Here is a 57671-nt window from a genome sequence, read left to right on the forward strand (position 1 = left end):
TTCAGGAATGCGAGTTTCCATGTTTTATCTCCTTGAATATGCTGGAGATACAATGCCTTTTTGCAAATTATGTTCCAAAAGGGATAAAGAGCCGCTAAAAAGGAATAGAAAAGATCTAAAGTTAAGATCGAGATCATCATGGTGGGGCATTTTCTTTTGAAACTTTTGTTTAAAACGTGTTCATAGAGAGTTTTTGTTGATCATAAAAAAGGGTGTGAAAACGACAAGGTACGCCTATAGGGCTTTATGAGGTCATAATAATATGGATGCTTTTTTGTTTATATTCTTTCATAAATTTGAATTTTTATCTCATGACAACGTCTTGGTCGATAAACATATGATAAGCGTTACGAATGGGAATATATTTATGTTTCATAAATAAAAGCACATTTTGTATAGAGAGCTCTTTCTTTGTGTTTTCGCTATTGTATTCTTTTGACAAATGGTTTTCTTTTTGATTGTATCAAAAAGTTTAAAGAGAGACCTTGTTAGGATATAAAATGTTTCGTTCAACTTTTTTTAAAAATCGTGAAATCTATGGACCTCTTTGTATTGGCTTTGATCCGAGCCATAAAGTTTTGCAATCGTGGAAACTAAGCTTTGATTATAAAGGTCTAAAAGATTTTTGTGATATCCTCTTAACAGCGGTTGTGGGTAAAGTGGGGATTATAAAGCCGCAAGTCGCATTTTTTGAATTATATGGTGTGGAAGGTCTTCAAGCTCTCAAAGAACTGATTGAAAATGCACACGAACAAGGCATATTGGTTCTGGCGGATGTAAAGAGGGGAGATATTGGCTCTACTGCTGAAGCCTATGGTAAAGCTTGGCTGGGTCCAAGCAGTGCGTTCAAAGCTGATGCCATCACAGTTAATCCTTTTTTGGGTTTTGATGCTCTTCTTCCTCTGATAAAGGTTGCAGAAGAAACAGGAGCAGGAGTTTTTGTGGTTGTTCAGTCTTCTAATCCAGAGGGGAAACAAATACGAAATGCGCTTATTGGTGATCAGACACTCTCTCTTCATCTAGCACAGTGTATTTGTGATTATAATTCTCAGTCTCCGGTTCTCCATCATAATATTGGTCCCATAGGTGCGGTTATAGGAGCGACATTAGGATCTGAATCAAAAGACACAATCGAGCAGTTAAACAATAGTCTGTTTCTCGTTCCGGGTATTGGTGCCCAAGGTGGAACAATGACACAATTAGCAAATCAATTTCCACAAAGACTTTGGCAGAATGTTATTCCCTCTGTATCACGCTCTATTACAGATGCTGGACGAAATATTGTTGATTTAAAAAATGTTATCAATCATTTTGCAGAACAAGCGCAAAGCACACTGATGTCTTGAGGATTTTTGCATCTGTAATAAATCTGAAGAATTTTGAGAGGGAGGGCTTTTGAGGGGGATGTTTCCGATTTATCCAGAATCAACAGTTGCTTTGTGGTTTCATTCAAAAAGCGCGGATGTCTTTTCATTGAATGTTAAGCGGGCATTTCATGTTGAGCGGGAGGCTATGTTCCTATTGAAAGTACAAATATTTTCAGTAGATTGCCTTAAGGGTAAGGGTTTACATCCTTCAAAAGCAAAAGCTTATGCATATTGTTACCAGTTTCCAGTTGATAAAGTTATTGCAGCGTTTGTTTCTATAAGATAGACACACGTTATCGGTGAATATATATTGTTGTTAGAGAAAAACATGTCATCAAAACAAGAAAAAACCAAAGCCCGTTTACCCCGTGGTTTTGTGGATCGTACAAGTGCACAGTTGTATGCAACTGAAACAATGATTGCGCAAATTCGTGAAGTCTATGAACTTTACGGTTTTGAAGCACTAGAAACTCCAATTTTTGAATATACAGATGTGCTGGGTAAGTTTTTACCGGATTCAGATCGTCCAAATGCGGGCGTTTTTTCGCTACAAGATGATGATGAGCAATGGATGTCTTTGCGCTATGATCTTACCGCGCCTCTTGCTCGTTATTTTGCCGAGAATTTTGAAGTTTTGCCAAAGCCTTATCGCAGTTATCGTCTTGGCTTTGTTTTTCGCAATGAAAAACCAGGTCCAGGGCGGTTTCGGCAATTTATGCAGTTTGATGCGGATATTGTTGGAACACCAACGGTTGCAGCTGATGCCGAAATTTGCATGATGGCAGCCGATAGTTTGGAAAAACTAGGGTTTCAGCATCATGAATATGCCATTCGTCTGAACAACAGAAAAATTCTCGATTGCGTTTTAGAGAAAATTGGTTTGGGGGGAAATGAGCAGGCTGAAAAGCGCTTAACTGTCTTAAGAGCAATTGATAAACTGGATAAATTTGGTTCTGAAGGGGTGCGTTTGCTTTTGGGAAAAGGGCGTTTGGATGAAAGTGGTGACTTTACAAAAGGGGCGGAGCTTAAGGATAAAGAGATTGAGTGTATTCTTACCTTAACTGCTGCTGGAGCTGAAACAGCAGAAGAAACGCTTGAGGTTCTTAAAGAAGTGGTTGGTGATCATGTTCAAGGGCGTGAGGGAATTCGTGAGCTTGAGGAAATGCAAGCAATTTTTGTCGCAAATGGCATTCAGAATCGTATCAAGATTGATCCATCGGTGGTGCGTGGACTGGATTATTATACAGGTCCTGTTTTTGAGGCTACGTTGCTTTTTGATGTTTTCAATGATGATGGGCAGAAAGTTGTTTTTGGCTCCGTTGGTGGTGGTGGGCGTTATGATGGATTGGTGGCACGCTTTCGTGGTGAAAACATTCCAGCAACAGGTTTTTCAATCGGGGTCTCACGCTTGATCGCTGCTTTGCAAAATCTTGGAGAGTTGCCTATGAAAGAGTCAACAGGGCCGGTTGTTGTGCTGATGATGGATAAAGAGCCAGAGGCGGTTGCTGGTTATCAAAAAATGGTGATGCAGTTGCGTGGTGCCGGAATTCGTGCTGAGCTCTATTTGGGGGCATCGGGGATAAAAGCGCAGATGAAATATGCAGATCGACGCCAAGCGCCTTGTGTGGTTATCCAAGGCTCACAAGAACGTGAGAGTGGAAAAATACAGATCAAAGATTTGATTGAAGGGGCGCGGTTATCTCATGAAATTAAGGATAATCAAACATGGCGTGAAAGTCGACCAGCACAAGTGACGGTTGATGAAGATCAATTGGTCAAAACGGTACAGGATATTTTAGCAGCTCAAAAATGATAATGGTAAAAGTCTTTATACAAGTGATTGTTCGAAATATTTTGGAAATTTGAAACTCAATTTTTTAAATTTGTACTTTGCTCGTTTACACGTGCTGACGCACGCGTTCAAAATCGAGTTTTTGGAGTGCGTGCGGAATAAAAGAGAGATTTTTAAAGAGGTAAATAAGCGCTATTTGCTATAAAATGTGCCCTTCTGAGGATGCGATGATAATGCGTTAAAATGAGCAAAAAAATTTTAACGAAGAAAAAACTCTGAGAAAATTAAAGGGTTTCACGTAACGCTTCTGCAAAAGTTTATAAAAATATTGACAAGTTCATATTGGCTTCATCTTTGAATTCTCATCTATGAGCATCAAATCCTTTGATGTTCTCTTCTTGGACATTACAAAATCTAGTCTTATTGCAAAAGGAGGGAGAACTAGAGCGTTTTATCCTAAAAGACTTTTTAAGCTTCAAAAAACAATGGAATGACTTAAATCGAACAATTTTTTACAGGAGCATGTTTGGATGAATTGTAAGCTGCCATAATGGTAACTGACTGATAATATGTATTATTTCATAAAATCAACTCTTTAATGGAGAAATGAAAATGGTCCAATATGATTTTACTCTGCTCTATGAACGAAATCCCTTTATTCTTGAAAGACCTGAGAATATTGGAAAGTCATTTAGACTTCCTCCTTCAAATTTCGGATTTGAAGATCTTCCGCAAATTACCTTTTCAGGCGCCTCGTCATGTCGGCGTATGATTTTTGGGCTATCATTTAGTGGTATGAAAGCATTTTTTGTGATGTTGTGGCAGGTAGGGAAAATGTTAGATGAGGGGGATGATGTGGATTTATGGTTTGATCAGATAACATTGGATCATGATATTCTTGAGGAATTTTTGACTTGTGATCTTTCAATTCAAGAACCAGAATATCTTAATTTTGAAAGTTTTAAAGAAGGTATCAAAGAATTAGAAAAGAATAAAATTGTAGCGAAGGGGACAAAAAAAGATTGTTATTTCATCAATCCAGATATTTTTGGTCTTCCTGAATGTGATGAAGATTTTGAGTTCGATGAAGAGGAAGAGATAGAAGCACACTTTACGGTAGAATACCCGAATAAACAACTCCTTTAACCGTTTTTCTCTTAGAGAAAAATAAAAGCTTAGAATAAATGGCTATGAGAACAGCAATGAGTCTGTTTATGGTATGTGAATTGGAATGTTTGCGGGATCTGTTTTGATTTAATATTCTCCATGAATGGTTCTTTATGCAGAGCGGTTTTTATGCCATATTTTCTTCTTTTTATGAGACATAAGTTAATTTGAACTGTGCACCTCTTCAAACAAATGTTTGATCTGTATTTTCTTTCTTGATACTTTTGTAAACTTTGCAGTAATGATGTTCATAGCTCTTGTATTTTGGCGCGTTTACGAGAGGTATTTTTACTCTTTTTAATCGTTTATTCATATGCCAATCCCACTTGCTAATGAGCAAGAAAATAGTTTTAAGGGATTCAATATAAGAAGGGATAAAATAAAACAATCTTATGATATTCGGCTCCTCTCATTCAATATGCAAAATTATAAATTATCTTTATAAATCAAAGTATTGTTCGATACAAAGTTTTTCTCAGTATGAGAAATTTAGCATTGATCTTGCATATTTCATCAATACGTTAGTCCTTGATGTTTCTGAGAGAGTTTTGCATGAATTTGCGCATTTGGCAATTGCATCCCCATTTTTTGATAGCGTGCAACAGCTTTTAACTCTTTGATTTTTTAGCTCCACAACGGGTCCAGATTTTTCATCAGCAATTTTTCAAGTTTTTTCAAAGCCGTTAAAGCGTGAAATATTTATTGAAAAAATTATTGCTGTAATATTTTCTCACAGAAGGCGCACAATCAACTTATCGTGTCTGTTTTCACGAATAGATGTTGTAAAAAGTAAACGACACAAATCTTCCTCCTCAGGAAATTTGTGTCGTAAAATTTTGTTTAAATAGACGATTGGGGGAATTAGCTTTTCAAGGCTTCTAAAACATGTTGTGGTGAAGAAACTTCATAAGGATCTGTTGCACAATTATCTGAAAAACCTGCTTCTTCGAACCATTGTTCAACCACACCATCATTAATAACAGCTGCATAGCGCCATGATCGCATGCCGAAACCAACATTGTCTTTTGCAACCAGCATACCCATTTTGCGTGTGAATTCACCAGAGCCATCGGGAATTAATTTCACGTTTTTGATATTTTGTGCTTTTCCCCAAGCATTCATGACAAAAGCATCATTGACGGAAAGGCAATAAATTTCATCAATACCCGCTTGTTTAAATTCATCATAGAGTTTTTCAAAATCAGGCAGCTGAAAGGTTGAGCAAGTAGGGGTAAAAGCTCCAGGAAGAGAAAAAAGAATAACACGCTTTCCTTTAAAGTAAGCATCGCTGTTAACTTCTTGCCACCGATAAGGATTGTCTCCAGCCATTGATTCATCGCGTACGCGTGTGTGGAATGTTACATTGGGAACTGTTTTTTTCATCATCATGATGCTCCTGTATTCTTTTACGAAAATTTTGTTTTAAAACAGCCTTCGTATTTAAAAACATATGGCAAAAAGCGTTTTAAACAAAAGGGCTTCTTTAAAAATTCTTACTTCTAACGAGTGTGCAAATATTTCACACTTCCGTCAAGTAGAATTAATGGTCGACTTTGGATACTCTTCACCTTAAAATTATAGGAAATCATATAAAGGTATTGATATGACCATAAAGACAGTTTTAACCACGGCTTTTGAGGGGCAAAAACCGGGAACGTCTGGTTTGCGCAAAAAAGTGTCTGTTTTTCAACAACCCCATTATGTAGAAAACTTTATACAGTCTCTTTTTGATAACATTGGGCCTCTTGAAGGAAAAATGTTGATTCTTGGGGGGGATGGGCGCACTTTTAATCGTACTCTTCTTCAGATTGTGTTGAAGATGGCGGCGGCGCATGGTGTTTTTTGTGTTAAAATGGGAAGGGGCGGTATTCTTTCTACACCTGCTGTTTCGCATCTTATTCGTAAAACTCATGCCCATGGTGGACTTATTCTTTCTGCAAGCCATAATCCTGGTGGTCCAGAGGGAGATTGTGGTATCAAATACAATGTCTCCAATGGTGGACCGGCTCCTAATTCTTTATGTGATGCTATTTTTGCAACATCGCAACGTCTTTCCTTTTATAAAATTCTTGAAGCACCAGATATTGATTTAGATAGGCAAGGTACGGTCTTTATGGGAGCCATGCGGATTGATATTATCGATCCTGTCGCTGATTATGTTGCTTTGATGCAAGAGCTTTTTGATTTTGACTGTATTGCTAAGGCCGTTGCTCGAGGTCTTACTTTACGGTTTGATGCCATGCATGCGGTAACAGGGCCTTATGCTCATGAAATTTTTGAAAAATGCTTAGGATTTTCTGAAGGGACAGTGGTTAATGGTATTCCTTTGCCAGATTTTGGAGGCGGTCATCCAGATCCCAATTTGGTTTATGCCAAGGCTCTTTATGATTTATTGATGTCAGAGCAAGGACCAGATCTTGGCGCAGCCTCTGATGGTGATGGAGATCGTAACCTCATTATTGGTCGTGGGCAATTTGTCTCGCCTTCGGATTCTTTGGCTATTATGGCTGAACATGCACACCTTATTAAAGGATATCGAAAAGGTGTTGTAGGGATAGCGCGTTCTATGCCAACGGGGCGTGCTGCTGATTTAGTTGCGGAAAAACACGGATTAAACTTTTTTGAAACGCCAACGGGATGGAAGTTTTTTGGAACCCTTTTGGATGCGGGGAAAGTAACCTTTTGTGGTGAAGAAAGCTTTGGAACTGGCTCTCATCACATCCGCGAAAAAGATGGTTTATGGGCTGTCCTATTTTGGTTAAATCTTTTAGCGGTAACAGAAAAAACTGTCGCACAGATTGTTCAACAGCATTGGTCCACCTATGGGCGTTTTTACACGTTACGGCATGATTATGAAGAAGTCGAAGCAGATAAAGCTTTGGCATTACTAGAGTATTTGCGTGCGCACTTACCACATGCAGGAACTGAAATTGCTGGATTTTTCGTCAAAAAAGCAGATGATTTTACATATCATGATCCTGTTGATCAGAGCGTTAGCACGCGGCAAGGTATACGTATTTTTTTCGAGAATGGAGCACGGTTGGTGGTTCGTTTGTCGGGAACAGGGACGCTAGGTGCTACTTTACGACTTTATTTTGAACAGTATGAAAGTGATCCGCGCAAACACAATTTTAATCCGCAAGAAGTTCTCCAACCTTTGCAACAGGTGGCACTAAAACTGTTAAACATACAACAAGCATTGGGGCGAGATCGTCCTGATATTATCACCTAAGATCATTGGAATGTTTTTTTGTAAAGGTATGATGATTGATCACATGGATGTGATTTTAGGGGCGTGATTTTATGTGCCATAAGCCAGAGCTTAACTCTATTTTTAGGCGAGAATTGTTTTTTCCTCTCTTACATATCAATCGGATTCCTAAAACTGCCGGATTCTTAAAACTAAATGCTGTAGGAAATTATAATCGAGCATAATCGGAGCATTTATGTCCAATGGGTTTGCTCAATGGCTTGATAGAAATTTTTGTTTAATAGGGGAATGTTTCTCATACAAAACAAAATACGATCATTGTTGCACATTTCATATGTTTGTTTTAAAGAAGCTTCTCTCTCAAGACGCTAAAAACGCATCTTATGCGTGTTGCTTTGAAAGGGATAACCGGCCATCCATTGAGCAGCATCATTTTTACGCTTATGAGAGAGTAAGACGGCACCATCATTCACTTTGCCCGCTTTCAATGTTGGCTCTTATATTTGAGAGTGTTTAGTATTTTGGATAATCGTTTTACACGGATTTTCCTACTTGTAACATGCAAACAAAAGGCTTTGGTTGTTTCAATGTAAAAGGGGTTGAGAGAATCTCAGCTTATTTATCGGCTCTCATTCAATATACAAAACCATTAACTATGATCATAAATTAGTTTGTTCTCTAACATTATGAATGCTTTACTTAAATAAAAGGTCAAGTTGAGGCTATCATTGTCTTGTTTCTCAGTTTTTAGCTCTTTGGAAGCGTTTTTATTCAGAGATGTTCCTTTTCTAATTGTTTTTTATTCATTCGTTAATTGTATTGCTGATGTGTAAGAAAATGATTTTGATTAATTTATTAGAGAGAATGAAGTGAGTAAATTTTATGATATGCGGGGGCTCATTTAAGTTATATAATGATCAATCATTTTTATAAACTCATGTATGGTGTGTGATGATAGCATTCATGAACACAGTTGGCAGATGAGGATTGAAACAAAGGGAAATGTTTTTCTAAAATAATGGACAATAAGCACTTCTTGCTTTATGACCAGTCATAATGAATGATTTTTCTTTTAATAAGGGGAATTTATGACCCAATATCCCAAATGTCCTCGTTGTGATTGTCTTTATACTTATGAAGATGGTGAAAATTTTGTGTGTCCTGAATGCGCACATGAATGGCCGCAAAAAAACGATGATACGGTTCTTGTCAATACTGTTTATGATGCCAATGGTCAGATTTTAACAAACGGAGATACCGTTATGGTGATAAAAGATCTGAAAGTAAAAGGCGCTTCATCTGTTTTAAAAGGTGGTACTAAGGTAAAGAATATTCGCTTGGTGGATGGAGATCATAATATTGATTGCAAAATTCCAGGGATTGGTCAGATGAGTTTAAAGTCGGAGTTTGTGAAAAAAGTTTAAGCATTTGTCCTCTTGCAATTGTTTTTGGATTTCGTTGGTTTTCTATTTTTACATTCTTCTCTAATTGGGCATATTTTTCTCCAGTGGCTTCTTTTCTTGTTTCATAGATTACACCAATCAGATAGAAGCAATATGTTTTCCTTTATTGCAAAGCCATGTATCGCAGAGAAATAGCGACTCTGTCTTTTTCTTTTAATATGCGGTTATGGCGGACTGGATGTTGACTCACAAGCAACAATAAAAGTATGCGCTTTATGAGAAGAATAATACCGTAAAGTAGACAAACTTATTCCTGCTGAATTGAAAAAATATTCTCATTTTTTGTATCAGATAATTTCTCAAACAACCATAATAGATCTGGCTTCAATGTATTTATTTTTTACAGGTAGTTATATTTTTTCGTCATGTTTATGGAAATGAGATTGAAAATGATAGGGGGGGAATTCTTGATTTTAAGAATGGAAAAAGGACGCTATGATCTTGATAAGGTCTTATTGCCATGCATTTTCCAGCCCTTAGTACTGCAACAGTCTCTTATAAAAGTGTACATAAGAGCTATTAAAAATAGTTTTTGTTATTATCCAGTTTGTGCTGTGTAAGCGGACGATTTTGATTGATTCAACATGGAACAGAATTGAAATAAGAAGAATGTCAGAATTCTCATTGCAAGTTGCAAAATGTGATCTTTGTCGAGTTGCTGAAACAACATATTGATTTATAATAATAAATTAGCGTTATTCATATTGAATTAGAACCCCGAATAACGTGGGATTCTCTCATTTCAAATCTGTTCCATGTTGAATCAATTAAAATCACTTGCTTGCACACCACAAGCGGGGCTGGCGTGTGGGTAAAAATGAGGAAAGAAAGGATTAAAATGACTCTTATGAATCGTCTTAATGAAAGAGCTGTCGCATCATTAGGGGCTGGCAGATATGATGATGGTGCCGGCTTGCTACAAGGAGTATTTTGCGTGATTTGTCGTTGGAAGCACTGAGAAAGATAGAGCAAATGAGCACTCTATCTTACAATGTTTTCTTTTTTGAGTTTTCTTTTTTTGTAACGAGGTCGTGTTTTCCTCGTTAAAATTGCATGACAAGATTATAAAACAAAATAAATTTAAAGTGCACACCCATGCATTGTACTTCTGTGTACGATTGGTTTGTTGAAATAACTTATGCTTCTTAAAGGGGGCTTTGAAATCTTTTTAAGGCATATGTGGAGGTGAAAGGTGAGTGAAGGTATCATTATTGGACAGATTTTTTTAACAGTACTCTATCTTTATGGCTGCATAGCTTACTTCTAAAATTTCAGGAATAAAATGACGTAAGATTTTTACATTCCATGTTTGAGCGCTGTTGAAGAGGGGCAATCGGTGTGGTTATTTTATCTATTGAGGTCAATATTTATTGTGGCATGGCTTCAACGCCTAAAACTTCAGGGATAAAATGACGTAAAAGGTTTTCAATACCATGTTTGAGAGTTGCCGTTGAAGAGGGACATCCAGCGCAGGAGCCCCGCATATTGAGATAAACAATACCATTTTCAAATCCGCGAAAAGTAATGTCTCCACCATCATTGGCAACCGCTGGGCGGATACGCGTTTCAAGCAGATCTTTAATGGTTAAGACAATATCAGCATCTTTTTCGTCATAAAATTCTTCGTTAAGGGCATGGGTTTGTGCTTGTGTTGTAGCGTTGGTGGTGATCACTGGCTCATTGGATAGAAAATGTTCCATGATTGTGCCTAAAATGACGGGCTTGAGATGTTGCCATTCCCCTTCTTTTTTGCTTACGGTGATAAAATCATAGCCTAAAAAAACACCATTGATATTGGGAATATTAAACAGTTTAGCCGCCAAAGGTGAGTTTTTAGCTGCTTCTTCAGGGTCACGAAATTCTAATACGCCCTCAGAAAGAACCACGCGTCCTGGCAAGAATTTAAGAGTTGCAGGGTTTGGGGTGGTTTCAGTTTGAATAAACATAGATTCTCCTTTTATAATGAAGGATTGGGAAGATCTTACATTGTAGAATATTATATTTTTTAGGCAATAGATCTAATATCTTCATCGGCAAGATTGCTAGGAATAACAATGACAGGGATTGAAAAAGCTGTTCCTTTATTCCCGATTAATTGAACAAGGGGACCTGGTCCTTCTGTATGTCCACTGGCTGCTAAAACAATTAGTGCAATCCTTTTATCTTCGTCGATCAGTTTGGAAATCTCATCAATTTTTTTTCCTTCACGCACCACTATTTCTGTTTCAAGCGCATGGGTGGTGCGGACTTCACTGGCAATGTCTCCTAATATTTTATGAGCACTTTGCTTTGATTCTGTGCGCATAACGTTGTTTACACCCAGAAAATGTTGAAATTCTACACTATCAACGACACAAAGTAATACCAATGTTCTACTGGTGTTTTGGGCATGTTGTGCGGCAAACGCAACGGCACGCCGACACTCTGGTGTTTCATCGATAATGACTAAGTTTTTTTTCTTTGGTTCTTTTTTCGGATTTTTGGGTTTGGAAATCATGCACTTTCTCTATTTTGTACAAACGATTTTTTTGCTCTCTACAGTTTTTAGTTTTATTATTTTTATGTATCGTGCAAAAATCCAATAATTTCACGAATTTTTTTCATATTTTCTTCTGCGAGCATACTAGCACGTTTAGCGCCATCATGCAAAACAGAGTCGATATAATCACTTTCTTGATGAAGTCGACGTAATTCTTCTGTTATAGGGGCAAGCTTATGGACAACAAGGTCGGCTAGAGCTGTTTTAAAATGCGAAAATTGTTGACCAGAAAATTCTAAAAGAATCTTTTCTTTGCTAACTTTGGCAAAGGCAGCATAAATACCAAGCAGGTTGTCCACTTCTGGTCGTTCTTTTAAAGCGGTGAGGGTATCGGGAAGAGGAGCCGAATCCGTTTTGGCTTTGCGTATTTTTTTTGCGATAAGATCAGCATCATCGGTCAAATTAATGCGTGAAAAATCTGAAGGATCTGATTTTGACATTTTTTTCGTTCCATCGCGCAAAGACATAACGCGTGTGGCTGTTGTTCCAATAAGCGCCTCTGGGAGGGGAAAAAAGCCTTGTCTTTTTTCTTCATCTGTTTGCATAGAGATACCAAAATTTAATTCGGCAATACGCTGTGCATAGTCGTTGTTAAATTTTTGTGCAATATCGCGTGTGAGTTCAACATGCTGTTTTTGATCTTCGCCTACTGGAACATGCGTTGCACGATAGACTAAAATATCAGCGGCCATCAAAGTGGGATAGGCAAAAAGCCCTAGGGATGCTTTTTCGCGATCTTTTCCTGCTTTATCTTTAAATTGTGTCATGCGTTGAAGCCAGCCAATACGGGCAACACAATTAAAAATCCAGGCGAGTTCAGCATGTTGAAAAACACGTGATTGGTTAAAAATAATGTGTTTTTGAGGATCAATACCGGAGGCTAAAAAGGCTGCTGTCACTGTTTTGGTGGATTCGCGTAAAGTAAGGGGATCTGGGTTGACTGTGAGCGCATGCATATCCACAACACAATAGAGGCAGTGATGAGAGTTTTGCAGTTCAACCCAACGCTGAATGGCTCCAAGATAATTGCCAAGATGTAAATGACCACTCGGTTGTACGCCGGAAAAGACAAGTGGTGTGAAGGTATCCATAGGAGTGCTCTTTCTTCAATTAAGGTTATTCATTTTATTGTTTTTGACAAAGTATAGATATTATGAGCGTTTTTTCAAATTTTTAAGCGTGTGAAAAAAGGAACGGGTGTTGAATAAAAAATAGGCACTAAAATAGATCAAAAATATGCCAATCATGATCCCAGCTAAGGTGATCGCGCGCAAGAAAAATGATGCTTGTGAGGATAAAGGAAAAGACAAAAAAACACACACATTCAATCCGTAATAGAGGGCTAGTGCACTCAAAAGAGTTGCCATCATGAGACATAATATTCGCTTTATCAGTTGGAAGTCGTATTTCCAATAACCGCGTTTGATAAGGACACTCCACAGCAACAGTGTGTTGGCCCATCCAGAGGTAATTTCAGCAATAACAATGCCTCGTGCAGATAGAATAGGAAATAATGTTAAGGCGAGACTGATATTGATGAAAACGCAAATACCTGTAAAAATCATCGGTGTTTTGGTATCTTCATGGGCAAAAAAATTAGGAATAAAGACCTTAATAAGAACAAAAGCTGGAAGTCCTAATCCATAAAGTTCTAGTAATTGTGCAACATGGTGTGTTGATTGACTGGTAAATTGTCCTCGCTCAAAGAGCAAACTGACAATGGGAGTGGAGAGCAGCAAAAAAGCAATGGATGCTGGAAGTGTTAACAACAATGTTAATTCAATAGAGCGATTTTGTAAATGGTGGGTTTCTTTATGCTTTTTGCTCCGCAAAGCGCGTGTTAATTCTGGTAAAAGAACGGTTGCAACGGCAATGGCGATTACGCCTAGAGGCAATTGGTAAAGACGATCAGCGTACATCAAAGAAGAGACAGCACCCGATTGACTAGAAGCAATGTTGGTATTAATGAGCAAATTGATTTGTGTGATGCCACCCGTAATGGCTGCTGGGAATGCTAAAGTTAATAGCTTGCGAACATTAGGACTTAAATGGGGCTGGCGGAAGGAAATTTTCATTCCACTTTGACGCAAAGCAAGGGCAATTAAGGTGAGTTGAAGAAGCCCTGCTGCTAATACACCCCAAGAGAGATTTAAGCCGATATGCCAAGCGTCAAGTTTATAGATCCAAGCATAGGCAAGCACACCAATCAGAATAATGTTTAAAAAGAGTGGGGCAATGGCGGCAATAAAATAGCGTCGCAGAGCATTAAGCATGCCCCCCATCATGGCAGCAAGCGACATGCAGGTTAAATAGGGAAACATGATTGCAGTAAAGTGAATGGTAGCGTTAAATTTTGTTGCATCTTCGGTAAAACCTGGGGCAATAATGGTTCGTACCAAAAAAGGCATACTCAGTTCCATCGCAATCGTTAACAGTAAGAGCAGCGAAAAGAGAACACCAAAGACTTCTTCTGCAAATTTGCATGCCGTTTCGTGACCTTCTTCAGTGATTTTTTTTGCAAAAAGAGGAATGAAAGCAGCGTTAAAGGCACCTTCAGCAAAAAAACGACGAAATGTGTTGGGAAAACGAAAAGCAGCGTTAAAGGCATCAGAAACAGGACCTGTCCCTAGGGCTGCTGCCATAAGCATTTCGCGTACGAAGCCAAAAATACGGCTCATAAGGGTTCCGGAAGCAACTGTTGCAATTTTTTTAATCAATGTCATAAAGATATATCAACTTTGTTGTAAAAGAGAAGCGATGACAGGAGAAATAAACCGTTTTAAATCGTAAAAATCTGATCTCTATCCTAATCAAGGATACTTTTGGAAAGCGTTTTACGACGGTGTTTATCTCTCTGTCAACAATGGTGCTTGAAGACTTTTTTATGCTCCTTGTTTACTGTTGCATTAAAATTTTTATTGTTGCCATAAAATAATTAAAATTTCTTTTTCAAACTGAAATATGGGAGAAATATCATAACAGTTTTAAGGGATATATAAGGATATATAATGATAATTTCTCTTTATGTTTTGATGTCGTGAATAATGCAACCCAATACCTTACTGTTTTACGTGAGGGGCATGACCCTATTTAAAGAACGCAAATAAAATAAAAGCATGAAACAATGTGCAATTTCCATTATTTAAAAAACAGCGCTTTAGATGTTTTAAAAAGTCGTAAGGTTGAGCTAAAAGGTGATGGTAAAGCTGGTGATTGGTTTTCACTTTTACGGCTTTATGTTCTCTCCAAATTTGGCTGCCTTTTCGTTTTAGAGATTACATAAACAAAAGGATAGGAAGACGTGATCTTTCAACAGCATTTTGTCTGTTTTTAGCACGACAGGTAATGAAAGTGATTCATTATCATTTTCAAAAATGATTGATCCTTTTATTTTTCCTGTTCAGGTTTCTTTTCACAGTTGATGAGGATAACATCTGAGAAAATAAGATAAAATTGCTCTCTCATGGTTTCCATTCTCGTTGAGGTCGATTGATTTGCCGATGAAGGCAGGGGGGGGTAAAGGCTATCATTTTTACCAGAGAGGGCAAAAAAGTTAAAGTTTATGGACCCTTTAGATATTCATTGCCATTGCTTTTGTGTGCTCTGTTTTGTGAGGTTGAATATTTTCTTGTCTTTTAGGACTCTGATTGACGTTTTCTGTCATTTTTTGCACTTTAATTGCTTCTTTATCAAGAGTGTTGGAACATTTTTTTTCATTATTTTTCTTTATAGATTGATGTTGGATAGATTGATACTGGTTTGGTGCTAAGCGCTCATCGAATTTATGGTTATAAAAATACATGGGTTGTATATGCTGTTCTATCTCTTTTATCTGCTTGATTATTTCCATGATCTCTTTTGCTTTAACGGTTGATGTACCAAGACTCTTCGCAAGTTTTTCAGGATTATTTTCCTTTATAGCTTCATGCTCGCTTGAGGATAAGCGCTCATTGATTTTTTTGATATAAGTCCTTATCTCCCCCCTTAATTCAGGAGAGTTTGATAAAGTTTCTTGCTGTTGTGCTTTTGACAAGGAAAAGAGATTTTTCATCCAAGCCTCAGGAATTTTTACCGACTGTTCACACCGCCTTTGTTTTTCATGATGGGTATGGAGAATGTCTCTTTCTGTTTGTTTAAAAATATTGATATAACGATCAATGGCTCTACAGAGGGGCAAAATATTTGCTTCAGCATGGGCACGCGCGTTGTTTTTTATGCCAAATACATTGCTACCAGAAAGCTTAGAAATAGATTGGGGAGAGGTGGTAATTTGATAGGTGAGCTGTTCTCCTTCAGTATGATTTTCATGGATCATCTCAATTCTTTCCTGCAAAATATGACGATTGCCATAAATGATTTGACACAAAGTTTCGATTTCTTTTCTTCTTGCTTGAATGGATGCGTTGTTTTTTATCCTTGTGGCAATTTCATTGCTGGTAAGGGGGGCTATTGTTTCTGCGGGGATAAGCACTTCTTGCTGGTTTTGAATTTTTGGTGCTGTAAAGGAGAGGGCGTCACCGATTTTTAATGTCTGTATTTGCTCTGGGGTGAGATCTTTTTTATTTCCCAAGATGAAAATCCCGTTGGCATCAAGCATGAAGCCATTGGACCCACTGCCTCTGTAGAAGCCTTTATAGGTATGACCTTCTTTTGCTGTTATAATAAGATGATTATGAAGACTCTCAAATCCGATATGTTTCATATTGTCCATGAATTCTTTTAAAATAAGTATTTTTTCTGGATTTGAGATATCCTCAAGCAGATGTTTCATCTCTTCCTTATCGTTATGTTTTAGCGATGCAATGCTGGCAAGATTCATACGTTTTTCTGTTACAAGAGAAAAGTCGAGTGTGTGGCCAGCAACTTGCCCAAGTTTTTCAAAAAACATTCGTTGTGTGCGTCCATTACCTTCTCTGAAGGGATGCGTATAGTTGAGCTGTATCAACATTTCAGTGACATGTTCAATAAATGTTTCGCGGGTTAAGCCTTTTAAACTATTCGTTTCAGCAAGTATTTTATCTAAATTTTCTAGTCCCTCTTGTATCTGTTTTGCTGAGGCAAAAGAAATCCCAGCTTTTTTCATCATTGGCATATAAGCAACGGTACCATCTTCAAATGTAAATGGTTTTTCGCGTGTTTGTCCGGCCCATTCAAAAGTATTTTTAAATAGGGTGTGATGAATATATTGGAGATATGTGGAAGTTAGTTTTTGCGGTGGCGCTTCTTGGCGTAGATGAATGATTGCTTTTGTTGTATCATGGGCACATTGCACTTTTAATTTTTTATAGTCGTTTATTCCATATTTATTTTTTAAGGTGATACTATTAGGGCAAAAGAAATTACGGTACATTGTCTTATTTTCTTCGGTTTGAGGCGATGAGGATAATTTCTCCTGTAAGGTGAGAGGGACGGTGTCCGTTTTTTTTGTACCAGTGTCCCAGTATGCCATTGCTTTTTTTGGGGGCTGTTTCATTCTTTCTTGATGATCAGAGCGTTTTTCCTTTGTCATTTGGACAGATATTGGATTATTTGTCGCTGTATTGCTGGTCTGTAAAATGTTTTTTTGGAAATCTTTTTGCATTTGCCTCATAGAGGAAGCAGATTGAGCAATTGGTTTGGTCATTTGTTCTTGTTCTTGCAAATTTTCGGGCATAACTTCAATGCTGTCATGTAAAGCATGAGGGGCACTCCATGGTGAAAAATGGGCTTTTTCTTTTTTCTTTGTTTGAATGGATGCGTTGTCTTTGCTCTTTTCAGTTATTTCATCGTTTGTGAGAACGGCTCTTTTTTTTCTGGAAGCAATGTTTTTTTCTGGGTTTTGAGTTTTGGGCGCTGTAAAGGAGAGGGCGTCACCGATTTTTAATGTCTGTATTTGCTCTGGGGTGAGATCTTTTTTATTTCCTAAGATGAAAATCCCGTTGGCATCAAGCATGAAGCCATTGGGTCCACTGCCTCTGTAGGTACCATGATAGGTTTCTCCTTCTTTTGCGACGACAGTGAGATAATAATTTTTTTCATCCAATCCAAGCTTTCTCATAGAGTTGGTAAATTCTTGTAAAATGAGCAATTTTTCTGGATTTGAGATATCCTCAAGCAGATGCTTCATAGGCTCTGGATCGCCATGTTCCATGGCAGCGGCGCGGACAAAGTCTTTACGTTTTTTGCTCACAAGAGAAAAGTCTAGCTCATGTCCTGCTGCTTGAGCGAGTTTTTCAACAAACAGTCTCTTTGTGCGCCTATTGCCCTCTCTAAAAGGATGCAAGTGGTGCAAATCTATCATTATTCCAGCGGCTTGTTCAACGAATTCTTCGCGCGTTAAGCCTTGTAAATTATTCTTTTCAGAAAGCGTTTTATCTAACTTTTCTAGTCCCTTCTGTATTTTTTTGCCAATCGCAAAAGGTTTTGTAAATTCTTTTCTTTTCAAAATGGGCATAGAAGCAACAGTACCATCTTCAAATGTAAAAGGCTCTTCGCGTGTGTGTCCGGCCCATTCAAATGCACGGGAAAAGAGGCGTTGATGAAGGTATTTTAGATAAGAGGCATTAAACTGCTCTGGTAGAGGTTCTTGATGCAGTTTTATCATTTCTTTTTTTACATCATTAGAACAGCATTCTTTTAATATTTCTTGCTCTTTGATGCGGTATTTATTTTTAAGCACCTTGCTATTGAGGTAGAAAAAATTTTGCGCTTCTTCATTGATTTGCTTAGAAATGGCTGCACTAATTGCAGAGTGTTGTTCTTGCAATTTTTCCTGTGAGGAAGAGGCATAATGTTTAGTGTTTTCTTTCATGTATATTTCCTTTCAAATGTTAACATTATTTTTTGAAAGCTTTTTTTACATTTTTTGCCTTTAATTATTTTCATTGCGTTTTCTTCAAAGAAGAATGCCCATTTGAATGATTGAAAAAATTGACCTTATTCGCATGGAACAAAGTTAAAGTGTGTAATTTTTATGAAGTATTATCGTGAAATTTTATCAATGAATTCTGTAAAATAATGGGGTGTCTTATTCAAAGTTTTCTGTATTTCATACACCGTCTTTGATGCAATCTTGGCAAGATAATTGCACCAAAGTTTTGTATGAAAAGCCAACAATTGTGAGATTTATCACGACAAAGCTATAGCTTTTGATGCTTCGGCTCTGCGCTGTCGAATATGCGGCTGGTCTTCTTGTCTAGAAGTTTCTGCAACTTCTTGATGCCGCTTTACTGTTGAGCGTTCAGGCAGCTTCGGGGGCTGCGATAAGCTTTGCTGCTTTTGTAATTTTTTATCGAGATCGGTAAGTGGTTGATAACGTTTTTGTTGTTCTGCCTGATGGTTTTGCACAATGGTTTCTCTTAACTGTTTTATTGTATCAGCATAGTCCTTAATGGCGGTACAAAGGGTAGGGATATTTTCTTCAGCGGCTTTGCGTGCTCCGTTTTTTATGCCAAGGGTTTTTCTACCAGCAAGTGGAGCAAAAGATGTAGAATCCTTTTTAATTTGAAATACAAGCTCTTCTCCCATCTCTGGAATTTTGTGCATATCTTCCATTCTATATTGTAAAATAAATGGATCATCATAAACAATTTGGCACCAATATTGGATCTCTCTTTGACCATATTGAACCGATGGATCTTGTTGAACTCTGCGGGCAATTTCCTGATTTGAGAGAGGCTTTATTTTCTTTTCTGAATTGAGCGAATTTTGTAAATGTTGATTTATTGGCTCTTTCTCTTGTGCTTGTCGCTGATGTTGTTGTTCCGTGTGAAAACCTTGTGAAATATTTTCACTTTTTGTATATTTTGAAGTATACATATAACCGTTAATAGCAGCACATAGGGTAGGAAGAGTTTCTTCAGCTTGTTTGCGCGCGTTATTTTTTATGCCGAGAACTTTTCTACCAGCAAGCTTAGAAATAGACTTAGGCTGTTCTGTAATATCCCATAAGAGCTGTTCTCCCATATTGGGGTTTTCTTTGATTGCTTCTATTCTTTCTTCTAAAATAAGCCTGTTGCCATAAACCTTTTCGCACAAAAATCGTATTTCTTCTTGATATGCTACGAGTAACAGCTCTCTTTCCATTGTATTAATAGATGATTTTTGTCCGTGAGACGGTTTTGGTTGTTCAATTGCTGTGTGTGGAGAGGCAGGTTTTGGGACGATAGTATCGCTTTGTTTTCTGTTTCCCATACGGAGCGGTTTTCTTGAAGGAGGGACGGCATATGTTCCACTGTCTTGTGATGATGAACTGCTTTGCTGTCTGACTTTCATATGTGATGGTGTTTTGGGTCTAACACTTGGGTCGTATGTTTCAGGATTTTGGATTTTTGTACCGTTTTGCACTCTGTCTCTCATGCGTGGCGATGTTTGCGAAGTAGGCGTTGCATAGAGGTGTTCTCTCTCTTGAACCGTTGTTTTGTTTTGTTCTCTATCTTTTGCACGTGGTGGTCTTTGTGGAGCTGCTTTTGTGTGCGGAGAGGAGTTTTCTTGGATTTGTGAGCTGGGGATTTTTGTGCCGGTTTGTGCTTTTTCCCTCATGCGTGGGGGTGTTTGCGAAGTAGGCGTTGCATAGAGGTGTTCTCTCTCTTGAGCTGTTGTTTTGTTTTGTTCTCTATCTTTTGCACGTGGTGGTCTTTGTGGAGGCGTTTTTGTGTGCGGAGAGGAGCGTTCTTGGATTTGTGAGCTGGGTTGTAGATTTTCTTTTGTGCGTGGGGGTTTGGGCGGAGCTACTTTTGTTTGGAGAGGAGGTATCTCTTGGGTTTTGGTGCTGGGGATTTTAGCGCTGGAGGGCATTGTGCTGGTTTGAGTGTTTGCTCTCATGCGGGGGGGGGGCGGTGGCGCAACCTTTGGGTGGTGTGATAAATTTTCTGGGCGTTTTTCTACAGTTGGTTTTGGCAAATTTTGAGAAACTTGGGAAGGAGGGGTTCTGGTGGGGGATTGTTCAGCCGGTTGTTGAAATTTTTCCATCATTTCGGTGATAAAAGGGGAGGGATTTCTTTTTTTCATGCATGTTCCTTTCAAACTCTTCCAATATTGTTTTTAAATACTATTTAAAAACGTACGTTGGTTTTTATTCTGTTTTATGCTTTTTTACTCGGTCTTTACGAGAGCAGATATGAAACTGAATGGTTTCACAAGATGGGGCTTTCTTGGCTCAGATCATAATCATTTTCTAAAGATTGTTTTCTCCAGTGTTTGGGTTAAGGGACGGAAAAATAAATTTTGTATCAATTTTCTCTCTTTCTTGGCGCAAACACCTCTTTCCTGTGTTGCGCCAAGATGTTAGATTTAATGTGAAAACTTATGTCCTGTTTAGCTGGCAAAAGCCATCGCTTTTGGGGCGGTAGTTTTGCGAGGACGAATATCTGTTTCTCTTTGTTGCGTAGAGGTTGTTGCTTCTTCATGCGTTACTATTGAAGGCTCGGGGCGTTGAGCAGACTGTAAGACGCTTTGTTGTTGATGCAAGTTTTGCGATCTCTCAGAAGATGCTTCATTGTGTTTTTGTTTTATCTGCTCGGTTTGTGAAATGCTCTCTCTTACTTGTGTTACAGCCGTTGCATAATTGTCAGTGGCGTCAATGAGGTGAGAAAGACCAGCTTCAGCATGCCTGCGTGCTTGATTTTTAAAGCCACAAAAGTTACGACCAGCGTACTTGTGAAAAGATTGAGGATTTCCGACAAGTTGCTGTGCGAGTGCTTCTATTGTTTCAGGGTTTTGGAAAAGTGTTTCCACTTGTGATTGCAAAATGTTTTTGTTGCCAAAAACAACACCGCACCAATATTGGATTTGGGCATGGTGTCTTTTGACTTTTGAATGTTGGTGAATTTGGGTAGAAATTTCTACTTCTGAAAGCGTTGCTTTTTCACGTTGATCTGGTTTTTGTAGAAGTTTAGCGACGGCTTCCTTCCCCATAAAGCGTTCATAGTTTTTGAGTTCTTGCTCTGGAGATTGTAAGAGGTTCTCTCTTGCCTGTTTTACAGCTTCTGTATAACAATCAATGGTGATACTGAGAGTGGAATAACTCTCTTCCGCTTGTCTACGCACTCGATTTTTAAAGCCCAACATGCTGGTGCCTAGAAGTTTAGCAATACTTTCAGGATAGGCTGCCATGCGCCATGAGAGCTCTTCTCCTGCAGCTGGATTTCTTTGAATTTCTTGCATTTTTTCTTGCAAAATGTTTGGGTTGCCATAAGCACTTGCGGATAAACGTTGGATTTCTTCTTGATAGGTTCGAACCAATGAATGGTGTGGAAGCAATTGAATGATTTCTTCCTCTGAGAGAACTCTTGTTGTTCTTTGGGTAACTTGTGAAGGAATTGTTGCGTGTGTCGTTTCAGTTTTTTGCTGCCTTTTGGTAGAGCCGCCTCTTGTTAACGAAGCTGTTGGATTTGTTGATGCATATACAGTTTCTTCGCTTAAAAGAGATTGTCTTTCCTCATCTTCTTCCGGTATGGATGACAGTCTTTTGCTTTTTGAAGGCGTTTCTTTAGGAAGGGGGGCTGCGCCTGAGACCTCTGCCGCTGCTTGTTCATAGAGCTTTATAAGTTCTTGTATTGAAGAGGATGGAAAAGGATGAGGGTGGTTTTTTTTCATGCATGTTTCCTTTCAAAAATTGTTTTAGAAAACCTCTTTGGTGCATTCTTGCCTTTTATGCTTGGATCGCTTTGAGACAAAAGAAATATCGAGCTGAATGAGTTTCCAAAGATCTGCGCTATTTGCAATCAGCTTAATGGACATTTGTGTCTTTTATACAGTTTTTTTGTGAAATATTATCAATAAGTTATCAATAGTTGTCGTGAATTACAGGCGCCATTTTTAGGACTATCTTTTGTAACATTCTAAAACAATTCTTGGCGCAATCGCGATGAAACGATTTGCGCCAAGAAACTCACTGAAAAAAAATTACATGAAAAACAAAAACTATCTGTTTTTACGTCTATGCCTCCTTACATGGCATAAGAAAATCCTTTTTCTCCATGTCTTTGTCGTTGAGGGCTGTGCTCTGGACTATTGTGTTCTTGTCTTCTTGCGTGATGATGATGACGATGATGGTGTCTCTCAACTTGCTGAGAATTTTCTTGATGGCGTCTTTGTTCCGCTAGAGGGGTGTGCAATAGCTGTTCCATTGCATTTTCTACAGCTTTCGTATAACCATCAATGGCATCAACGAGCAGTTTAAAACCGTCTTCAGCTGCTTTGCGTGCTTGATTTTTTAAGCCAAGTGTGGAGCGTCCAGCAAGCCTATGCATAGATTCAGGATTTTCAGCAAGTTGATTTGAAAGCTCTTTTCCTTTAGTGGGATCTTTAAGTATGTCTTGCAAGTGCTGTTGGAAAAGCGTGTCACTGTTATAAACAGTTGTACCCCAATGCACGACCTCTTGTGCATATGCTTGAACTTGTGGATTTTTTAAAAGTATGACACTTATTTGATCAGCTGTGAGGGAAGATGAAGGTCTTCCTCTTTGTTGTGGAGCAACCATTGTATAGTCGGTTTCAGGATTTTCTCTTCCCCGATCAGGATGTCTCCCTCTTGAAGGGGTAACACTGCTAACAGTTGCGTATGTAATTTCTTCTTCGCGTTTTGGGGGAGCAACCTCTGTGTAATCGGTTTCAGGATTTTCTCTTCCCCGATCAGGATGTCTCCCTCTTGAAGGAGAAACACTGCTAACAGTTGCGTATGTAACTTCCTCTTCTGGGGTTGGACCGCGCTGGTTTCCTCTGGTTGGTTTCTTAACTTGTGCATAGAGGGCTTCTGGATTTGCAGAAGGATGTGGATGATGTTTTTTCATACATATTTCCTTTCAATATTTTTAGAAAACCTCTTTGGTGCATTCCCCACTTTTAGTTTTGATAACTTTTATATAAAGGAAGATATCCAACCGAATGACCGCCAAAGATTCTGCGCTATTCAATATTGATATGTAATGAACATTTATGTCTTTTATACAGTTTTTTTATGAAATTTTATCAATAAGTTACAATAAATTACAGGATCCACTTTTAGAACTATTTTTTGTAACATTCTAAAACAACTCTTGGCGCAATCGCTATGAAATGATTTGCGCCAAGAAACTCACTGAAAAAAAGATTAAATGAAAAACAAAAACTATCTGTTTTTACGTTTATGTCCACTTACATGGCAAAAGCCATTCCTTTTTCTCCATGTCTTTGTCTTTGTGGGCTGTGCTCTGGACTATTTTGTTCTTGTCCTCTTGCATGACGATGATGATGGTGGTGGTGGTGTCTGTGTTCTGCTTCTCTTTCTGGACTTTCTTGTCTTTGACCTCTTTCTCTTTCATGCTCCCGTGTAAACTGTTTATGGAGCTTTTGTGCCGTATGTATATGCCTCTCAAGAGCTGAGCAAAGGGGAGAAAAACCATCTTCAGCTTCTCTGCGGCTTGGAGACTTTACACCAAGTATTTTGCTCCCCGCAAGCTTGCCAGGACCTTCAGGATGTTCGGCAAGCTCCCATAAGATTTGCTCTGCACTTTGAGGGTTGTCAAGAATTTTAGCAAGGTGGTTATTCAAAGCATGTTCGTTACCATAAACAACTCTGCACCACTCTTGCGTTTCTCTTACACCATATTGAAAGTCTACGTTTTTTAAAAGCTTTGTTGTAATCACATCTTTTTGGGTTCTGGGAGGGGGTGTTGCTCCTCTGCCAACACCTTGGTAGATAGGATTTTCTAGTTGTTCAGACTCTTGCCTACCTTCAGCCCCCATGCCAACCGTTGTATAGACAGATTCGAGTGGTCTTTGGGGAGAGGGCTCACCACGTTCATCAAAGTTAAGCTCTGCATAGAGATGTTCCGGTTCTTGGCGATGTCCTCCACCCTGTGCTCCTCCACCAATTGTATCATAGGGTGTTTGCCAACCTTGCGCTTCCAAGTCCGTTATTTTATAGGGGTCTACGAGTCTGTTGGTGCGTCGCCCATCACTTGGTCTTCCACCAAGTCTGTCATAGGGATTTCCTAGTGGCTGTTGGGGAGCATAGATCGTTTCTTCTGGTTGTTGAAGTGTGTATTGTTGTTGGTTGCGCTGTTCTTTGGGTGGTTTATTAACCTTTGCGTAGAGGTCTTCTACATTAGGAGATCCTAGGTTTTGTTGGTCAAGTGGCTTTTTGGGAGCAAAGACCGTTTCTGGGGGTTGTTGAAGTGTGTAGTGTTGTTGGTTTCGCTGTTCTTTGGGTGGTTTATTAACCTTTGCGTAGAGGTCTTCTACATTAGGAGATCCTAGGTTTTGTTGGTCAAGTGGCTTTTTGGGAGCAAAGACCGTTTCTGGTGGTTGTTGAAGTGTGTATTGTTGTTGGTTTCGCTGTTCTTTGGGTGGTTTATTAACCTTTGCGTAGAGGTCTTCTACATTAGGAGATCCTAGGTTTTGTTGGTCAAGTGGCTTTTTGGGAGCAAAGACCGTTTCTGGTGGTTGTTGCAGTGTATAGTGTTGTGGGTTACGCTGTTCTTTGGGTGGTTTATTAACCTTTGCGTAGAGGTCTTCTACATTAGGAGATCCTAGGTTTTGTTGGTCAAGTGGCTTTTTGGGAGCAAAGACCGTTTCTGGTGGTTGTTGAAGTGTATAGTGTTGTGGGTTGCGCTGTTCTTTGGGTGGTTTATTAACCTTGGCATAGAGGGGGTCTTGGCTCTGGGGTTGTGGGTTCTGGGGGGCTGGTTGTGGGTGACTTTTTTTCATGGCTGTTTCCTTTCAATATTTTTAGAAAACCTCTTTGGCGCATTCCTCACTTTTTTGATAACAACTTTAGGATAAGGTAAGATATCAAATTAAATGACCTCCAAAGATTTCGCGCTATTCATATTGATATATAGTGGACATTTATGTCTTTTATACAGTTTTTTTATGAAATATTATCAATAAGTTACATCAAATTAAAGGATTCATTTTTAGGACTATTTTTTGTACCATTTTAAAACAATTGGTGAGCGTAATGGAGATAAAATGATTGGCGCTAAGAGTTAGTTGGAAGGCAAAAGTTCACGCGTTTTTAGCCGGTAAGAGCAAGCGATGAAGAGCGACTAACTTTCAAGCTGCGGGCTTGACATTGTGCTTCTTGGGTGTTCTTTACAGTATTCGCAATTTCTTTTGCTTTGCTTTCCGATGTCCCAAGGAGGCACGCTAGTCTGGTATGATCTTTTTCTTGTATGGCTTTACGCTCTTCTGAGGATAGACGATTGTGTAGTTGGCGCGAAAAGTGATGGAGTTCTTGTCGTAGTGTTAGAGAATGCAATAAAGCTTCCTTTTGTTGTTCTCTTGGTAAGGCAAAAAGGTTTTGTAAATTTTTTCCAGGTGTTTCGACAGTGTGACTCAGGCGATTTTGTTCTCTTTGATGTTGCTCTAAAATTTCTTCTTTTGTTTGTTGTGTTATTGTGGCATAATTTTTAAGGGCTTGGCTGAGTTGTGGAGCAGTTTGTTCCGCCAGTCTGCGATTTGGGCTTTTCATGTCAAGTATTTTTCTCCCTGCAAGTTTAGAAATTGATTGAGGGTTTTGTAAAATTTCATCAGCAAATTGATTTCCTAAGCTTGGATCAGCCGTTAAGATATCTATTTTTGTATTTAAGGCGTGGATTTTACCATAAACAGTCTTTGATAAATTTTTGATTTCTTTTCGGCATGCTTCAACATAAGCGTCATTTGAAATCTTTGTGAATAACTCTTCATGGGTGAGAGATTCTAATGTTTCTTTTGGGATCAATATTTCTTTTACATTTTGAACGTTGGTTTTTTGAAAGCAGAGGCGAGTACCGTTTTGTAATGTTTTGACGAGTTCTGGGGGGAGATCATCTTTGTGGCCGACTACGAAAGCACCCTCTACTTCCATGACAAAACCTTCTGCTGAAAAACCTCTAAAGACGCCTTCGTAGGTTACATCTTCTTTTGTTGCAACAACAACACGATTGTTAATTTCATCCAGTCCCGCGTTTCTCATTTGGGAGATGAATTCTTTTAAAACAAGGGATTTTTGCGGATGTGTGATATCTTCAAAAAGATCTTTCATCGGTTGGGGATTGCCATATTGCATGGCTTCAATACAAGCTGCTGTCATGCGTCCTTTTGTGATGAAAGAAAAGTCAATGGTATGTCCTGCGGCTTGTCCAAGTTTTTCCATAAACATTCGATTGACGCGCCCATTCCCTTTTCTGAAAGGATGTGCGTGCTCGAGCGCCATAAAAACTTCTGCGGCATTTTCAGCAAATTCTTGGCGCGATAAACCTTTTAAATTGTTCTTCTCATTAAGTGTTTTTTCGAGTTGTTTTAGTTCTTTTTGAATCTGCGGTCCGATAGCAAAAGGAACTTCATAACCTTTGGGACGCATCGCCGGCATATGGGCAGTGGTGCCGTCTTCAAATGTAAAGGATGTATCGCGGGTTTTTCCAGCCCATTCAAAAGTTCTGTGGAAGAGGCTCCAGTGGATTAGTTTTAGATAGGAAGCATCAAATTTTTGTGGAAGTGGTTCGTGGCGAAAATTGACGGCTTCTCTGGCGGTATCATGAGCACAGCGTTCATACAGTTTTTTGGGGTCTTTTATGCCATATTTATTTTTGAGTGTTGGGGTACCTTTATATAGATAATTTTGCTCTAACATATAATCTCTCCTAAGTAGGTAGGGTGGTGGTTGATGAGCGTCTTAAACGCTGCATGTGAAAAATTCCCCTTCGCGTATTCTTTTGAGATTTTGGTAGTTATGAGAGAAAGCACTTTTCCCTCCAGTGTATGGATAGTTGTAGCAATCGTTTTGTGATGCTTTTGAAAGGTTTTTGGTGTAAGAGGTGCAAAATGTTCTGTTATGATTGTTTTCATGCCTATTTTCTTTTTTCATTTATTTTTGAAAAGTTTTTCTGATGGTTCCTTTGTTTATTACCTTGTGCTGTAAAATACTGGTATTGAGGGCCTTGATATGAATCCCATGAGTAGTTAGAAAATGGATTTTCTACAAATTGACTTTGGGTAAAATCTTCGTTCTTTGAGGTGTAAGGAAGAGGTCAAAAAGAAAAATGTTGCTTAAAATTGTTGTTTTTTTCCTTTAACAAAGTTGTTTGCAAGAGCGCTTTGATGAGGGGCGTGGATATGGCGGGTGCGATCGCTCTTGGTTAGCGGATGGTGCTGGTACTTTTCATACACAGTACTCAGATTGGTGAATCTATGGGTAAAAGCAGTTATCAAGAATTTTTCTCCATTATGTTTTTCTTACTGCTCCATATGAATATCTTGCCATACGAACATCTTGTTTGTGTATTTTTGCAACAAAATGTTTTTTATTTTGTATTGTTGCTCTTATTGTATTGCGCTGTTCTAAGATCCATAAGAGAGAAAACTCTTTCTTTGGTTGGGAGAAAAGCCTTTTTCAGCGCTTTATCATTAAAATAGAACACTTTATGATATCGTAAAGGGGGAAAAGCTTGTATAAGAATGATTTATTCATTTTGATGTATATCTTAAATGTTTTTTGGGAAAAATCGATGTTCTTGAGTGTGGGTGTTTTGAGAGTTCTTGTCTCAAAGATCAATCTTTTGTTTTTCTTAAGTCTTGATATTGGGGATTAGCGTTGTGAAATGTTTTTGGTTGTTTGTAGGGGATAAATTATACACAAAAAGCTTTGTAGGAATGTATTTGCAGACTTTCCCAAGTAGAGATGTTGGTTTAGTTATAGGTGATTTGAGGGGGTGGTATTTTTATAAAGATGATGGGCGCTGGTAAAACGATACACAAAATACAAAAAGGAAAAAACACGGATTTTTTTATCATGTTTTCCTTATATGTGTGAGGAAGCGTTCAAAAACTTTTTGTTAACGGGTTTTTAAAAAATAGAAATCTATGTTGTTTTTGTGGTTGTTCTTTTCATAGTCAAGATCTCATAATAGGAGGTTAGTTTTTCTTTTGTGGGGCAAAGCGGTTTTTTGCAGCTGCGGCTAACATTTCTTTTCTTCTGAAATAAATGGCGCGACCACATCGCAAAGGGGGGTGTCCTTGCATAAGAATAATTTGTTCATCTTGACGCATTTCTTGAATAACTTCATGGGGTAAAATCAGGGCTCTTTGTTGGTAATTGACGTTGTATGAACTCTTTCCTAAGGATAAGCCTCTTGATTTGCTTGTTCCGGTGACTTCAACGGTCATTTGGCCACAGCGTTCTGAAATGTCTTTGGCTGTTTGGAGGTCTTTAATGGCAGCATAGCTGACAAAAGAGCAGCTTTCAAACCATGAGCGTGCTCCGGCTTCTCCAAAGTGATTGACCAACTGACCAGAGGATTGATAAAAAAGCATTAAGGATGTACCGTATTTACGTCCACGATCGCGTGCTTCTTCTAAAATATTCATATAGCCTAGAAGATCAACTTCATCTAAGACAAATAAAACACGCTTTTTATAGTTACCGTCTGCTGTAACCATGGCATTGAGAAAGGCGCCAATAATTACACGTCCAATAGCTGGATAACTGTTTAAAATGCTTGCGGGGAGATTGAGAAAAACATCTGTATTGCCATTTGCAATATCTGAGGAAAAAAAATCATCTCCGCAGACAAGATCTGCGTAATTGGACAAAGAAAGCCATTGGGTATCTTTTGAGGCGGTTGTATAGACTCCTGAAAAGGTTTGTTCTGCCATTTCTGTAAAAATACCAACCATTTCACGAATAAAAGGAGAAGGTGTTGTTTCTTGAATCATGCGTAATTGATTAACAACAGCTGTTTCTGATTGAGAGAGAATGCCACGCAATGTTTTTAAATTGCGCTCGCTGTCTTCATATTCATCAGAAAATACAACGTGAGCAAGAAGAGCTGTTAATAAATTATGGGCTTGTGTCGAGAAATATTCTGCTGAAGAATTGTCTGATTTTTTATCTGTAAGGAGCAACTTGGAAAAGCTTACAATATTCGCTTCGCGTTGTGTGCGTGGTACGCTGTCGTCTAAAAGCCAATCGATGACATTAAAATTTTTTGTTAAAAATGAATTGGGATCGAGAACAATGACATTTCTATTCCCCATCTTTTGACGCGCAAATTTGACCATTGGGGCAACTTCTGTTGAAGGATCAAGACAAACAATAGACCCTGGATAGGTTAAACACGTAGGAACTACTGTACTTGTGGTTTTATAGCCACCAGAACCAGCAAAAAAGATCATATGAGTTGAACCAAAATCAAGATTAAAGGTTAGCAAAGGGGCTGTTCCACCCTTTCCCCATGTTGTTTTATTGCCAGGCGCAAAGGGAATTTTGCACACATTATCTTGATCAACACGGTATCTTTCACCCACAACAATTTGCCCATTGGCAGGAAAGATTTTTGCTGCCTCTCTTAAATTCATCCAAGAGGCCTCACCAAAAACACCTTTTTTTGCACGCTTGACCTTATTTTTAGGTGGAGAGGTTGTTATGAATTGAATGATGGAAAGAAAACCACCAATGATGATGCCAAAGACAACCATGGGGTCCATGAATTGAAGCGCATAGCTCCACGTTATTCCTTGTTGGCCAACATAGGGACTTAAACGTTTTATTTCACCACCAATATAGTAAAGAGCGGTTGTTCCAAAAAAAACAACGGAGACAAAAGTGATTATTTTACGTAAGTGCAGTTTTTGCGACAGACTATACAACAATGAAACAGCAGCCGTTAGTGCTAAGACTAATAAAGGCTCAGAACGAAGAGTCCAATAAATTTGATCGCTCTTTAGTCCATTTGTTATTAACAGTAAAAAATGAGGGACAAGGAATATCGTTAAAGCACCTAAAGCGATTGGTGTTAAAATAAGTACCATTTGTGTTTTGGTATATTTCATTGTATTTTACTCTCAATTCTATCAGAATATGTTGCGAAATGCTCTTTTTCAGGTACGTGATATTAACTCTCATCTCTTTTTGCAAAGGTGCAGATAACGCCAAACAGTTTTCGTTTATGAGCCTTTCTCATCAAGGAGGAAGGTTTTATCCATTCTTAGCAGGCCATAGCGAATGCTTTGGAATGGCGCATTGTGCATATTTGTGCTTGCTGATGTACTTCTTTGGTTTGCTTAATAATTTGTGTAATTTGTTTGGCTTTATTTTCTGATACGCCAATGCTTTGAGCCAGTGTTTCATAATCATTATTTTGAACTGCTTTATGTTCATTTGGTGAAAGACGGGTGTTGATCTTTTTTACAAAGTTGCTGAGCTCTTTTTGACATAAAGAATTTTTTGCTAAAGCTTCTTGCTGTAATTCTTTTGGCAAGGCGAGGAGATCTTGCAAGCTTTGACTTGGCATTTCTATTGTTTTTGCAAGGCGACTTTGTTCTGTTGCATGTTCTTGCGTGATTTCCTTTTCAGCATATTTTACAGCATACGCGAAATTTGCAACGGCAGTACAGAGCATACCAATATGATTTTTAGCGTTTGCACGTGCCTGATTTTGTAGTCCACATAAACTGAAACCTGCAAGACGAGAAACAGAGCTCGGTGCCCTTTCAATCTTGTTGGCGAGCTGTTGGCCTAAGCTTGGATTTTTGATGATTTCTACCATCTGTTTGTCTAATGTTTTTGTATTACCATAAACAATTTTTGACAGTTTCTGGACCTGTTTTAGGCTTACGTGGACACAGGCATCTTCTGCAACCATTTGGGCCGTTTCATTTTTTGTCAAAGGGGCTAATTTCTCTTCTGGAATAAGAATGCTTTCAAGCTCTTTTGTTTCGGGAACGGTAAAGGTAAATTTATCACCGGGTTTTAATGTTTTGAGTTGTTCTGGTGTGAGATGTTCTTTATTGCCGATAATGTAAGCTCCTTTTACATTGCAGGCAAAGCTGTTAAGACCAGCACCTCTATAGGTGCCCGTGTAGGTTTCACCTTCCTTTGTGACCATAACAGGGCGATCATTCACACTACGCCCAAGTTCTTTCGTGTTGCTCATGAATTCCTTTAAAAGAGGTATTTTATTGGGATTAGAGATATCGTCAAACAGATGTTGCATTGGTTCTAGATTGTCATTTTGTATTGCTGCAACACTAGCAACCAACATGCGTTCTTTTGTAACCAGTGAAAAATCAAGCTGATGCCCTGCGGCTTTGGCAAGATTTTCAAAAAAGATCCGTTGTGTACGTCCGTTGCCTTCTCTAAAGGGGTGTGTATAGTTGAGAGAGGCAAATATTTTGGCTGCTTCATAAGCAAATTCTTTGCATGATAAATCCTGCAAATTATTTTTTTCGGCAAGCGTTTGATCTAATTTTTGTAAACCTTCTTGTAATTCGCTACCGACTGCAAAATTTGTTATTTTTTTCATTACTGGAGCGACGGCAGTAGTACCATCTTCAAATGTAAAGGGAACATTGCGGGTTTGTCCAGCCCATTCAAAGGTATTTTCAAATAGACATTGATGAATAAGGCATAGATAGGAGCTATCAAACTTTTCTGGTAAGGGGGCTTCACGCAGATTAACCATCGCTTTTGCTGAATCATGCGCACATCTTGCCGTAAAAGCGTCAAGGTTTGTTATTCCATATTTATTTTTTAATGTTTTGCTTTTAGGATACATATAATGTTCAGGGGAAGGCACTGTGGATGTCACATCTGTTTTTTTTAATTTTTCTTTTGGCATTGTAGCTTCCTTATAATGTCGTGTTGTCCATAAGAGTATTAAATTCCTCGAGTGAAATATTCCCCTTTGCGTATTCTTCTAAAATTTTCAACGTTTTGGAATGAAGCGCTATTCCCTCTATTGCATGGGTGCTGATGGCTGCTTCAACGGCTTCACGGCGTTTTTTCAATTCTTCTTCTGTCATCGATAAAAGATTTTCTCTGTTTTCTGTTTCTTTGGTTTTCACGCATTTTTCCTTTTATTTGCAATCGTTTCTTTAAAAGAGCCTTTGGCAGCCGGTGTGATCTTCCTTTAGTCCCCTCCAAAGATGTTTCGTTGTTTGAAGGGATCGTAATAAATTTCTGTGACTTTAAATTTTCCTTCAATCCGTTTGCATTGGATGATGATATCAATCATTGAAATCAACAGTCCTCGAATATCATCACGCTCTAAATCACCACCGCCTTCACTTTCTTTGACCAAAAGGGTCATCTGCTCAAAGGCTGCAAGGGCTGTTGAGGCATGAACCGTTGTAATGGAGCCTGGATGACCTGAATTGACATTGCGGATATAATAAAAGGCTGTACCATCTCGAAGTTCTTGCAAAAGAATACGATCAGGACGCATCCGTAAAGATGATTCAAGCAACTCTTTGGGGCCAACGGAGGCTAAGCCTTGTCCATCTTTTGAATAGAACATTGAGACATGGTTAGGGTGTGGTATCACCAATTCTTGTGTGTCTTCGATGGTGATAATACGCTCTTCTTGAGGGATTTTTGCGATTAATGCTTTTGATAATGTTGTTTTACCCGAACCGGTTTTTCCCGCAATTAAAATATTTTTTTGGCATTCTACAGCTTGATTTAAAAAGGAGACAAAGTCTTTATTACAGTAGGCATGAGCTAAGTTATGCTCGATGATTTTGAGTTCGTTAAAACGAGAATGATAGTCATGCAAGGGCGTGAAAGATACCCGTTCACATAGCGAGAAGAGGCCCTTATTTGCGAGCTCTTCGAGAGAAAAACTCTGCGATGACGGTTTACGAATTGTCATACTAATCGTGTCTTTTTCGACAGCGGGCGGAATGACAATTTGAATACGCTCATTGCCTGGTAGCGTTGCAGATAATATTGGGTTTTTGTCCGATATGTTTTGCTTGGAATAGGATGCGACAACTTTCGCAATCCCCATAAGCTCATTAAAAGAGAGAGCCGGAGCTTCTATTGTTTTCCATCCATCAAACCCTTCAGTCATTACTTGATAGGGACGATTGATAACAATTTCAAAGAGACTATCATCTTTCAAAAAAGTACTGATGGGTTCAAGTTTTGTGAGAACAATCGCAACGGTTTCATCGCTCATGGTATGTAAGTTTGAGTTCATTCTAAAGTTACCGCCGAATTTTTGTAAAAGTTTCTTGAAACAGCTCGATTGATAATCTGTTTTTTGTTTTCGATGACTTTCAATTTATAAACGCTGGAAAAATCTAAATCGCGGGCAACAAAGATATTCACCATTTCCCCTTGGTTTTTGGATAATGTTGGAGGAATATTGGCGTAATTTTCTACGAGAATGTTTGCGATGTTTTGTCCTGAAGAGACTGTTTCAGTTTCTTCTTTTTCCTGTTTTTTTGATAAACGTTTATTGGCATAGTGTGTTACATCTTTTATTAGTGATACAAGAAGCGCAGACCCAATCCTCTCAAGCCAATGGTTATCAATATCTCCATCCATACCAGAACGCCCTAAAGCATCCGTTGCCGGTGAAGCTAAGGATATAATGATACCATTGGGGGTTTTTGCTCTATTCCATAGTACAAAGAGACGTGTTTGGCCTTTTTTCAATCCGGCGCGATATTCACCAACAATTTGGGTGCCTTTATCAAGAAGGACAACACGACCATTGTCTGATAAGATATCTCTGGAAACAATACAACTGGCAAAACCTTGTTGATCACTGTTGATGGCTGTTTCTAAAATACAAGGGATAGACGTTCCCATCGCGATGATGTAGTTTCGATTGCCAAGGGTTGAAGCACGAATACCTTCAAGCACTGTGGGTTTAAGAAGATGATTAAAACGTTGTGTTATTTCATCAGGTTTGCTTTCAAGTTGGTGAGGCAAAACACCATTATTTGTTTGTGAATCTATTTTGCCTTGTTGTGTACTTGCATAAGCTAATACAGGAGCACGTTGTGCTGCTTCCAGCAGTGAGTTATCAGAATTTAATTGATTGATGTTTGGTGTTGGTAGTTCGACTTTTGGTAATAGAGCGTTATTTCGTTGAGGCTGTTCAAAGGGGGGAGGGGTAGGCTTTGCAGGGCGAAAAAGCTCTGTTTGTTTTATAACGTTTCCTTCTTTTGAAGATTCAATTGGTTGTTTTTTGTCTGTAACAAGTGTTGAATAGGCTAAATAAAGACAGACACTGAAAAGAATAATAAGAGCAATAGCTTTCCCCACATTGTTCTGTTGACTTTTCCCTTGAGCATTTTTTATTGTATCGCGATCATTAATGCTTTTTTCATCCACGGTGTTATTCATGGCTGCTTCCTAGGTTCATTTTACGTTGTACAGATGGTGATGTCGTACCTGTTTCAGGATTAATTCCTTCTGGTACGAATCTTTTATTAAAGATGCACAATACTTCATTCCCACGTCGTAACGTGAATTGTGCACCTGTTGCATGAACAATAACTTTGTTGCCTTTAATCGATTTGGGAATAAGCGCTTCTTGCCCATCAGGCGATACAATGTAAATGGCAGGGATTTCAATGTTGCCTAAAAAGATAAAGGTTGTTGTTTTCCCATTATCATAGACAGAAGCGGGTTCAATAAGGGAAGAGCCTTGGGCTTCATAAGCCCAATTGCGTGGTCCAAAATCTTCATGGATATTTAAAATATCATTGACAAAGTTTTCTTCACGTTGTTTTTCTTTTTCTGCTTCGGCTAATTTCTTACGTAATGCTTCATCTTCTGGGTAACGAAACTTTACCAAGAAATACGTCTCATTGCCGGCTGAAACATCACCTTCACGGACTTGTAGCTCGAATTGATAAGAGCGTTGTGTTCCATCTTGGCGGCTTGTGACAATTTGTAAATTGGTCACAGGTTGGACTTCACGTGGTTTGAGAAAAACAAAGTGTCCAGCCGGAGCAACTTGCCAAGCAACCGAATTTCCAATTCCTACATAGGTTACTTCTTCATCAACGGCAAATTCTAGTTGAACCGAAGAGCGAATGGAGCCAATGATTTGTACGACGTTGTAGGGGTCATAATTGACAAATCTGATGCGGTTATCTTTACGTGCACTGACAGGCGCTGTTTCTGCAAGTGAGAGAACTGTGTGAAAGCTGAGAGTGATCGTAAAAATCAAAGAGATTGTTTGTAAAAGTCTGATCATTTTATCACCTCTGGATCAGATCTATATTCCGATACTTGAAAACCAAGAGGGTTGATAAGACGATCAGACGTTGAAATGTGTGCGTTCACGTAGGAAAAATTTAAGATTGAAATCCAATGGGAAATATTTTCTTTTTCATTAAAGTCTCTGATCGTTTTATAGTAACGAACTTGGATAAGATCTTTGCTTATAAAAGAGATTGATTTGATGGTGACCGTAGCAATCATGTTATGATAAATATTTTGCGGACTTTCTGGATTATTGCCCGCGTACCATTTTGCAAAACGGTTTTGTTCTTTTGGAGAAGATAAAAGAGAAACTAAGCGAAAATTGTTTTCTGCTTCGGATGCTTGAAAACCTTCACGAGCACGAACATATTGGCTGGCAAAATAACGCGTTATCGCTTCATCATAGTCGTTAGGGGATTCTTTTAGGGCGCTTACAGTATCAATAATGCCTGTTGAGTTATCAACGCGGATAACAAAAGGCTCTACTGTTTTCAAAGGCGTCAAAGCTGCGACAGCTAAAGCCAGCGCAATCGTCATCAATCCCAAAAGCACTGTTAAAGCCATGGAAATTTTCATCCGCACGCGCATGCTATGCATGCGATCAATGTCAAATGAGCGCGCTTCTTTTATATATTCTTCAAGGGCATCACTTTTCACGCATAACCTCCACTTTTTTATCAGATCGTGCTTCATGAATAACCGGCTTTAATAAAGCTGAATTGAGTGCCAAATTGGCTGTTACCTTTTCACTTTCCAAAGTATTGAGAATGATGGGAGTGGTAACAGGCTTTACGCTCTTTTCTGAGTGGACAACGTTTTTATTGTCCCAATTCCACTTATCTTTATTTAAAGCACGTGTATGTTTGCCATTACAGCGTGGTGGTTTTTTAGGGCCACTCAAAGAGGCACAACCAGTAAGAGCGATTGTTAGGACCATAACAAAAGTTATTTTTCGTTTCATTTTTTGAACTCACAAATATCTTGGAATACAATGCATGAGAGCCTTTATTCTGAACATTTTTACAAATTTATATGATGCAAGATTTTGATTGGTTTTGTTGTAAGACCCAAGATGCTAGATCTTTCATGGAAAAAGATCATGGTGCGTGCGCCAAAGGGCGCACGCAAGGCAAAAACAAAAATGCTTATTCTTTTAAAGAGGTGCTTTATCTTAAAATCGACCACGTCCACCTCCGGATCTTCCTGCTTTTGCCGCCGCACCTGCCGCACCTTTACCGGCAGCTCCTGAGATTTGTAAAGTGGCACTTTTTATTGCATTCCCACTCGCTCTTGCACTATTGGCAAGCATTGTGAAAACCTGTCCTCCTGAAGAGACAGCAGTGTTAAAGTATGGTCCGCCAGAGGCCAGCGCTGTTGCAATACCGGGAAGCGCACGGAAGATAATAACCCCTATGATCGAAATGACGATGACAGGGGGGAAAAGAACATAGATTGATTCATATGAAACTTTGAGAACCTGTAGGATAACTTGACATATAATGGTTCCAAGCATGATCACGAGAACTTGTAAAATGGTAAAATTGATCAAAGTTGTAATCCATGCATCGGAGTATTTTCGCGTTGCATTGAACAAATACAAACTAATGAATAGAGGACCAAGACCTATAATCATGACGAGTGCAACTTGTGCAAACATTTGCACAATAAAACCACCTATACAAAAAAGAATAACCGCGAGAAGCATGATAGAACCAAGAAGACCCACAATGATCTTTTCAAAAAACCAAGCATTGTATAAGACTTCTTGATAGCGCGAACTTGCCTTTAACAAAATATAATCAAAAACATTGGAGCTTGCAGGATTGCTGTTAAGCGCATTCCCAATAGCGTTGGATAAATCTTTGAAGAAAATATCCTTGACGTAAGTATTAAATGTATCCGCATTCGTTGCCATTGTTGTAACAACAACGATTTTAACAACATTATTGAGAAGACTATGCATGGAAAGCGCAACGCGACCTGTCATAACATTATAGCCATAAAGAAAGATAAAAATGATTGCAGCGAGATTTAAGGGCGCTGAAATAGCAGAAGATAGCCCACTCACCGTTGTGTCCATCACATTATCTAAGGGTTTTAAAATATACCCAGAAACGCTTTCAAAGGGAGAAAAACTAAAGTCTGACATTTGTATTCGTACTTTCAAGTTTTTCTTTTAATTGTTTTTCTTTTTCTTTTAATTGTGCCTCAAGATGTTTATGCTTTTGTTGTTCCTTTTCTTCACGTAATTCATCTTTTGTTTTCGTATCTCTTGCTTGAATCATATCGAGAGACTGAAGTTTTAAAGAACTTACTTGAAGATCTGCTTGAAGAAGAGAAAGCTTTACTTGAATCTCTTGTCGAAGGGTTTGCAATTCTTCGGGTTTTGTGTCTGGTTTTGATTTAATATTTTCAAGCTGTTGACTTATTTCTTTAATTTTTTTTGCAGTATCTGTTGCAGTCTTATAAATGGTTTCAGCTGTTTCTGATTTTGCAGCATCTAATTTTTGTGTGTTCTCGAGTGCTTGTTTATAATATTCCTCCGCATCGGGTGTCGTTTGTGATATTGCATGAGAAATAAAAGAAAAAGATAACAGTGTAACTAAGCCATATTTTTTCATTGATTTTTTCTCCTTTGATAAAATATGGGCAGCCATTTGTCAGGGTCAGCTCCATATTCGTTGATAATTTCATTCATGAGTTCAATGTTTTTTGTTGTGCCGCTTAAAACGGCGATCTCATCATTCATTCCACGTAAGTTAAGTTCTGCAACAACGGAACTTTGCCCCTGTTTGACGAGAAAACGACGGGATTCTCTGCTTAATTCTGACTGTATCAGTTCAAATTCACGCTCAGTAAGTTTGAAAGCTTCGACATAATCATTATAATTTGCTTTTTGATTTGGAAAAAATATTTGAGTGGGGCACTGCTCAATAATTGTGTGCGCGATTGTTGAGTTCAAAGCGTCTTTAGGGCTTTGTGTTGCAAAGAGCATCATGCCATTTTGTTTACGGATTGTTTTTAGCCGATCTTGAGCAAAAGCTTTGAATGAATCATCTTCCAAAGCTTTCCAGAATTCATCAACGACAATAATGATGCGCCGCCCATCAATCAAATCAAGAATGCGGTGAAAGAGATACATCATTAAGGGACGCCGAATTTCTTCATTGTCTAAGAAATCGGTCATGTCATATCCAATGAATTGCGCATTTAAATTGAGATCATCTTGATCATTATCAAAAACCCATCCTAAATCATTGCCTCTAATCCAGCGTTGCAGCCGTATGGCAATCCCTTCTTTGGATGTGTTGTCAAAAAACAGTTGAAGTGCACCAAGAGAGCGCTGGGTTGGGGGTAAGTTTTCTAAGGAATCAATAGCTTTGGCGATATCTTGTCGCTCTTCTTCTGTTACGATTTGCCCTTCAGCGCTTACCAGCTTTAAGATCCAATTACGAAGAAAGATTTTATTTTTTTCGGTGTATTCCATGCCCTTTAAGGGAGCAATACCCGTGGGCTGCCCATTTTTTAAAGGTTTGTATTTCCCTCCTCCAGCCCGTACAAAAATCTCTGCTCCTTGATCTTTATCAAAAAAAACCATTGTTGGATTGTGTTTTTGTAATTGTGCAAGAAGAAAATTAACAATCACTGTTTTACCGGATCCCGATGGACCACAAACAAACGTGTTTCCAAGATCGCCATAATGAAAATTAAAATAGTAAGGTGAACCAGCCTGTGTTTTTAGCAATGCGACAGCAGCTCCCCAAACATTATCTTTCAGTTTGCCAACGGGAAAAGAATGGAAAGGCGATAAAGCGGCAAAGTTTCTGCTAGTAATGGCGCCTGAACGCGCCCGATAGCTAAAGTTTCCAGGAAGCTGTGCCCACCATGCTGCTTCCAATCCTAAATCTTCTCTGGCAATCACCGCTCCTCCATTGGTTAAATGGGAACGTGCTTTTGATAAGTTTTCAGACAATATTTTGGGATGATCAGCAAAAACAGCTAAAGAAATGTGGTGTTCTCCCAAAACAAAACGGTTTGATTCTAAATCATCTAGCGCTTCATCTAGTGCATCGATTTGTGAGCTAGCACGGTCAGCTGCATTGATCATTTGATTTTGTTTGCGGCTCATAATTGCACTGGCGGCTGCCTTACTTTTAAAGACAAAGGATTGTGTTAAAATGAATTCAAATGGCACCGTAAGCAGACCATCAGTCATACCTGGGCGTGTTTTAGAAGGATACTCTTTCCATCCAAACATGCCCACAAAGCGTTCATTGCTTTCATGGCGAATTTCGATAATTTCTTTCCCAAAAATAACACGATCCGAGTAAATTGTTGAAGCAATAGTTCCAAATGTGAGAGGAATACGCTCACGTCTTCCCCCTACCAACTGGTGGAGAAATTCACTTTGTTCGGAAAATAAAAGTCCTTCATGTTCATAGATTGATAACAGACGGACTTCATATTCTTCCAAACCTTGCATAAGATCTTGACTTAACTCTTCGAGTTTACGAATAGCTTCCTCATCGGGTTCAGATTGTGTTTTCTTCGCTTTGCTCAAGCGCTGAAAAAATGAAACCAGCTTTTCTGTTTTATCCGCTGCCGGATTCCAAAGCAGTGAAATAAACAAATCATTTCTATACAGTTCTTGCGAAACCATTTTCTTTTTATATTTCTCATCTAATGTTGTTGCAAAAGATGAAAGAAAATGACCTTCTGGGTATATCGTTTCACGGCGGCGGATGATGTGAGAATATAAAGCAAGCCGTTCGTCTGCGATATTTTTTAAAAGGGTGTTTAATTGGTTGTGTAAAGAATTTAATTGATCAATATCCGCAGTGTCAAAATTTATACCCTCAACAGCCAACACAACCATTAAACAGCGTGAATTTAAAGCAACGACATGTTGGTTGATGTAGCGTATATAGGGAATATATTCTTCAGGCAAAGTTTCCCGTTTCATTATTGACATCTGTTTCACCGGCTTCGTTCCTTCAGCTTAGTTCCTTATAAGTGCGGATAAGGCGTAAAGGGGAGGTCGAACCTCCTCCCCATCTGTTGAGGTTTTTTTGTTTTCCTCGGGTATTGAGCCATGCAAATAATACGCGAAATTGGTTGTGATCATACTTTGTCACTTCTCGCAAAATAAAGTGTATCCCAATCCCAAGACCAAACATGGTAAAATCACTGGTCAAAATGAAAAGAATGGATGTCGCCATGACATTAAGCGCCATCGCTTCCATTGTAACACCAGCAAACATGGCTGGGCGCGTACAGGCAAGGAAAAGAGTATCTTCGTTCATTTATGTTGTGCCCGCTAATTTACCAACGAGAGCAGGGGCACCAAAAACAATAGCAATCCCCAGAACACAGTAAGCTGCTTTGCGTAAGTCAATAAAGCCGTACATCCAACCAATCCCCACAGCAGCAACACATATAATTGCAATAAGCTTTGCCGTTGCACCCGTCATCATTGCGACAATGTTGCCTAAAACACCATCAAGATTCCCGAAACCACCTCCACTAGCAGCAGGAGCAGCATAAGAAAGATCAGATACAAAAACTGCCGTAAAAAGCAGCATGGTCACGATAAAAATGATGTTTTGGAATCTATTATCTGTCATTTTACCTCTCTTTAACAAATAATATTTGTTCATATGTCGACATTCCATTGCCTCTAACAAACTGGAGAGTGTTGTCATTTGATGACAGTTTAATTCTCCTCATTTGTTTGTTTTTAAAGCTTTGATCGTGGATCTGTTCACTCTCAAGCTCTTCTTCTTAAAGAGACAGAAGTCTTTTCAAATTGAGATTGTGCTACATGAAAATGGCAATTTTAAGTTGTACTCGTTTGTAAAAACAACAATATTAAAACAATGCAAGAAGGAATATTATTCTTTACAAAGTGTAGTTAATATGCAACACAGATATTTGATTTTTTTCTTTAAAAACAAGGGGATTGCTGATAAATAATGTGAAAGGATAGAAAAACAATGAATTTTTTGAGCGAGCGTGTTAAGAAATGCTATTTAAATTGATTGTTATTGTTTACATTATGGGTTCCATAGTGTGGGGATTAAGCCAATATAAAGATAAAATGGATTTCAGCATTCTTAAAACATTTGAGACGCAAGATATACAAGATATTGTCGATCTCTATCGAGAAGAAAAAAAGTTGGGTAAATCTATCACCAAACAGCAATTAGAAAAAAATGAATCAGATCTCGATTTGCAGAAGAGTGTTTCATTAAACGATGTTGCAAATAATGCTATTGTTTTTCATGGTAAGGCCTCTGTTACAAGTGGGGTTACATTTAAATTACTGACGCCTTCTGCACAATCTTGGCGATCACATATCATCCGTGATATTCATCTTTATGGTGTAGACACATGTGCACCCCGTCAAAAAGCAAGATTAAATGATCAAGAATGGCCCTGTGGTGTGGTTACAATGGCTTGGCTTGTCACCAAAACACTTGGGCAGGATTTATCCTGTAAACAGGCTTTGATGCACAATGGTGTTTATTATGCGCAATGTTTTGTTCAAGGGGTTGATTTAGCTGAGGCAGGTCTTACAGAAGGTATGTTGGTACTCTCAAAAGAGGGAAAAAATCCTATTCCAGCCCAGTATCATCATGCGGAAGAAAAAGCACGTGGCAACAAGATTGGTCTTTGGTCAAGTGATTTCACTGAACCTTTAAAATGGCGGAGAGATAATGGATCTTACAACCCCTTTGCAAGTCCGTGATTGGTTTTAACGAACATATTTACTTAAATCTTTATAGAGAAAGCTTTATCAATAAAATTGTACCAAACCATAGAGCAAATTTGAATAAACCGTGAGATTATTTTCGTTTATGAAGTAAATGGATGATACTTCCTTTTTCAGGGAGGTTTGCTCTCAAAATCGCTCTTCTATTTTTACTTATGTGTTTTATACAAGCAGGAAAACTTCATTGTTGGTGGCAAAGCATTTTTGAGTATTTGTGTTTGAAGGAGAAAGTGAGACGATAAAAAACGCTCAAGAAACGGATTTCTAGAGCGAAGTTGAAAAAGTGAAAAATGAACAGCCCCCAAAATGGGATAACGTTTGATATAACTGATAGAATATTTTACAATGCCTTAAAAGAATTCCTAGCAAAAGTTTTCTTCATCAGAATTTTATCTTCAGGATTGGATCACGTTTTTTACTTCTTTAAAAGTGATCAATCTGTTGCATTCCTTGAAAAACTTTCATAATTATCTGCTTCTAAATTCAGATTTCTAAAAGATGGATGGATTTCAAGTAGACTCTACACGAAGAAATCTTCGTAAAAATGATTTGCCTTGTTGATTGTTTTCTATGTACCATAAAACGTTTCTATTTAAGCATTCGATGGGGGAACAATAATCAACATACAAATAGGTAAAAAGAGCTCATACTTTTTTGTTATGGCTTTGTCACCCATTGATCGTGAGACTTAAGTATTATAATGCTCATAGGCTTTCTATAGGGCTAGGGGCGATGCCTATTGCAATGTAACTATTTGAAATCAGTTGGACAAAAGCATTAATGCGTCTTCTGATTTCGTCATTTGTGTTCAGTTTTGGCCCTTTCCCTTCTCATTGTATTTTATGACAAACTCATATGATAGCTATTGTGAGCTCTTCTTTGCGTTATTTTACTTAGAGTGTTCACTTTGAAAGCAAGTCAGTGATAGTGAGGCTGTATTCTCATACAGTGTGAAAATTCAACCCTCATTTGGGGGGATGATATTAACAGATAAGATATTTAAAGAGGGATAAAATGAAAAAAAATTATTTTATTATGCACGGCTCTATTATTCGTCGTGGGGTGTGAAAAAAACTATAGCGTAGAAGATTTTAAAAAAGATGCAAAATTAAAAGAAGAATGGGGAACGAGGTGTTTTCTTTCAGGACAAGCTGTTAAGGAATCTAAAAACTGTCAAAATGTCTTACAAGCAGATACTGAAATGTTTTTCTCGCCAAAGCTTGATGTTACAGACAGTGGTCATGCATCTCAACAGTAAAGTGTGATATAAAAATTCTAAAATAAAGAAGTTACGGCTCAACGAATGCTCGCTTCTTCAATTGTTATAGCGGAATTTTTTATCATTTTTCATCTTTCAGATGAGCTCCCTAAATCATATTCGCAATCCTGTTGTTTGTTTCAACTTTATCAGATTGAGGATTATGATCATGAGAGAACTAGATACATTGTCTTATAGAAATATCTCTCAAGGTATCCAAGCCTATTTTGCGACGCTGTTCGTAAAGGGTATAAGGGTAAAGCCATTGAGCACCCATCTTTACGCTTCATAACGGAGTAAGCCTTGCACCATCACATAGTTTGCCAGCTCGTGAGTGTTGCTTACAGCTCTTGGTACTTGAGACGGTTCATTAGAGGCATTTTTAATTCTTACTTAATAGTTTTTATCCATACGCCTCTTCCCACTTGTAACCTGCAAGAGATATAGTTTTGGTTGATTCAACATGGAACAGATTTGAAATGAAAGAATCTTACGATACTCTGGATTCTCATTTAACATGTAAAATAATGAATACTCATTATAAATCAATGTGTTGCCTTATGATGGAGTTGCTGTAGCATTGAGATTTTAAAGGAAAAATATGCCTTTAAGACTTTATAACAGATACTAAGTCTTTAATAGAAGATATATTAAATGCACATCATCTAAAATAAAGAGAGCGTCCATAGCGAAAAGGTAGCTCCCTTTAAATACGGATAAATGCTTATTCTGTTGTGCTGTAAAACGCTATCGTTTGCGGGTGTGGTGATATAAGACATAAGACTTTATACATGGGGTGTTTTGATGAGAGAGTGTGATGAATATTCAAGGGAGGGCTTGCTTGTATAATTTTGTGAAAGGAACCATATGAAATGGGAATCTGAGAAGGAGCTATTTTTGAGAAGGCGGATTATTCATCAACCGGTTTAAGAAGGGGGTTGCATCCTTTGAAGGTGTGGGGAGAAAGCCAAAAATAGGGCGTGTAGCACCCTATAGCTATGCTTTTAAAGCGTTTTAATTTTAATCACAAATTAAGTTTAAAATCGCTTTCTGTTTGACAGATGTGAGGACTCTAAAACTTTTTAAAAGCAAATATTCCTCTTTGCTCGAGGCGATTTCATCATAATGGTACGGGGTGTTGTCTTTTTTGATGATATCAGTGTAAAAAAAAGGCAAGTGGAACATTCAAAATATCGGAAATTTCCTTTAAACGTCCTGCGCTCACGCGATTTAAGCCTTTTTCATATTTCTGGATTTGTTGGAAAGTGACACCTAAATAATGCCCTAATGTTTTTTGAGACATTTTTAGCATTTTTCGCCTAAAGCGAATCTTTTTGCCTACAAAAAGATCAATATTAAGATTTGGAGCTTGCATTTTTCCCCCACCGGTTGCGAGCGCCCTCGCATGAGTATTCCGGGAGTTAAAAGTACTGAACTCAAATCAGCATTTTGCTTTTAGTGCTGAGAAGAACTTGGACATAGCAAAACCTCCCGGAATTCCGGGATACCCGCAAAGCGGGGTCAATTCATGTTTGAGTTTTCAGGCTTTTAATCCCTATTGGTCGTTGCGTATGCGACCAAGACACTTTCTGACTCATAAAGTAATTTTAGGAGATTGGCAATAAAAATAGTTTTTCTTGAGACGGACAAGATTTTTCCAAATGAGAGGTTGTTTGCCTTTCAAACTTTTAAGGTTTGCTTACTAAACGCATGACATCAGATATGCATTTTACGAAGGTAAACCTTGGTTTTTAAGCTCAAGGCACCGCTTACGGTGTTGCTCTTAACCAATACCAAAATGGCTTGTTTTGATGCGTCTGAGATATCATGATGATAGGGGAAAGCTTTTATGAGTAAAGAGCCCTCATGCAAAATAAACTCAAAACATTATAGATCTGATTGTTGTATATTCACACATTTTTTTAAGAATATATTTCTCAATGTTAGCGCCTATTTTACAATGGTGCTTCGTAAAGTGTGTAGTGTAAAAGCCTCTATGAATGGGATAAAAGCTATATTGAAAAAAAGATGCTCGGACGGCATATACTCTCGGCCAGTTCAAAATATTACGACAGTTTTTGCCTTTGAAAGGGAGCATAAGAGCTATTTTTTCTTTCTTCACGTGTTTTTATCTGTACGCTCTCCGTTTATAATGTGTAAGTCAATAGTTTTGATTGATTCAATATAAACGGATTTGAAATGAGAAAATATATTGGGCTTTCTCATGATGCATGTTTTTAAGAGGGGGATACGTTTATTTTCTCAGTGAAGAATTTGAGTATTTTAGATAAAAAACTCTACCAACGTCGTTGTTGTTAGAATTAAAATTTTTATGAGAAAAATGAGCATTGGGGAATGATAAGCTTTTGCTATCAAGCATTTTAGAATTTTGCACAACTTAATGATAACTTAGTTATTTTATCATTTCTTATGATCTCTATAGACGATAAAAAGTTGGGATATGGTTTGAGAAAGCAGATGACACAAGTATTATCTTTCGGTAAGTAATTTTGAAGTAAAAGACAGCTTTAAATGACAAATAGAGATAGGTGCACCATGAATGAAGTTATCCATATTGAGACTATTATAGCGCATTATGATGCTGTTTTTTGTGATGTGTGGGGTGTTGTGCATAACGGTGTACATGCATTTGAACCAGCGTTGAAGGCGTTGTATAAAATCCGACAAATGGGAAAAACTGTCATTTTATTGACCAATTCTCCTCGGCTACGGGAAGATGTTGCTGCTCAATTACAAAGTATGAATGTTCATAGCGACTATTATGATGCCATTATCACTTCAGGGGATGTAACGCGCGATCTTATTCTGACTGCTCCGCGTAAAGTTTTTTTCATTGGTCCACAGCATGATTTGGTGCTGTTTGAAGGGTTAGAGTGTGAATTTGTTGAAGAATGGGAGGCTTCTGTTGTCGTCTGTAGCGGTTTTCTTGAAGATTTTGACGAAGAACCCTCTGCTTATGAGGAGATGTTTCGTCGCATGCGGTCGCGGAATTTACCTTTTATTTGTGCGAACCCAGATGTGATTGTCCATTATGGAAATAAAGAATTTTGGTGCGCTGGTGCATTGGCTCGTCTTTATCAACAATTAGGGGGGGAGGTGCGCATTGCTGGAAAACCTCACGCGCCTATTTATGAATGTGCCTTTGAAAAACTTCAAAAAGTACGGGGAACAGTAGAAAAAAGTCAAGTTTTAGCTATTGGTGATGGTCTTTTAACGGATATTAAGGGGGCGGCTCATTTTGGTCTTGATGCCCTTTATATTATGGGGGGGATTCATCATTATGATTATACGCAAAATGGTGTGGTTGATAAGCAAGCTTTGCATTCTTTTCTTGAACGTCATGGTTATAAACCACAAGCAATCATGTGGGCACTTCAGTAATGACTAATTTTTTGCGTCTTCAGGGAATTCATATGTTTCCCTCGGCTTGGCGGGGAGCAGTGTTGGCACTTGGAAATTTTGATGGTGTTCATTGCGGACATCAGGTGGTGTTGCAAAAAGCGCTTGATTTCGCCCGTATAAAAAAGAAACCAGCAGTTGTTTTAACCTTTGAACCCCATCCAAGAAGTTTTTTTCAACATTCAGCTCCTGTCTATCGTTTGACAGAGGCAGCTGAAAAAGCTGAAATTTTTAAAACCCTTGGCTTTGACTGCGTGATTGAACAGCCGTTTGATGCACAGTTTGCCGCTCTTTCAGCGGACGAATTTATCAAGTCGTTTTTAAAGGAAGTTTTTGATGTTTCAGTTGTGGTGACAGGCGAAAATTTTCAATTTGGTCATCAGAAAAGCGGAAATGTACATCTTCTTTGCCAAAGGGGAGAGAAATATGGATTTGAGGTTGTGCAAGTTTCTTGCGTTTCTCGTTCTCAAGATTCACAACCTTTGATCATTTCTTCTAGTTTTATTCGGCAACTTCTCTCACAAGGGGAAGTGGACAAAGCAGCCCATTTATTAGGGTATCACTATCGGATACGCTCCAATATTATTCAAGGTGAAAAACTTGGACGTCTTTTGGGATTTCCTACCGCTAATCAAATGTTGCCTCCCCAAGTTCGTTTGGCTCATGGTGTTTATGCGGTACGTTTGCGTCGTGCGAACGGTGTTTTGTATGATGGTGTTGCAAGCTTTGGTTGTCGTCCAACGGTTGTTAAAGATGGTGCTCCCCTTTTGGAAACCTATTTGTTTGACTTTAACGACGACCTTTATGGGGAAAGCTGTACCGTTTCTTTTTTCCAGTTTTTGCGAGGACAAGAAAAATTTGATGGGCTTGAACCTTTGATTGCGCAAATGCATCGTGATGAAAAAAAAGCAAAAGAAATTTTAAAGACAGTACAACCATTATCAACGTTGGATAGGCTGCTTACTTTTAAAAATATGTCCTAAACTGATCTGAAAAAGAGAGAAGAGCTGTAAAAATAGCACTTAAAGTGATTATAATCACAAACATATATTCCAAAACATCGTGGAATATATGTTTTTTCCGTTGTTGAGAGGGAGAATCGAATATCTGAAGATCTGATTTTGGCATCATTTTTTTCAAAGTTAACTTTATGGTTTTTGTTGTCATTTAAAACTTTACTGCTTGTTTCTTTCTGATACGTTAAAACTCGTCATAAAAGATGCAGTAAAGAATAAGCAACCAGCCTATTTAGCAATAATAGACGTGAAGAAGGAGAAAGGCTGTTTTTAAAACTTCTTGCGATTTTAAGCTTATAGTTTGATAAAATTTAATTGATGACTTTTTTTATTTTAAAAGTTTATTGTTTCTTTTTTCTAATTTGGCTTATTATGTCATTTATGCCGTATCATCGTTTATGATGAGAGTTGGTTCGTGTAACCTTACGCATGTGATATTTTGTATTATGTAATGAATATTTTTACAAAAGTTTTGTTTGTCGAGTCTTGTGAAGAAGATTAGTGGTCAGCAGCAGTTTTCGTGCTAACCAATCACGTAAACGAGAATGAAGCTGCTGGAAAATGCTTTAAGTTTCGTTTCTCTTGTATATTGTGATGGGGAATGCATATTAAGGAGACTGCGATTGATTGTAGATAAAAAGAAATCATTGCGAGAAAGCAGGTATATTTGTTTCAAAATTTCTAATGCTTTTGATGGATAAAGGCACAATTTTGTTGTCGTAACACGTCAATCTTTTAGATTCTCAAGCTAAGAACTATCCATATATTTCTTTTGTCTTTCACAAATGTAACGCCTATAATGAAAAGGAAAGACAGTCTTGTAAGGATATGAAAACACAAAGCCAATAATGTTTTGTTGTTTTTTGATAGAAATATTGGATAAAAGTTAGAACATCTTTCCAATCTATGTTCGGTCTATTCGTGACTTTATCGTGTTGTTTTTCTTATAAAACTTTTTCTTTAGCGATCCCCAACGCGAGCAGTATGTTTGAGACAAAGATTAAAGCGCTTTAGTGCTCTCCCTGCTGTTACAGCTTTTGTATGCTAGATGAGGATAGCCCTATTGCATTATCCATTTGCGTAATCTCTGAAACCGGTTTACAGCCTTATTGGGAAAAAATATGAAGTTATAAAGGGGAAAATCAGTCCAGATGACAGTCTTTTTTAAATTCGGCTTTGCTACTTTCAAAAGGGTCCAGAGCAATATCTCTTAAATCATGAAAATAACAGCTTCAGGCTTTTGTTGTTCTTTGAATAGGATATCACGCCCCACAGGTAAAATAAAATGCTGGAATATCCTTGTTTTGCTAATTTATGCGCTTCTTTTGAAGAAATATCTCTCAACGCTTCCCATATTCATTTTCATGATGGCTCTCATGAATGGTATCGTGCAAGCTTCGTTGAGCGCTATCATCTTTATGCCTAATAAAAGAGCAATCCGACACCATCCGTTATATTGACAAGCCTTCAGTTTTGTACAGTCTTGGCTATTTGAGAGCGTTTATGAGAGTTTGTTCTTAACTCGTTTTATTTCACACGAATACTTCCTGCTTGTGACATGCAAGAAACACGCTTTTGATTGCTTCACTATAAATAGGTTTGAGAGAATCTTACGGTATTAGGATTTATCATTCAACGTGCAAAATAATTAATTGTTATAAATCAATATGTTGTAGTTAACCATAGATTATGGCTTACGGCTTTTTTTATAAAATACTCTGCACGCCTTTTATTCGGAATATGGGGTTTTCTTAGTGGTTTTACTGTCGTTTTAGGTGTCTGTGGCGTACGAATGAGCTCGTATTGGTAAAGGAAGAGAAAAAGAAGGTGGAGCAGTGATAAAAAGTGAGGTGAAAATAATTTTCTTTGATCATCATATGAATTTTCACGCATTTTTATGGCGTCGGGTGTGCATGCTTGTTGTATATTGAGGAGCAAAGCTTTCTTGTAGAGTTTTATGAAGTGGCAAGCCAAGGGAAAGGCGCAAGACAAAGATTATTGACAGATTGTTTTTTACAAATCGATGTGTATTTAAGAATTTTCGTCTTTTAAGGCGAGGAGGAAGTGTGCGAACCCTCTGTTTAAAGACGCGCTAAACGATAAAGATGCAGCGAGCGTGATCCGTGATGACAATAGGCAAGAAGAGGCAGAGAGGCTGTTTTTAAAATTGTTTGCATGGCTTCAACAGCTGACTTTTCTATAGTTGGAGGAGAAATGGGAATGTGATAGGCTTTTATGCCATATTCATTTGCGACCGTTTTAATGCTAGAAAAGTCAGGTTGATGGAGCTCTTCGTGATCGGGGCGGTTACAGATAATTGTTTTAAAACCAGCTTGTGCCAATGTTTTGATATTTTCTATGCTAAGTTGGGCGCTGATAAAAATATCATGTTCAATTTGTTGTAAATTCATTTTTGTTTATTCCCAATTGCATGATCTTCACGATACCCTCTGGTCTGGTATATAGAAAGAACATAATGAAGGTAAGTTTTTCAGTGGCATCTTAACAAAAATATTCTTTTTGTCGAGAAAATCTATTTGGGAAAAATGAGCTATAAGATGCAAAATATCTCACTCCGCAACATGTTCGTTATGCGATTTATGAAAGACGGATGTTTGGTCTTTGTGGATAATCTATAGTGTTTACTAAACATAGACATTTCATTGTGTTGCTTGTTTACGCGCTTGCTAGAGGCACCCTTATTTCTCTTAAGCCCATTTTACTCTGTCGAGCGTCAAAGAGTATAAAATTCATGGATCACCACCCTTTTTACGCTTATGAAGAAGGAAGTCGGCACCTATTATATTTTCCAGCCCCCAATATTGTAATAGTTCTTGGTACTGGAGATTCTGCATAAGAAGCATTTTAAATCCTTTTTTGTACAGTTCTTGCCCACACGCCAGCCCTGCTTGTACGTACAAGAGATATGATTTTGATTAATTTAATATAAGAGGCATGAAATGAGAGAATCTTCCTGATTTCGGCTCTCTCATTCAACGTGCAAAACAATGAATTCTCCTTATAGTTTGTTGTATATTCAGAGTGGAGCTTGTTTGTAGAGTTGCATTAAGTGGATTGCATGAAGGGAGAAGCCCAAAAGGCTGGCGCAAAATAAGAAGCTGGATCATTTACAGCGCATTGTTTACAGATCGACATGGATTTAAGAATCTTCGTTTTAGGGAGGGGGAAGAAGAGCATGCCTCTTTTAAATTTATTTTGTTCTTTTCAAGAATATCATCTTCATAATGTTTTTGCTCATGCTAAAAGAATATTATAAAAAATTGCGGGCTATTGTTATTTATCCTAAAAATAGGAGAAATGGTTATTTTGCACGTATTGGATGCTTGTTTCTTTTATTACTTTCTGTATAATCGTAAAAACGATAATGCTGAAAGGCGTAATAAATGATTATTGGACTTTTGAATCAAAAGGGAGGTGTCGGAAAAACGACGTTGAGTGTTAATCTTGCGGCCAGTTTTGCCCGTACCGGTTCACGGGTATTGCTTATTGATGTTGATCCACAGGGAAGCGCATTGGATTGGGCTGCTGCGCGTGAAGGTGCACCTTTGTTTTCGGTTATTGGTTTACCGCGTGCAACGGTTCACAAAGAGATTACACAGATTGGTCATGGTTATGATCATATTATTATCGATGGTCCTCCGCGTGTAACTGATCTTGCTCGTAGTGCTCTTATGGCTTCGGATTTGGTGCTTATACCTGTTTTGCCTAGTCCCTATGATATTTGGGCAGCGGATGGAATTGTAAAGCTGATTGACGAAGCATGTGTTTATAAAGAAAATCTCAAATCTGCTTTTGTCATTAATCGTAAAATAGTCAATACAGCGATAGGGCGTGATGTGAACGAAGCTCTTGGCATATACCCTGTGCATGTTCTTTCTTCTAGCGTTGCGCAGCGCGTGATTTTTGCAGAAGCAGCAGCACAGGGGAAGGCGGTTTATGAAGTTGATAAGCAAGGACCAGCAGCAGCAGAGATTGAAGCGGTTGCAGCCGAAATCAAGGAGTTAGCGCGATGAATAAAAAAATTAAAATTGGCACAAAACCAACGAATAAATCAATTCCTTTAACAGCGGATGCATGGGTAGGAAGCCACAAAGGGAGCATGAGTGGAGGTATGAAGCGCCTCACGATTGATATACCAGAAAGTTTGCATCGGTTGATTAAGGTCAGTTGTGCAAGTCGTGGAACTAAAATAGCTGATGAGGTCCGCGAATTGCTTTCACAAAAATACGGAAAAGTGTAAAAAATGATACGATAATTTCGTTGGTTTGAGTGCTTTTTCTAGAGATGATATCGATTGTTTTTATACGAAGTTAATAATAAAAGTGCTCTTCCTTTTTCACGATGGTTGCTTCATTCAAGTTGTTTCTCATAAGGTTCTGTATCATCGCATGAAAGAGCTATGAGTTTGCGAAAAATTCTCCGTTTCAAACTTTTCCCTATAAATGTGATAATCATCATACTACTTGTGATCTTATCCGCTAGATGAGTAGATAAGTTTATTCTTCCATAAAAATTATCTTGATAATGATTTTAAACATCAGGTTATTTTTTTGTTTATTGTACTTAATACATGCGTAAATAATGTAATTAAGAGTAGCGTTGATTATTTTTTTCTGTTATGCAGCAATCCGTTTTATTAAATTATATTCATGTTTATAAGGGGGGGGGATAAAAATAAGTAAAATTTACTGATATTGACGCGCTATAAGTTTTCCTAATAAACAAAAGAAGTCATTGAGCATATTATAGACAATATTTCTTACATTTATATGATTTTATAGTCTTAAATAGTTAATGCCAGTTGTAATGATACGCAAGGCAATAGGCTTTTTTCTTCAATTGGAATGTATAAGATCGCTTTTTTAGCATTTCTATTGGCTTTTAAAAAGTACAGGGGGGACTTAAAGCTTTCTTTCTTTTCCGGTGGTTTAGAAATGATAAGAGCGCAATCTGTTGATTAAAAGGTGTATTTTTTCGTTTGCAGGGAATTTGCAATGGATATAGGCATGACGAATTTTGGGTAAGATATCGTGCTGCTTCTCGTTACCAAGAGGTTCTTGAAGGAAAAGAAATGATTAAAAAGCTTTTTGAGAATGTCAAGATATCAGAATTTTTGCTGAAGTTTTAACACTTCAAATACAAAGAGCTGCCGTGCAGATAATGTTACAAATACAAGTCTGATAAATGAAAGGCAGTTTTCATGATTTAACATGTTTGTGTTGGAAGTGTACGTATTTGCAAAGGAACGTAGACGCAAGGTCACAATATAGGAGGGGATGTGAATCCAAAGATATTGTTAATAAAATATAAAACAAAGATAGGGGTTAAATCATGAACAAGATCATTATAACAGCGCTACTGCTTTGCGTGGGACTTGTCGTTTCTGGTTGTGAAAAAACTTATAGCGTAGCAGAATTTAAGAAAGATAAAAAATTGATGCAAGAATGGGGAAAGAAATGCGATAAAATGGGCCCCTCTGCTTTTGCAACCAAGAATTGTCAAAATGTCATGCAAGCCGATATGGAACTTTTTCAAGAGCATTATAGAAATCTTGCAAAGGAACTTCGTGAAAGTAGCAAAAAGGGGAATGAAACTGAAAAACAGCAGGACAATAATTAAATCATAAAAATATATTGATAGCGGTATTTTTCTTTGTACGCGATTTATCATCATAGATTGGGAAAAATCGCGCACAGAAGTGGATTTTAAAATTTTTGAAAATGCACAATGAACCGAATGTACAATTTTAATCGGGTGCTAAATTGTGTCCTAAACTTTGTAAATTTGAAAAAGGGGAATTTATTGATGAATAAAGCCATTATTATAGCATTGCTGCTTTGTACTGGACTTGTCGTTGCTGGTTGTGAAAAAACTTATAGCGTAGCAGAGTTTAAGAAAGATCCAAAATTACTCGAGCAATGGGCAATGAAATGCATGATATCAGGGGATTTAGATTCTCAAAATTGTAAAAACGCAGATAAAGCGTATCGTGAAGTTCATGCCCGAGATTGGCCTGGTTCGAGCTTTGTACATGATGACGAGAAAAAAACTGAAGAGAAAAAGGAAGGGAATTAAATCATGAATAAAGCCATTATTATAGCATTGCTGGTTTGTACTGGACTTGTCGTTGCTGGTTGCGAAAAAACTTACAGCGTAGCGGAATTTAAGAAAGATAAAACATTACTCGAAGAGTGGGCAAAAAAATGTGAAAAGCTGGATCAATCTTCTATGGAGAAATCTAAAAATTGCCAACATGCCAGACAAGCATATATGGAACTTATGTTTGGCATTCATTAAAAACATACAGTTCAATAAGTAAGGAATTATTTAGTTCTTGATTCTATTGCGTTTTTTAGGCTCTCTCTAACTTTTAGAGAGTCTTTTTATGGCTTCAAGAATTAGTCGTTTACGATCTGTACTCTTTGTGTAAACGGATGCTATACTGTCATTTGTTCAGCCCAAAAGTGCTTTCAATTGTAGATAGTATTTCCTCCCAATGAGTTGTTATGTGTTACTGCTAATTTTTTAATGTTTTGGTTACATGTATTTAAAATATGAGATTAAATCTATCTTTGGGGTGTTTTTTTGCCTTTATCACAAATAAATGTTTCATCACACTAAGATCGTCTTTAAGCGTTGCGGCTAATTTCGGAAAAATTGGGAGGAAACATTTGTTTGGAAATTACTTTTCTCTGTTTTAATAAAGAGAAAAACATTCTGAATGTAATTATTATCGTTTCATACTCAAATGTTTTTCTCAAACTATTTTAAAAAATTGCTTTTGATTTGAGAATATTATAACATTAGCTAAGATGTGAGGCAGTTTTGCTAGGACGGTTTTGCCGGATTTGTGAGGAATTGAGCGCCTTCCACACCTTTTTATTTTTCCCCTCTCTTTTCTGAGTTTGCAAGGGTTTCCCTTGTTATTTTTTTATCTTGATTGTGTCGTGATATTATCATGTTGAGCGGTGGAGCTCATATAAAAATTTACGTATGAGGTGTTTTTTGTTCTCGAGTGTGTGATGAATATTTTTTTTGAATAACACTTTTATTTATAAAAATAATTTAATTATTTTATACTGAATAAGGATCTCGAATATAGTAAGATTCTCTTATTCCAAATCTGTTCTAGGTTGAATCAATTAAAACCATCTGCTTGCACGTTACATGCATGGAGAGCCGTGTGGATAAAAACTGTTGAAGAAAGAAGTAAAAATGCCTCTTATGAACGATCTCAAGTGCTAAAGATTGTTGCAACATTTGGGGCTGGAAAAGTGTGTGATGCTGCTGGTTTATTTTCTCATAAGGGTAAAGATGGTGTTCAATAGATTTATTATAAGCTTCATGAAATATTATCCTTTAGAATTGTGATATGCCCTTGAAGGGGGGAGCAAGAGAAACTCACTCAATAAGGAGACAAATTATTTACAGATCGGATCTGGTAGAAAATTTCGTTTTTTAAGGTGGGAATGAAGTTGAGATTCAAGATAGCGTGAAAAGACGGACACTGATGGTTAAAAATGCATACAAAAAGCAGAGTTTACACTCAAATAGTTGCAAGCGATGTTTGAAATTTTGTGTGTGGTTTATCTGTAGAATTAAAATTTTGCTTTGCTCTTATGTGAAATTAAGATGCTTATTTGCGCAAATTACAATAAGCCAAGAGAGTATGCTTAGTATATTTCTATTACGAGAACTAAAATAACAACAAAAGCATTGATGGTGATAATCAAGGTTGAATAAAGCATAGCGGCTTTTACGAGATCAGCCATAAAAACCTCTTTCTGTTCTTTTTGAGGTGATTTTATGAATAACAATATGTTACATATCTGTAATATATGCTGATACAACATATTCGGCAAGCTTATAAATCGTTCTTTTTTTATAAAAGCTTAAGGAGTTGGAGTATTGTGAATCCTAAAAAAGAAAGCTTTAAAAGGACTATTGATTGCTTTTGTAAGTTTTGTGTTGCTGGAAACTTTTTTTTCCTGTTATGCTATAAAGCACTGTCATTTATAACGGTAATATAAGGCATATAAGTTTTCTTGGAACGTTTAAGTATTTTTTAGTGTGCGATGAATATTCGTAGGTTTATTTGTTGAGCCTTTCGTTTAAGTGAATCACAAGAGTGGAAGTCAAGAGAAGATCGTTTGACAAAAATTCGGACTGCGTACAGAGCAGATGGAGTTAAGATCTTGGTCCTTTAAAGTGAGCGGAGGAAGACAAAAATGTTTTTTGATCGTTTATCTCATAGCAAGATTGGTTAATGCTGTTCTAATGGGGCATGTTTTACACAAAAGTAAAGAACGTTCCAAACGAAATATACTTATGTTGTATATTAGTATTGCATATTTATGTACTTGTTTTAAAGAAACATCTCTCAACGCACACGACAGACATTTTACGATGACATTCGTAAATGGTATAACGGTAAATGTAACTAGTATAACAGTAAAGCTCTCGTGAAATAATATAAACTTTGAATAATATAAAAATCTGTAGAATGCTATCATCTTTATACTTATGAAAGAGCAAGTCACAATCATCGTACGCTTGCTTCCAATATTTATTATAGTTCTTGGCATTTGCTAAGGTTCATAAGAGGCATTTTTCTTTCAGCGTATTTTATCAACACATCAGGGCGTTGTTTGTGATGTGCAAGCAAGTGATGTTAATTTATTCAACATGGAATAGATTTGAAATGTGATGATTATGAAAGAGAAGAGCCGCATTTAAAAGGTTAAAAACGAGAGAAAGTTCGTAACAAAAATTGTACCTTGATTATAAAATGATTGTTTCTCTGTTTTTATACTAGTAGCGCATGTAAAGTCGCGATATTAAGAGCAAACTGTTTTATGGAGCGAAATAATCTATAGGAAGATACTGTGGAAATTCTGAAAATATCAATGTGGGGGAGCATGAAGCATTATGCATTGGATAATATTTTGATTTATAATGATAATCTATCGTTATTCAACTTGAATTAGAGCCCTGAATACTGGAATTTTTTTCATTCCAAATTTGTTTCGTGGTGAATTAACCAAAACAATGTCTTTTGCAGTTACAAGCAGGGAGCTCCCATGCGCAGAGAAATTGTACAAGAAAGGCCACGCTTTTATGAACCATCTCAAGTGCCAAGGGTATCAGAACATAAGGGGTTAGAACAATATGTGATGGTGCTGGCTTGCTTCTTTTATTAAGCGTAAAGATGGAAAGTGCTCAAAGGATTTTATACATGTCATGGAAGATTTATCATTATACCATTCATGGGCCGCGGCGCGAAATAGGCTTGGGTGCACTTAAGAGATGTTTCTTTAAAACAAGCGCGTGAATATGCGATTGAAGACGTATCGAACTGATTGGCTAAGAAACTCTTGAAAAGGTTCAAAAAATCTTATATAGTCGTTCATTGCAAAGAAAAGCGAATGATAACTTAAAAAAGGAAGATTGATGGCTGTTTAGCTATTTTAAGATGTCTTTTTTTATATTGCTGTATGGCTGATCTGTTCAAAAGAGCATTCTTTTTGTGTTTTATGCGAAATACTGCATGTGTGCGGAAAGAGCATGGGAGAGGGGGTGTCTTTTTGAATGGGTGCAAACTGATCTTGTAGGGTGCCATCTTATGGGACGCCAGAAGGTATACAGGTTTAGGTGCAGAGAGAGCCATACGGTTATGGAGGGTAAAATGCTGCTATCGG

The 57671-nt window shown here is 37.9% G+C and carries 44 protein-coding genes and 2 pseudogenes; 19 read left to right on the forward strand and 27 right to left on the reverse strand.

The genetic code is table 11. From position 1 onward, the window contains the following. Nucleotides 1–500 precede the first annotated feature (500 nt). From pyrF to ACFILN_RS08660, 4 genes are all read left to right on the forward strand, one after another. Complete coding sequence (pyrF, locus tag ACFILN_RS08645; RefSeq protein WP_375660904.1) at nucleotides 501–1346, forward strand: orotidine-5'-phosphate decarboxylase; 846 nt, start codon at nucleotides 501–503, stop codon at nucleotides 1344–1346. 49 nt (nucleotides 1347–1395) lie between these two features. Beyond that, nucleotides 1396–1653, forward strand: coding sequence for a hypothetical protein (locus tag ACFILN_RS08650; protein ID WP_375667181.1), 258 nt, complete (start codon nucleotides 1396–1398; stop codon nucleotides 1651–1653). 42 nt (nucleotides 1654–1695) lie between these two features. After that, nucleotides 1696–3180: a histidine--tRNA ligase gene (gene hisS, locus ACFILN_RS08655; protein WP_375671312.1), complete on the forward strand. Its 1485-nt coding sequence runs from the start codon at nucleotides 1696–1698 to the stop codon at nucleotides 3178–3180. 591 nt (nucleotides 3181–3771) lie between these two features. Next, nucleotides 3772–4305: a replication protein gene (locus tag ACFILN_RS08660; RefSeq protein ID WP_375671314.1), complete on the forward strand. Its 534-nt coding sequence runs from the start codon at nucleotides 3772–3774 to the stop codon at nucleotides 4303–4305. Between the two features lie 882 nt (nucleotides 4306–5187). Here ACFILN_RS08660 and ACFILN_RS08665 read toward each other — a convergent pair. After that, the gene (locus tag ACFILN_RS08665) at nucleotides 5188–5712 is read right to left on the reverse strand and encodes a peroxiredoxin (RefSeq protein WP_375631347.1); all 525 of its coding nucleotides are present in this window, start codon (nucleotides 5710–5712) and stop codon (nucleotides 5188–5190) included. Nucleotides 5713–5929: 217 nt separating this feature from the next. On the opposite strand from ACFILN_RS08665, the gene ACFILN_RS08670 reads away from it, so the two are divergent. The 3 genes and pseudogenes from ACFILN_RS08670 to ACFILN_RS08680 form a co-directional block, all read left to right on the forward strand. Continuing rightward, the gene (locus ACFILN_RS08670) at nucleotides 5930–7558 is read left to right on the forward strand and encodes an alpha-D-glucose phosphate-specific phosphoglucomutase (RefSeq protein ID WP_375657840.1); all 1629 of its coding nucleotides are present in this window, start codon (nucleotides 5930–5932) and stop codon (nucleotides 7556–7558) included. A gap of 1067 nt (nucleotides 7559–8625) precedes the next feature. Further along, entirely contained in the window at nucleotides 8626–8961 is a 336-nt protein-coding gene (locus ACFILN_RS08675; protein ID WP_375618296.1) for a zinc ribbon domain-containing protein YjdM, read from the forward strand. Nucleotides 8962–9838: 877 nt separating this feature from the next. After that, a pseudogene (locus tag ACFILN_RS08680) lies at nucleotides 9839–9919 on the forward strand (DUF4102 domain-containing protein); the annotation flags it as partial. A 448-nt stretch (nucleotides 9920–10367) separates the two neighbouring features. Here the strand turns inward: ACFILN_RS08680 and ACFILN_RS08685 are convergent. The 4 genes from ACFILN_RS08685 to murJ all read right to left on the reverse strand — a co-directional run bounded on the left by ACFILN_RS08685 (nucleotide 10368) and on the right by murJ (nucleotide 14262). Then, a complete protein-coding gene (locus tag ACFILN_RS08685) occupies nucleotides 10368–10946 on the reverse strand; it encodes a NifU family protein (RefSeq protein WP_273790941.1) in 579 nt (192 codons plus the stop codon). 59 nt (nucleotides 10947–11005) lie between these two features. Then, nucleotides 11006–11497: a universal stress protein gene (locus ACFILN_RS08690; protein WP_273790942.1), complete on the reverse strand. Its 492-nt coding sequence runs from the start codon at nucleotides 11495–11497 to the stop codon at nucleotides 11006–11008. A gap of 62 nt (nucleotides 11498–11559) precedes the next feature. Continuing rightward, nucleotides 11560–12630 (reverse strand): tryptophan--tRNA ligase, encoded by a 1071-nt coding sequence (trpS, locus tag ACFILN_RS08695; RefSeq protein WP_375631322.1) that lies wholly within the window; start codon nucleotides 12628–12630, stop codon nucleotides 11560–11562. Between the two features lie 60 nt (nucleotides 12631–12690). After that, nucleotides 12691–14262, reverse strand: coding sequence for a murein biosynthesis integral membrane protein MurJ (murJ, locus tag ACFILN_RS08700; RefSeq protein ID WP_375637751.1), 1572 nt, complete (start codon nucleotides 14260–14262; stop codon nucleotides 12691–12693). A 401-nt stretch (nucleotides 14263–14663) separates the two neighbouring features. Between murJ and ACFILN_RS08705 the strand changes: the two genes are divergently transcribed. Beyond that, complete coding sequence (locus ACFILN_RS08705) at nucleotides 14664–14822, forward strand: hypothetical protein (RefSeq protein WP_375631323.1); 159 nt, start codon at nucleotides 14664–14666, stop codon at nucleotides 14820–14822. A 288-nt stretch (nucleotides 14823–15110) separates the two neighbouring features. On the opposite strand, the gene ACFILN_RS08710 is transcribed toward ACFILN_RS08705, so the two are convergent. From ACFILN_RS08710 to ACFILN_RS08805, 20 genes are all read right to left on the reverse strand, one after another. After that, a complete protein-coding gene (locus ACFILN_RS08710; protein ID WP_375671316.1) occupies nucleotides 15111–18329 on the reverse strand; it encodes a BID domain-containing T4SS effector in 3219 nt (1072 codons plus the stop codon). 317 nt (nucleotides 18330–18646) lie between these two features. After that, a complete protein-coding gene (locus tag ACFILN_RS08715) occupies nucleotides 18647–20527 on the reverse strand; it encodes a BID domain-containing T4SS effector (protein WP_375671318.1) in 1881 nt (626 codons plus the stop codon). A 306-nt stretch (nucleotides 20528–20833) separates the two neighbouring features. Beyond that, on the reverse strand, nucleotides 20834–22114 hold the full coding sequence (locus tag ACFILN_RS08720; protein WP_375671320.1) for a BID domain-containing T4SS effector: 1281 nt from the start codon (nucleotides 22112–22114) through the stop codon (nucleotides 20834–20836). A gap of 353 nt (nucleotides 22115–22467) precedes the next feature. After that, nucleotides 22468–23310, reverse strand: a complete 843-nt coding sequence (locus ACFILN_RS08725; protein WP_375671322.1) for a BID domain-containing T4SS effector — start codon at nucleotides 23308–23310, stop codon at nucleotides 22468–22470. Between the two features lie 343 nt (nucleotides 23311–23653). Next, nucleotides 23654–25207 carry a BID domain-containing T4SS effector gene (locus tag ACFILN_RS08730; protein ID WP_375671324.1) on the reverse strand — a complete coding sequence of 518 codons (1554 nt, stop codon included), beginning with the start codon at nucleotides 25205–25207 and terminating at the stop codon, nucleotides 23654–23656. Nucleotides 25208–25517: 310 nt separating this feature from the next. Further along, complete coding sequence (locus ACFILN_RS08735; RefSeq protein WP_375637744.1) at nucleotides 25518–27116, reverse strand: BID domain-containing T4SS effector; 1599 nt, start codon at nucleotides 27114–27116, stop codon at nucleotides 25518–25520. Beyond that, nucleotides 27110–27331 (reverse strand): hypothetical protein, encoded by a 222-nt coding sequence (locus ACFILN_RS08740; RefSeq protein WP_375631330.1) that lies wholly within the window; start codon nucleotides 27329–27331, stop codon nucleotides 27110–27112. The genes ACFILN_RS08735 and ACFILN_RS08740 overlap by 7 nt, the downstream gene beginning before the upstream one ends. Before the next feature lie 1065 nt (nucleotides 27332–28396). Further along, a complete protein-coding gene (gene traG, locus ACFILN_RS08745) occupies nucleotides 28397–30313 on the reverse strand; it encodes a Ti-type conjugative transfer system protein TraG (protein WP_273790952.1) in 1917 nt (638 codons plus the stop codon). A 155-nt stretch (nucleotides 30314–30468) separates the two neighbouring features. Continuing rightward, on the reverse strand, nucleotides 30469–32100 hold the full coding sequence (locus tag ACFILN_RS08750; RefSeq protein ID WP_375671326.1) for a BID domain-containing T4SS effector: 1632 nt from the start codon (nucleotides 32098–32100) through the stop codon (nucleotides 30469–30471). 10 nt (nucleotides 32101–32110) lie between these two features. Continuing rightward, nucleotides 32111–32284 (reverse strand): antitoxin VbhA family protein, encoded by a 174-nt coding sequence (locus ACFILN_RS08755; RefSeq protein ID WP_275065231.1) that lies wholly within the window; start codon nucleotides 32282–32284, stop codon nucleotides 32111–32113. Between the two features lie 107 nt (nucleotides 32285–32391). Next, nucleotides 32392–33462 carry a P-type DNA transfer ATPase VirB11 gene (gene virB11, locus ACFILN_RS08760; RefSeq protein ID WP_273790955.1) on the reverse strand — a complete coding sequence of 357 codons (1071 nt, stop codon included), beginning with the start codon at nucleotides 33460–33462 and terminating at the stop codon, nucleotides 32392–32394. Then, nucleotides 33459–34619 (reverse strand): type IV secretion system protein VirB10, encoded by a 1161-nt coding sequence (gene virB10, locus ACFILN_RS08765; protein WP_273790956.1) that lies wholly within the window; start codon nucleotides 34617–34619, stop codon nucleotides 33459–33461. Before virB10 ends, virB11 begins: the two co-directional genes overlap by 4 nt. After that, nucleotides 34612–35478 (reverse strand): P-type conjugative transfer protein VirB9, encoded by an 867-nt coding sequence (gene virB9, locus ACFILN_RS08770; RefSeq protein ID WP_375660912.1) that lies wholly within the window; start codon nucleotides 35476–35478, stop codon nucleotides 34612–34614. Before virB9 ends, virB10 begins: the two co-directional genes overlap by 8 nt. Further along, nucleotides 35475–36179: a virB8 family protein gene (locus ACFILN_RS08775; protein WP_273790958.1), complete on the reverse strand. Its 705-nt coding sequence runs from the start codon at nucleotides 36177–36179 to the stop codon at nucleotides 35475–35477. The genes virB9 and ACFILN_RS08775 overlap by 4 nt, the downstream gene beginning before the upstream one ends. Then, the gene (locus tag ACFILN_RS08780; RefSeq protein ID WP_273790959.1) at nucleotides 36133–36447 is read right to left on the reverse strand and encodes a type IV secretion system protein VirB7; all 315 of its coding nucleotides are present in this window, start codon (nucleotides 36445–36447) and stop codon (nucleotides 36133–36135) included. The genes ACFILN_RS08775 and ACFILN_RS08780 overlap by 47 nt, the downstream gene beginning before the upstream one ends. Before the next feature lie 210 nt (nucleotides 36448–36657). Further along, on the reverse strand, nucleotides 36658–37635 hold the full coding sequence (locus ACFILN_RS08785; RefSeq protein ID WP_273790982.1) for a type IV secretion system protein: 978 nt from the start codon (nucleotides 37633–37635) through the stop codon (nucleotides 36658–36660). Continuing rightward, a complete protein-coding gene (locus tag ACFILN_RS08790; RefSeq protein ID WP_375671328.1) occupies nucleotides 37622–38107 on the reverse strand; it encodes a type IV secretion system protein VirB5 in 486 nt (161 codons plus the stop codon). Before ACFILN_RS08790 ends, ACFILN_RS08785 begins: the two co-directional genes overlap by 14 nt. Further along, entirely contained in the window at nucleotides 38104–40458 is a 2355-nt protein-coding gene (locus ACFILN_RS08795; RefSeq protein WP_273790961.1) for a VirB4 family type IV secretion/conjugal transfer ATPase, read from the reverse strand. Before ACFILN_RS08795 ends, ACFILN_RS08790 begins: the two co-directional genes overlap by 4 nt. Nucleotides 40459–40480: 22 nt before the next feature. Beyond that, nucleotides 40481–40789, reverse strand: a complete 309-nt coding sequence (locus ACFILN_RS08800) for a type IV secretion system protein VirB3 (RefSeq protein ID WP_273723684.1) — start codon at nucleotides 40787–40789, stop codon at nucleotides 40481–40483. After that, nucleotides 40790–41110 carry a TrbC/VirB2 family protein gene (locus ACFILN_RS08805; RefSeq protein ID WP_273790962.1) on the reverse strand — a complete coding sequence of 107 codons (321 nt, stop codon included), beginning with the start codon at nucleotides 41108–41110 and terminating at the stop codon, nucleotides 40790–40792. It lies immediately after the preceding gene. A 398-nt stretch (nucleotides 41111–41508) separates the two neighbouring features. On the opposite strand from ACFILN_RS08805, the gene ACFILN_RS08810 reads away from it, so the two are divergent. Together ACFILN_RS08810 and ACFILN_RS08815 are read left to right on the forward strand one after the other, a co-directional pair. Next, on the forward strand, nucleotides 41509–42234 hold the full coding sequence (locus tag ACFILN_RS08810) for a hypothetical protein (RefSeq protein WP_375671330.1): 726 nt from the start codon (nucleotides 41509–41511) through the stop codon (nucleotides 42232–42234). Between the two features lie 1051 nt (nucleotides 42235–43285). Next, nucleotides 43286–43516, forward strand: a complete 231-nt coding sequence (locus tag ACFILN_RS08815; RefSeq protein WP_375631349.1) for an EexN family lipoprotein — start codon at nucleotides 43286–43288, stop codon at nucleotides 43514–43516. A 1020-nt stretch (nucleotides 43517–44536) separates the two neighbouring features. Here ACFILN_RS08815 and ACFILN_RS08820 read toward each other — a convergent pair. Beyond that, nucleotides 44537–44891, reverse strand: a pseudogene (locus ACFILN_RS08820) (helix-turn-helix domain-containing protein). Nucleotides 44892–46072: 1181 nt separating this feature from the next. Between ACFILN_RS08820 and ACFILN_RS08825 the strand changes: the two are divergent. The 3 genes from ACFILN_RS08825 (at nucleotide 46073) to ACFILN_RS08835 (ending at nucleotide 49378) form a co-directional block, all read left to right on the forward strand. Beyond that, complete coding sequence (locus ACFILN_RS08825) at nucleotides 46073–46918, forward strand: TIGR01459 family HAD-type hydrolase (RefSeq protein WP_375671332.1); 846 nt, start codon at nucleotides 46073–46075, stop codon at nucleotides 46916–46918. Beyond that, nucleotides 46918–47919 carry a bifunctional riboflavin kinase/FAD synthetase gene (locus ACFILN_RS08830; protein WP_273790966.1) on the forward strand — a complete coding sequence of 334 codons (1002 nt, stop codon included), beginning with the start codon at nucleotides 46918–46920 and terminating at the stop codon, nucleotides 47917–47919. The genes ACFILN_RS08825 and ACFILN_RS08830 overlap by 1 nt, the downstream gene beginning before the upstream one ends. Before the next feature lie 1318 nt (nucleotides 47920–49237). Continuing rightward, nucleotides 49238–49378, forward strand: coding sequence for a hypothetical protein (locus ACFILN_RS08835; protein ID WP_375637739.1), 141 nt, complete (start codon nucleotides 49238–49240; stop codon nucleotides 49376–49378). 655 nt (nucleotides 49379–50033) lie between these two features. Here the strand turns inward: ACFILN_RS08835 and ACFILN_RS08840 are convergent. Then, nucleotides 50034–50363, reverse strand: a complete 330-nt coding sequence (locus ACFILN_RS08840) for a TIGR01244 family sulfur transferase (protein WP_375643562.1) — start codon at nucleotides 50361–50363, stop codon at nucleotides 50034–50036. Between the two features lie 993 nt (nucleotides 50364–51356). On the opposite strand from ACFILN_RS08840, the gene parA reads away from it, so the two are divergent. The 6 genes from parA to ACFILN_RS08870 all read left to right on the forward strand — a co-directional run bounded on the left by parA (nucleotide 51357) and on the right by ACFILN_RS08870 (nucleotide 55301). Next, the gene (gene parA / locus ACFILN_RS08845) at nucleotides 51357–51986 is read left to right on the forward strand and encodes a ParA family partition ATPase (RefSeq protein WP_375671334.1); all 630 of its coding nucleotides are present in this window, start codon (nucleotides 51357–51359) and stop codon (nucleotides 51984–51986) included. Further along, complete coding sequence (locus ACFILN_RS08850) at nucleotides 51983–52213, forward strand: plasmid partition protein ParG (RefSeq protein ID WP_273790969.1); 231 nt, start codon at nucleotides 51983–51985, stop codon at nucleotides 52211–52213. Before parA ends, ACFILN_RS08850 begins: the two co-directional genes overlap by 4 nt. Before the next feature lie 1091 nt (nucleotides 52214–53304). Continuing rightward, entirely contained in the window at nucleotides 53305–53592 is a 288-nt protein-coding gene (locus tag ACFILN_RS08855) for an EexN family lipoprotein (protein ID WP_273790970.1), read from the forward strand. A 186-nt stretch (nucleotides 53593–53778) separates the two neighbouring features. After that, nucleotides 53779–54048 carry an EexN family lipoprotein gene (locus tag ACFILN_RS08860; RefSeq protein WP_375662723.1) on the forward strand — a complete coding sequence of 90 codons (270 nt, stop codon included), beginning with the start codon at nucleotides 53779–53781 and terminating at the stop codon, nucleotides 54046–54048. Nucleotides 54049–54051: 3 nt separating this feature from the next. Continuing rightward, nucleotides 54052–54270: an EexN family lipoprotein gene (locus ACFILN_RS08865; protein WP_273790972.1), complete on the forward strand. Its 219-nt coding sequence runs from the start codon at nucleotides 54052–54054 to the stop codon at nucleotides 54268–54270. Nucleotides 54271–55154: 884 nt separating this feature from the next. Next, on the forward strand, nucleotides 55155–55301 hold the full coding sequence (locus tag ACFILN_RS08870; protein ID WP_375653175.1) for a hypothetical protein: 147 nt from the start codon (nucleotides 55155–55157) through the stop codon (nucleotides 55299–55301). Nucleotides 55302–57671 lie beyond the last annotated feature (2370 nt).

It is taken from the genome of Bartonella sp. CL434QHHD, assembly GCF_042195145.1.
Lineage (GTDB): Bacteria > Pseudomonadota > Alphaproteobacteria > Rhizobiales > Rhizobiaceae > Bartonella.

Coding starts and splice junctions, on each gene's coding strand:
- pyrF (WP_375660904.1), top strand. CDS start 501: ATGTTTCGTTCAACTTTTTTTAAAAATCGTGAAATCTATGGACCTCTT.
- hisS (WP_375671312.1), top strand. CDS start 1,696: ATGTCATCAAAACAAGAAAAAACCAAAGCCCGTTTACCCCGTGGTTTT.
- ACFILN_RS08660 (WP_375671314.1), top strand. CDS start 3,772: ATGGTCCAATATGATTTTACTCTGCTCTATGAACGAAATCCCTTTATT.
- ACFILN_RS08665 (WP_375631347.1), bottom strand. CDS start 5,712: ATGATGAAAAAAACAGTTCCCAATGTAACATTCCACACACGCGTACGC.
- ACFILN_RS08670 (WP_375657840.1), top strand. CDS start 5,930: ATGACCATAAAGACAGTTTTAACCACGGCTTTTGAGGGGCAAAAACCG.
- ACFILN_RS08675 (WP_375618296.1), top strand. CDS start 8,626: ATGACCCAATATCCCAAATGTCCTCGTTGTGATTGTCTTTATACTTAT.
- ACFILN_RS08685 (WP_273790941.1), bottom strand. CDS start 10,946: ATGTTTATTCAAACTGAAACCACCCCAAACCCTGCAACTCTTAAATTC.
- ACFILN_RS08690 (WP_273790942.1), bottom strand. CDS start 11,497: ATGATTTCCAAACCCAAAAATCCGAAAAAAGAACCAAAGAAAAAAAAC.
- trpS (WP_375631322.1), bottom strand. CDS start 12,630: ATGGATACCTTCACACCACTTGTCTTTTCCGGCGTACAACCGAGTGGT.
- murJ (WP_375637751.1), bottom strand. CDS start 14,262: ATGACATTGATTAAAAAAATTGCAACAGTTGCTTCCGGAACCCTTATG.
- ACFILN_RS08705 (WP_375631323.1), top strand. CDS start 14,664: ATGTGCAATTTCCATTATTTAAAAAACAGCGCTTTAGATGTTTTAAAA.
- ACFILN_RS08710 (WP_375671316.1), bottom strand. CDS start 18,329: ATGAAAGAAAACACTAAACATTATGCCTCTTCCTCACAGGAAAAATTG.
- ACFILN_RS08715 (WP_375671318.1), bottom strand. CDS start 20,527: ATGAAAAAAAGAAATCCCTCCCCTTTTATCACCGAAATGATGGAAAAA.
- ACFILN_RS08720 (WP_375671320.1), bottom strand. CDS start 22,114: ATGAAAAAAAACCACCCTCATCCTTTTCCATCCTCTTCAATACAAGAA.
- ACFILN_RS08725 (WP_375671322.1), bottom strand. CDS start 23,310: ATGAAAAAACATCATCCACATCCTTCTGCAAATCCAGAAGCCCTCTAT.
- ACFILN_RS08730 (WP_375671324.1), bottom strand. CDS start 25,207: ATGAAAAAAAGTCACCCACAACCAGCCCCCCAGAACCCACAACCCCAG.
- ACFILN_RS08735 (WP_375637744.1), bottom strand. CDS start 27,116: ATGTTAGAGCAAAATTATCTATATAAAGGTACCCCAACACTCAAAAAT.
- ACFILN_RS08740 (WP_375631330.1), bottom strand. CDS start 27,331: ATGAAAACAATCATAACAGAACATTTTGCACCTCTTACACCAAAAACC.
- traG (WP_273790952.1), bottom strand. CDS start 30,313: ATGAAATATACCAAAACACAAATGGTACTTATTTTAACACCAATCGCT.
- ACFILN_RS08750 (WP_375671326.1), bottom strand. CDS start 32,100: ATGCCAAAAGAAAAATTAAAAAAAACAGATGTGACATCCACAGTGCCT.
- ACFILN_RS08755 (WP_275065231.1), bottom strand. CDS start 32,284: ATGACAGAAGAAGAATTGAAAAAACGCCGTGAAGCCGTTGAAGCAGCC.
- virB11 (WP_273790955.1), bottom strand. CDS start 33,462: ATGAACTCAAACTTACATACCATGAGCGATGAAACCGTTGCGATTGTT.
- virB10 (WP_273790956.1), bottom strand. CDS start 34,619: ATGAATAACACCGTGGATGAAAAAAGCATTAATGATCGCGATACAATA.
- virB9 (WP_375660912.1), bottom strand. CDS start 35,478: ATGATCAGACTTTTACAAACAATCTCTTTGATTTTTACGATCACTCTC.
- ACFILN_RS08775 (WP_273790958.1), bottom strand. CDS start 36,179: ATGAAGCACGATCTGATAAAAAAGTGGAGGTTATGCGTGAAAAGTGAT.
- ACFILN_RS08780 (WP_273790959.1), bottom strand. CDS start 36,447: ATGAAACGAAAAATAACTTTTGTTATGGTCCTAACAATCGCTCTTACT.
- ACFILN_RS08785 (WP_273790982.1), bottom strand. CDS start 37,635: ATGTCAGACTTTAGTTTTTCTCCCTTTGAAAGCGTTTCTGGGTATATT.
- ACFILN_RS08790 (WP_375671328.1), bottom strand. CDS start 38,107: ATGAAAAAATATGGCTTAGTTACACTGTTATCTTTTTCTTTTATTTCT.
- ACFILN_RS08795 (WP_273790961.1), bottom strand. CDS start 40,458: ATGTCAATAATGAAACGGGAAACTTTGCCTGAAGAATATATTCCCTAT.
- ACFILN_RS08800 (WP_273723684.1), bottom strand. CDS start 40,789: ATGAACGAAGATACTCTTTTCCTTGCCTGTACGCGCCCAGCCATGTTT.
- ACFILN_RS08805 (WP_273790962.1), bottom strand. CDS start 41,110: ATGACAGATAATAGATTCCAAAACATCATTTTTATCGTGACCATGCTG.
- ACFILN_RS08810 (WP_375671330.1), top strand. CDS start 41,509: ATGCTATTTAAATTGATTGTTATTGTTTACATTATGGGTTCCATAGTG.
- ACFILN_RS08825 (WP_375671332.1), top strand. CDS start 46,073: ATGAATGAAGTTATCCATATTGAGACTATTATAGCGCATTATGATGCT.
- ACFILN_RS08830 (WP_273790966.1), top strand. CDS start 46,918: ATGACTAATTTTTTGCGTCTTCAGGGAATTCATATGTTTCCCTCGGCT.
- ACFILN_RS08835 (WP_375637739.1), top strand. CDS start 49,238: ATGCTGGAATATCCTTGTTTTGCTAATTTATGCGCTTCTTTTGAAGAA.
- ACFILN_RS08840 (WP_375643562.1), bottom strand. CDS start 50,363: ATGAATTTACAACAAATTGAACATGATATTTTTATCAGCGCCCAACTT.
- parA (WP_375671334.1), top strand. CDS start 51,357: ATGATTATTGGACTTTTGAATCAAAAGGGAGGTGTCGGAAAAACGACG.
- ACFILN_RS08850 (WP_273790969.1), top strand. CDS start 51,983: ATGAATAAAAAAATTAAAATTGGCACAAAACCAACGAATAAATCAATT.
- ACFILN_RS08855 (WP_273790970.1), top strand. CDS start 53,305: ATGAACAAGATCATTATAACAGCGCTACTGCTTTGCGTGGGACTTGTC.
- ACFILN_RS08860 (WP_375662723.1), top strand. CDS start 53,779: ATGAATAAAGCCATTATTATAGCATTGCTGCTTTGTACTGGACTTGTC.
- ACFILN_RS08865 (WP_273790972.1), top strand. CDS start 54,052: ATGAATAAAGCCATTATTATAGCATTGCTGGTTTGTACTGGACTTGTC.